Raw genomic sequence first — 57671 nt, 5'->3', positions numbered from 1 at the left:
GTCGGAGTTCTTGCCTCAGGGCCTGAGTGAGGCCGAGCTCGACGCTGCCATTCAGACGGCGATCGCGTCAACTGGCGCAGATGGCATGAAGGACATGGGGAAGGTCGTCGCTGAACTGAAGACGCAGTACCCGGGCCGGATCGACTTTTCCAAGGCCATCGGCAAGGTTCGGGCGGCACTGGCCTGACCCTTCGCCGAGCTGATCGTCAGGCGACGCTGTCGTTGCGCTTGCGGAGATAGCGTGTCGCTGTGCGCCGGGGCTGTGGCGCCTCGTTGTCTGATACCAGGCGGGGCGGGGCGCCTTGCACACGGTCGCGGCCGTTGTTCTTGGCCAGATAAAGCGCCTCGTCCGCTTCGCGGAGCAGCATCTCGAAGCCCTCGTCGCCCGTTTGGCTGGTGGCGACGCCAGCGCTGACCGTGGGGCTGCCGAATTCGGGCGACAGGGGCATACTTCGCGCAAAGCCGACGCGGATCCTGTCCGCCACTTCGAGCGCAGGGCGTGAGGAGTCGGCATTGAGAACCAGGCAGAACTCCTCGCCACCAAGACGTGCAGCGATGTCGCCAGGGTTCACGCCCCGGCGGAGATAGGTCGCGAAATCGCGCAGGACCTCGTCGCCGCGCGCATGGCCAAACCGATCGTTGATGTGTTTGAAGCGATCGAGATCGAACATGATGACCGATGTGCCCCGCTCGAAACCGTGGCCAGCGGCCATGTCGAACAGGGCGCGACGATTATGCAGCCCGGTCAGGGCGTCGGTCATGGCGTCGCGCTGGTGCTGACGTGACGTGCGCATCTGGTTCACCGTCAGGGCGAGCGCACCTACGCTGGCCAGCGACACGATGGTCGCCAGAGAGTTCAGGTCCTCTGCCCAGTTATCGGGATGATGGTTGATAACCCAGGTACCGTCTGAAAGCAGAACCACAGCGCAGAGGACAAAGGTGACCGCGGTCAGGCCGTAGAGGATCGCCATGGTGACCATGGGAATCATGGCTTCAGCGCGCGCCTCCCAATGTTCGCGTCCGGCCAGGATCAGCAACAAGGCCGTGAACAGATTGAGGAAGACGACGCCGAGACCTGTGAGGCCGAGCGAAAAACTGATGCCGACGCTTGCCGTGCCCAGAAGCCAGATGGAGACCAGCCGGATGGGCGAGGTGCGCCCCTTTCTGAACTGCATCGCACCGCTGTAAATCAGCGCAAACCCGCCCATGAGAGCGGAGTAGGCGACGAATTGAACAGCGGGAACCCAAGGGTCACCGAGAACTGTGAAGGCGAAAATGCTGGGCAGGATCAGACCCAGCCCGAAGAACCAGCTCAACAGATAGCGGTCCTGCCGCGAGCCAAGCCAGCTCAGCAGCAAGGTCGTCATGATTGCCATTGCTGAAATTGCTGCTGCAACCAGCAGCGATGTAGAATCGAGCAGTGTCATTGGCCATCCTGATTGGATGTCGTTTACGCCGATATGGCGCCGCTGGCGCGGCAGCCGTCTTCAAGTGGTGAACAAGTACTTGCGCTTATGCCGAGACTGGCGTGCGCGTTACTTCCAGCCACCAGGAAAGACCGGCGCTGCCGGCGGCCAGCAGGCTTGAGACAATGCCGATCATCGGTAGGTTGGCGTAGCCGAGCCCGGAGCTGAGCAGCAGCGCGCCAAGTCCGGCACCAGAGGCGATACCAACATTGAAGGCAGAGGAAATGAGCGAGGAGGCGAGGTTGGGGGCTTCGCGCGCGCCCATGACGATGCGCGCCTGCAGTGGCGTCGAAAAGGCAAAGCCGCCGATGCTGAGGAAAAGGAGGTTGATGAGCATCCAGACCCTGTCGTGCATGGCGAAGAGCATGGTGAAATAGAACAGCGCCTGGACGAGCAACACGGCCACCAGCGTCGGCATGGGGCGCCAGTCGGTGCCTCTACCACCCAGCCAGATGCCGAAGACCGAACCGACGCCCCCGACCAGCAGATAGAGCGGTACGATATCCTCGGTCAGGCCTGTGACATTGAGCATGACCGGCACCTGATAGGTGGCGAAGGCGATGGTGCCCAGCATGACGAGGAAGATGGTGATGTAGCTCATCCACACCTGCTGGTGGCGCAGGGCCTGCAACTGGGCGCGGAAGGTGGGACGCGGGCCGGTGCTGGCCTTGGCGACCGGCAGGCGGAAGACCATGACGATCGCCGCGAGAAAGCCCAGGGCGCCGACGGCGAGGAAGGCGGCGCGCCAGCCGAAGGCGACACCGATGGCCGAGCCACCGGGGAGGCCGAGCAGATTGGCGGCGGTGATGCCGCCGACAAAGAGCGAGAAGGCGGCACCGCGTTTTTTGGGTTCGACCAGCGCGGCGACCATGACGGTGCCGGCACCAAAGAAGGCGCCGTGGCCACAGGCCGAGACGAGGCGGGCGACGAGCAGCAGGCCATAGTCCGGCGCCATGGCGCAGAGCAGCTGCGCGACGGCAAAGAGCAGCATGACGCTGATCAGCACCGCCCGTTGCGAATAGCGGGCCGTCGCGACATTGAGCACCGGACCGCCGATGGCGACACCGATGGCATAGGCGGTGACCAGCATGCCGGCGGTCGGGATGGAGACATTCAGATCGGTGGCGAGGGGCGGCAGGATGCCCGAAATGATGAACTCGGCGCTCCCGATGGCGAACGCGGCGAGCGCCAGAGCGTAGATGGCGATTGGCATGGTGGGCCCCGTCTCAAGTCAGGGGCGAAGAACCATGCCTTGGCGGCGGTTGCAAGCCGCCGATGGGTCGCCGTCGGCCGCCCGATCAGTCGGGGTTGGTGCGCAGCGCGATGGGGGTGCCGGTTTCGACGAACTGCAGCTGGGTATTGAAGGCGGCACCGAGAACGAAGATTTGGGCCGAATTGTACATCCACAGCAGCAGCACTACGGCGGCGGTGACTGAGCCGAAGCTGGCTTCGAAGTTGGAGAAGTTCTCGACATAGATCGAAAACACCGCACCGGCGACGAGCCAGACCAGCGAGGCGAGGATGGCGCCCGGCCAGATATAGGCGAACTTGCGGGGGTGCCGATCGGGGCCCCAGCGGTAGAGCACCGCGAGGACGAGGGTGGTCAGCGCCAGCAGGACCGGCCAGCGCAGCAGCATGACCAGCACTTCCTCGCCCGTGGGGAAGGGGATGAGGGCGGGGAGGCCGGCGACGGTGAGGAGCGCGAGGATGACGAAGATCGACCCGGCCACCGACAGGCCGACCGAATAGGCGACCTTTTTCAGGAAACCGCGCTGCGGCGTCTGATGGCGGACGCTGGCCATGGCGTAGAGCAGGGCATCGATGCCGCGCGAGGCACTCCACAGGGCGAGCGGCACGGAGATCAGCAGGCCGATGCCGAGGGTGAAGCGGGGCTGGGCGATGAGGCGCTCGAGCTGGCTGTCGACAAAGCCGAGTACGGTGGCGGGCAGGAAGGCCGAAGCGGTGTCGAGGGTGGCCTGGATGGTCGAAAGGTCGGCGAACAAGCCATAGATCAGGATGGCGGTGGCGATGGCAGGGAAGAACGACAGGAAGCCGAAGAACGCCGTGCCGGCGCAGCGCAGCGAGGTGTCCTGATTGCCGAAGGTCTCGACAATGCCCATCAGCACGCGCTTCCATTTCTCGAAACCGCGGGGGGGCGTCTCTGGTTTGCCGGTTGCGGTGTCGGGTGCCGTCGCGTCCATGGGTGCCGGTCCTTTTTGCATAAGGTCTCGAAGCTAACGGGCCGGCGGGCAATGGGTTGCCGCATATGTGGCGAAAGCGGCGAATGCGCTATGCTGGAGGAAGGACTCACCCGGCAGCGGAGACGGAAATGGCAGTATCGGCAGGTATGAAGCAGCGCCTGGCGCTGATCACGGGATTGCGGGGGCTGCTGATGCTGCTCTTTGGCGTGTTCGCGGTGATCTGGCCCACCGAGGCGCTGATGGTGCTGGTGGTGGCCGGTGCGCTGGTGCTGCTGGCAGCGGGCGTTCTGGGCCTGTGGGGCCTGACCTTCGGCGGAGAGAAATCGCCGAACTACTGGTTCGACGTGGTGCGCAACGCGCTGGCGATCATCGTCGGCGTGCTGATTTTGATCTCGCCGCTGTTCAGCACGGTGCTGACCGTCACCTTCCTCAGCGTGCTTATCGGCATCGAGGCGCTGGTGTTCGGCGCGATGGAGATCTTTCTGGTGGTGCGCGAGCGCGAAAGCTATGCGCGGATCTGGCCGATGGTGGTGCAGGGGGTGTTTTATATCCTCTTTGGCCTGGTGCTGGTGATCTTCCCGATGTTTTCGGCGATGATCGGCGCGATCTGGATCGGCATCATCGCGGTGATCTTCGGCGTCGGGCTGATGACCGTCGCCTGGCGAATGTATCGCGCGGCCTGAGGCGGCGCAGCCCAAAACGCCCGCCGGCCAGTGGCCGCGCGGTTTTGAAACAGGCGCTGCCCCGGGGACGAATCCGTGGGGCGGTGAAGCGGGCCGGCGAGGCCCTTGCCCCACGCGGTTGGTCCGCAAAAAAACGAGGCGCAGGCCTCGCCGGCCGATCGGGGTTTTGGGCCTATGGTCCCGGAGCCCGGGTGCATCCCGTGCCGCATCGCGAGGACGCGGGGGCAGCCTGACAGCCGGGCATCGCACCCTCGCTATCCGCCTCGCCCGGCCGCCCTTGGGGAGCGACCTTGCGTCCCTGGAAGGCCCCCCAAGGACGCCTTCCGCGCGTTTCGAGCGGCTTGACCGGCGAACCGGCCCATGCCGCGGAACTTTCAGCCTGCGGGGCAGCGACCCGCCCCACACCCGACCGCCCGCGCCCCAACCACTCGTCATGATCTCGCTTCGGCGCGCGGAACGAGGGCAGTGTGACACGGGGGGAAGCGACGGGGATAAGTTTGGGGGAGGGCGGGTTGCCACGGTCGTCGGTCATCATGCAGGGCATGAAGTGGGTGCTCTATTGACGACTTTGTGCCAGAGGCGGCCATGGCTCATGTGGAATTGCTCTCCTCCGCGATCTGCGAACAGTTGGGCCAGTACGTCGAATGCTGTGAGCCCTAACTATTGCCCAACCGGAATCCGCCGTCGCAGAACCACGCATTCTTGTGAAGCGCGCCATAGAGCGCACTTTTCCAAGAGTTAGCCGACTCCTCGGACCAAGACTCCCACTGATGTTTCAGCTCGCGCTTGACTGCGACAGCGCCGCCCCCTCCAGCGTCGTACACCCGGATCAGATTCCTCCTGATTCCACTCATCTCCCTGGCTGCCTGCTGGGTATACAGGCGCGCTAGTCCCAGCGTTTCGAATTGTTTCCTTAGCCGCGCGTTCAAGTCGTCGGACCACTGTGACTGAGCCTTCACGCGGAAAACCACCGCACAGACCGTCTGCTCCACGACCATTGCCTGCAACCAGATTTGCGAGGAAATGTCTTCGAAGTAGGGATGAAGCACCGCGTCGGAAGAGTTGCTTGGGGCTGCGGTCAACTTCGCTTTGTTACAATCCTTGCAACTCCCCACGAGATTGAGCGGGGTCACCGCAAGACTCGGGAACAGGGTCTTGGGCAGTACATGATCCAACGTGGACACGTCCCTATGATCGCAGTACGGGCATCGTCCGTCCCTGGGCAGGAGTTGGATCGCCGCATAGATCGATCGTCCCGGTCCGGCTTTGCTCGCCAACCTGCCGTCGTAGAGCGCGACCATCTCCGCAGTTGTGACCTGGTTAGCAACACCCACTCCCTGCGGCACGAGATGGAGCTCAGCAGCGGAGGCTCGAACGTCAAAGGCCTGAGAGTCATCAAGGATGGTCTGCTTGGCGGCCTTAAGCCTCGCCTTAAGATCCTTATTCCTTATCCTGGAGATGCAGGTGTCGAAGGTAGCGCCAACATCCATAGGGGGCTTGTCCACCGACCACATCAGTCGTCGCTCCCAATCTCTGGCTGATCCCTGTCTGCGATCAAGCTGCTGATGAGCGCGCGGCCCTCTGTGCCGATCTTCTCTTTAAATTTGTCGAGTACGTCGTCGAAATCGTCGTTGGGACCCACGGCGTCCTGCAGCATCCGCTGAAATCCCGATCGGGTGACCTCCAGACCGAAGACCTCGTGGGTTAGCACGCCGACGTGCTCCGCAAAGGTTTCCTGCACCGGTCGCTCGGCAACAGCGGCACCGCTATGGCGTCGAAGCTTCCACACGCATTCTTTGGGCACCTCCTGAAGGACGACGGGCGAGTGTGTCGCCACGATTGCTACACCATTTCTGTTGACGAGCAGATCGGAGATGGCCCTGATCAGGGCGGAGAGAAGAGGCGGGTGAAGGTGGGCCTCGGGCTCATCCATCAGGACTAGTGTTCGTTCCTCTACCTTCTCGACAAGTTTGGTGATCGTTAGGAGCACAATCTTGTGCCCGGAGCTGAGCCGTCGAAATCTCCTACCGGCTTCTCGCCCGAAATCGTCCTCGTCCAAATCAAGTAGGTTAGATATCTGGGCATCCTCGAAGATGGGGTCGCTCTGCAGAGTGCGTAGCGCGGTGCGCCATCGCGCCCGGCGTTTGCCGACCGAGCAGACTTTGGCGCTATCAATGAACTCCTTCGCCAGTTCGCTAGGCTGCTGAGTGATGGTAACCCAATCTCCCTCAGCGTCCTTGATCCGTTTCCGGAGGCCGACGTTCGTATATTGAACCCCCTTCAGTCGATTTCGACTGCCCTCGAGCATGGCGAAGTCGTCGAACGCGCTGAAGGTCACGGAGAGAACGCTGGCGAATGGGCTCTCGAATTCCCCGCCAATGAGATCGTCGGGGTCCGAGAACTCGCCGTCATCCTCGACATCGCCATTGGGACGGACAAGGGCGCGTGACATCGCGTTCAGGTAGAACGATTTGCCGACCCCATTCCTACCTACGATCACCTGCACGTTGGTTGGTGGTTTGGAAAGTGGACGCACCTCGAAGTCCAGTTCGATGGGGGCGAAGGTTGGATCTAGCTGCGCCGGCGACCGATAGTGAAAACGATACTCGGTCAGTCTAGCGCCACCCGATATGACGCGCTTGAACTGTTGGGCGACGGTTCGCCGCGTCACAGATCGCATTAGTGATCGGCCCATAACTCGTTCGGCGGACGCTCGCGCGAATAGGTCTTCGTCGCGGACGACGTCGTTCAACGCCGCGAGCAATTGGTCCGCGACTTCTTCGCCGAGTGCCAAAATGTCTTCGTAGTAGGAGTCGTCCTGGCCCAGCGAGAAGAACTCGGGACCGAGTTGATCGAACGCTAAGGGCAATGAGGGCCGAACCTGCTCGTCGCCCCAGTCGAATTGCCCGATTTTCACGCCTCCCAGCGGATGCCCGGTACCTTCTGCGTCGAAATAGGTCAGGGAATAAAGGGTGCTAAACTCCCACCAATCATTCCAATTGTCGGTCCAAAGGTAGCCGATATCCTTGCCCTCGCTTGGCACGGACGAATTGTTCTCAATCACTTTGAAGTGCACTCGATGATGCCCTTTCGTCACCCATATTATGACTATGTTGTAGATCAGGTTTCGCTCTAGGTTCTAGCTACCGACAGGAATATCAAACCTAGAAGAGCCTGTGATCTATGCTCCGCAAATCTAGGGAGGTCAGCTATACCCGTCATCATTGAATCACGACCCCACAGACCCAACCCGGTGGTCGCTTGGCTGCATACTAACGTGCGTTTAGACAAGCCGCGACCGCTCATCGAATGGCCGGAATTGGACTAGTGCTGCGATTGGTTGGATGTCCGCTTTGGGCCCAAAGGGGCATCAGTCGAGCGCCTCGGGGGAACCGGCGTGCTTGGCTGCTGCGAGAGACCTCAGGATGGACCCCGGGTCAGGCCCGGGGTGACACCGTGGGCTTGGCTGGTTCTGCAGGCAAATAGTGTTGAAATGGTGCGTGGCGTTAGGTGGTGATGAAGCAGCGTTTTTGCTTGGGCGAAGCTGTTTTGACGGTCCGTGAGACGGCGCTGCATTAACCGCAACACTGCAAGTCTACTTGTTCCGATGCAATCGCGCGTGGTTGGGTGGTGTGGCAGGGGCTCCGTTTGTGTCGCGTTGTTGCGGCGGGGAGAGGGGCGCCTCAATCCGCATTGGAGAGAGCTGTCATGCGTTCGGGCCGTTTTTTGAAGTTATGTTGCGGCATGCTTGCCGTCGTCGTGGGGAGTGCCGGGGGGATTTCGCCGGGTTATGCGGACCATTTCCGCGCCGATTGCGCGCATCCCTCGATCACCCAGTTCATGCGTTCGGAGATCAACAACGGCACCAACAAATACGGCAAGCCGGTGAAGGGCTATAAGCTGAAGCTGGTCGGGACGATGAAGGAGCTCGAGCGGGACGGGGCAAATCTGGTGTGCCGGGCGACGCTGCGCATCACGCTCAAAAGCGGCCGCTCGGCGACGCGCAATGCCAGGGTGAACATGGTGGTGCGCAACGGCAATATCGAATCGCTGAACTTCAGGATCCTGCCGGGGATCTGAGGGGGGCGTTTGCGAGGGGTGCGGTGGGGGCGCCTCGCCCTTCGGCGGGCTCAGGGTGAGGCGCGGCGCGTTCGGGGCTGGGGCTCGGTGTGAAAGCGCTTCGACCGGGAGGAAGGCAAGATCTCAGGATGGGCCCCGGCTCAAGGCCGGGGTGACATCGGGGTTGAGGTGACGCTGGTGCGTGCGCCTCGCCCTTCGACAGGCTCAGGTTGAGGCGCGGAGCGTTCGGCGCGTGGGGCGTTGAGAGCCCTGTGCAAAACGTCATCGCGGATGACAAAGGGCGCGGGGATGCTTACCTAGCCGCATGCGCTTTTCCGACGGCTTCCTCGATGAGATCCGGCAGCGCCTGCCGATCACGCAGGTGGTGGGCGAGCATGTCATGTGGGACAAGCGCAAGAGCCAGCCGGGGCGCGGCGACATGTGGGCGTGCTGCCCGTTTCATGGCGAGAAGACGCCGAGCTTTCACGCCGACGACCGCAAGGGCATCTACCATTGCTTTGGCTGCGGGGTGACGGGGGATCACTTCCGGTTTCTGACCGAAAAGGTGGGGCTGAGCTTTCCCGAGGCAGTGGAAAAGCTGGCCGGCATGGCCGGGGTGCCGATGCCGGCGCGCGACGCGCAGGAGGAAAAGCGCCAGGAGGTGCGGCGCTCGCTCTATGATGTGATGGAGGTCGCCACCCAGTATTTCGAGGCGGCGCTGAGCCATAATATCGGGGCGCGGGCGCGCGGCTACCTGCAGGAGCGCGGGTTCGGCGCCTCGGTGCAGACGCGGTTCCGGATCGGCTATGCGCCCGATGCCAGCAACGGGCTGAAGGAGCACCTCGCCGCCAATGGCGTGTCGGCCGAAGAGATGGTCGCGGCCGGGCTGGTGGTGCAGCGCGAGGAGCAGCCGCTGCCCTATGACCGGTTCCGCAACCGGGTGATGTTTCCGATTGCCGATTTCCGCGGGCGGATCGTGGCGTTCGGCGGGCGGGCGCTGTCGGCCGATGTGCCGGCGAAATATCTGAACTCGCCGGAAACCGAGCTCTTTCACAAGCGCATGACGCTCTACAACGGGCACAAGGCGCGCGAGGCGACGCGGAGCGGCAAGCCGGTGGTGGTGGTCGAGGGCTATCTCGACGTGATCGCTTCGGTGATGGCAGGGTTCGAGGGGGCGGTGGCGCCGCTCGGCACGGCGCTGACCGAAGAGCATCTGCAATTGCTGTGGCGGATGAGCGACAACCCGATCCTGTGCTTCGATGGTGACAGCGCCGGGCAGCGGGCGGCGGCGCGGGCGGTGGACCTGGTGCTGCCGCATTTGCAGCCGGGGCGCACGATCCTGGTGGCGACGCTGCCCGAGGGGCAGGACCCGGACGATCTGATCCGCGCGTCGGGGCGGGGCGCCTTTGCCGAGGTGCTGGAGCGGGCACGCTCGCTGTCGGAGGTGGTGTGGAGCCTCGAGTCGGGCGGCATGGTGCCGGAAACGCCGGAGGCGCGGGCAGCGCTGGAATCGCGGCTGCGGGCCAAGGCGGCCTCGATCGGCGATACCTCGGTGCGGCGGCATTATCAGCAGGCGTTCGACGAAAAGCTGCAGGCGTTCTTTGCGCCGGTGCGCGGTGGCGGGCGCTGGGATGGCGGCAATCGCAACAGCCGGGGCACGCGGCCGGGGGCGGGCCGGGCCAGCCCGCGGCTGGTGGTTTCCGATACGCTGCGCAATTCGCGGCTGATGCGGCCGGGGCAGACGATCGACGCGACGCCGCGCGAGGCGGCGATCATCATGGCGCTGGTCAATCATCCGGCGCTGGCCGAGAGCCGGCTCGAATCACTTGCGGCGCTCGATCTGTCGTCGCCGGCGGCGCGGAACCTGTTGGGGGCGCTGCTGCATCTGGTGACGCTCGATCACGATATTTCGTCCGAAGGGCTGACGGCGGCGCTCGGAGTGCGTGGATTCGGGCCCGCGATCGCCAAGATGTCGGATGTTCTGGCCCGGCAGGGGGTGTGGCAGAGCGCCATGGAGGTGGATGAATCCGACGCCGAGACCGGGCTGAAACACGCGCTGGCCTTGCATTACAAATCGGTTGAGCTAAATAAGGCTCTGAAAGCAGCCGAATTGGCGCTGGGCGACGACCCGAGCGAAGAAACCTTCGAGAGGCTGCGAGACATCCAGAACCAGATCACCACCGTCGATGGCACAGAGGCATTGATCGAAGGGTTTGGTTCGTTATCGGGGCGCGCGACACGGAGCTTTTGAGTGAGCTGCGGGTACGCGCGATTTCGTACATAGGCGAATCACTCTCGCCGCCCCTGTAGCGAGCCGATGAAGTTTCGAAGAAACTTTGCGCGACCTGACATCCTTTACCTTGTCTCAAGCCGTGACCACGTAACGACAGCGGCGTCCATCCACTACGGGCCCCCGGAGCACCAGAGCCACATGGCCACCAAGGCAGCGACACAGACCAAGTCCAAGGAAAACGAGAAGCCGGAGGCGACCACCGAGGCGCCAGACAGCCCGCTGCTCGACCTTTCCGATGCCGCCGTAAAGCGGCTGATCAAGACGGCCAAGAAGCGCGGCTATGTCACCTATGAAGAGGTGAATGCCGTTCTGCCGTCCGACGAAGTTTCGCCCGACCAGATCGAGGACATCATGGCGATGTTCTCGGACATGGGGATCAACGTCGTCGACGAAGACGAAGTGGAAGAGGCCGAAGCCGAACAGCCCGAAGAGGAAACCTCCAACGAGGTTGCCGAGCGTACGGGCACGGCTGTTGCGTCGAAATCCAACGCGCGCGAAGGCAGCGACCGCACCGACGATCCGGTGCGCATGTATCTGCGCGAGATGGGTTCGGTCGAGCTGCTCAGCCGCGAGGGCGAAATCGCCATCGCCAAGCGCATCGAGGCTGGCCGCGAGACGATGATCGCGGGCCTGTGCGAGAGCCCGCTGACCTTTCAGGCCATCATCATCTGGCGCGACCAGCTGAACGAGGCCGAGATTCTGCTGCGCGACATCATCGATCTCGAAGCGACCTATGCCGGCCCCGACGCCAAGCAGGCTGCGCCGGTGCAGCACAATGGTGCCGAACGCCCGGGTGGTGCTGCGGCCGAGGCGGCGCCGGCGGCCAAAAAGCCCTCTGATGGCTATGGCAACAGCAGTGACGGCGATGGCAATGGCGAGACGCAAAGCGACGACTCGTCGGATGACGATGACGACGATTTCGAGAATTCGCTGTCGCTCAGCGCCATGGAAGCCGAACTGAAGCCGCAGGTCGTCACGACCTTCGATCGCATCGCCGATCTCTATGGCAAGATGCGCAAGCTCCAGGACCGGCAGACCGAAAGCCGCATCGCCGGCAATGACGGCGCCAGCCCGGCCGACCAGAAAAAACTCGATGCGCTGCGCGCCGAGGTGATCACCGACGTGAAGTCGCTGAGCCTTAACAGCTCGCGTATCGAGAGCCTTGTCGAGCAGCTCTATGACATCAACAAGCGGCTGGTGCGTCTCGAAGGGCGGCTGCTGCGGCTCGCCGAGAGCTATGGCGTCAAGCGTGAGGAATTCCTCAAGGCCTATTACGGCTCCGAGCTCGACCCGAGCTGGGTCGAAAAGGTCGCCGAGCTGGGCGGCAAGGGCTGGTCGGAATTCGCCAAGCGCGACGCCGATACGGCCAATGAAATCCGCGGCGACATCCAGACGCTGGCCAGCGAGACCGGGCTCGATATCGGCGAGTATCGCCGGATTGTTCACAAGGTGCAAAAGGGCGAGCGCGAAGCGGCGATCGCCAAGAAGGAAATGGTCGAGGCCAACCTGCGCCTCGTGATCTCGATCGCCAAGAAATACACCAACCGCGGGCTGCAGTTCCTCGATCTGATCCAGGAAGGCAACATCGGTCTGATGAAGGCGGTGGACAAGTTCGAGTACCGCCGCGGCTACAAATTCTCGACCTATGCCACCTGGTGGATCCGGCAGGCCATAACACGTTCTATCGCCGATCAGGCCCGCACCATCCGCATTCCCGTGCACATGATCGAAACGATCAACAAGATCGTGCGCACCTCGCGCCAGATGCTGCACGAGATCGGCCGCGAGCCGACACCTGAAGAGCTGAGCGAAAAGCTGCAGATGCCGCTCGACAAGGTGCGCAAGGTGCTCAAGATCGCCAAGGAGCCGATCAGCCTCGAGACGCCGATCGGCGACGAGGAAGATTCCAACCTCGGCGATTTCATCCCGGATTCGAATGCCATTCAGCCGATCGATTCTGCGATCCAGTCGAACTTGCGTGAAACGACGACACGCGTGTTGGCCTCGCTGACGCCGCGCGAGGAGCGCGTTTTGCGCATGCGCTTCGGCATCGGCATGAACACCGACCACACGCTGGAAGAAGTCGGCCAGCAGTTCTCGGTGACGCGCGAACGTATCCGCCAGATCGAAGCCAAGGCGCTGCGCAAGCTCAAGCATCCGAGCCGCAGCCGGAAGCTCAGGAGCTTCCTGGATAACTGAGGAACAAGGGCGGCTTCGGGCCGCCCTTTTCATATGCGCTGGACAGGGCCGGAGCGGACGCCTACCACCAGAGCAGACAAAAACAGCTCAGGGAGACCATGATGTCGTTTTGGAAGAACCTGTTCGGCGGGGGCAATGCGGGCGCGGAGACGAAGTCGTCGGAGCCTGCCGTGCTGGGAGAGGAGAGCTACAAGGGCTTTCTGATCAAGGCCTTGGCGATGTCGGCCGGCAGCGAGTATCAGCTGGCCGGGCAGATCGACAAGGAGATCGACGGCGAAGTGCAGAGCTACAATTTCGTGCGTGCGGACCGGTTTTCGTCCAAGGATGACGTCGCCAGCTTCGCCCTCGCCAAGGGCCGCCAGATCATCGACGAGCAGGGCGAAGGCATTTATCGCTAGGTTCTCGGGTGCCGTCCGAACCGCCCCGCGCTCAGGGGGATGGCGAGGCGGAACGCTCCGGAGCGCTCGCACTTTTTCGGGGGCTTTGGCCGCCATGCCTGCCGTCTGCGGGCCCGCCGGCGTCACCGCCAATGCCGTGGCCCAGCTGCTCAAGCACCGACGGCCCGTCAAACGGCACGATCAGTCTCTGGGTCGAGAACAATGCGCGCTTGCGAATGGCGCGATGAACCTGGAAAAGGAGATTGCTGGTGGCTGATACAGTGCACATCGCTTTTGCTGTAGACAGCGGCTATTTCAAACAGGCTTCGGTGACCATGGCATCGATAGCAGCGAACGCCGCTCACCCAGAGCGGCTACGTTTCCATGTCATCCACGCAGAAGAGCCGGCCTGGGTCGAGGCCCGGATGAGATATTTCAAGGCATGGAATGTCAGCTTTGTGAAAGCCGAAAATCCGTTTCTGATGGCCGATCTTGGCGGTAGCCATGTCAGCGCGGTCGCGATGATGAAAACGCAGCTGCCGGAACTGCTTTTGGACCTGGATAGCGTGATATACGTAGACGCTGATGTCGTCTTTACACATGATATTGAAAAGCTATGGAACTGCGAAATAAGCGATTGTGGCATTGCTGGTGTCATCGACTTCGGTATTTACAAAAATATTTCAAGACAAATTTATAAAGAGGAGTTCAAATATAGAGATTATTTAATATCGCAAGGTTTGGATCCGGGGAAAATGATCTATGTTAATTCTGGGATTCTGTACATGAACCTTGCGAAGCTGAGGGCGTCGGGATTCTCAGCTAAGGCAAGGGGCATGAATTCGAGCTACGTGGGTAAGCGATACTTTGTGGATCAGGATATCATAAACATCCTCGTAAACGGGTCAGTCGTAGTGCTTGATCCTCGGTGGAATGTGCTGGCCAACACCGTCTCGCGGTCTGGCCGAAGGAGGCATCATTATATTCCTGCCCACGCTCGCCACGATCTAGATCTGCAACTTAGTCAGCAATGGGCAATCCACTATGCGGGGCCGTCCAAGCCGTGGAAGGATGGCAGCGTCTGGGGTGCCGAACTCTGGTGGAAGTATGCGAAACTCGGCGGTCTGGACTGGCCGACGGTCGGGATGAGGCCGCTGACAATCAATCAGATGCTGATGGAGTATATGCTGGATTTCCGCAGCGTATTGTCGAAGTTTGCCTACAATTGGAAGACGCGCTCATAACCTCGCCAGTTTTCGCGCAGCTAGCAGCTGTCTTGAGCTTTTGGGGCGGACATCGCCTGAAGTGGACGAGAAGGTACTAGCTTAATGGTCATGAAACGGTCTACTCTACGCAGGTGCAGTCGTATCGCTGTTTCACTTCGCTCTCCGGATTTCGCTGTAGCGGCTTATGAAGGTCTGTCCCGCGCGCTGGGACTTGAGCACGAGTTCATCCAGTACCGGGTCTTGGGTCTGTTGGGCAGCACAGAAGGGCGGGCTTTGGCGGCGGACGTTGCTGATCGGCGGGAGCAGCAGCATAAAGTACAGGGCAGGCCAGAAACGCGTCGATGGCGGGCGGCCGCATACCGGCGGTTCGTACAAATGAAATACGACGGCATCCGTGCTGTGCTCGGGCGAATTCGACCGGAAGTCGTCTATGTGTGGAATGCCGAACGCGAAAAAGGTCGAGTCGTCGCGCAAGCGGCGCGGGACCTTGGGATCCCCGTATTGGTATTCGAGCATTCACCTATTCCTGGCACCCTCACGATAGACCCAGCGGGAGTAAACGCACGTGCCTCGGTGCCTCGCGACCCTGCCTTTTTCCTTGACTGGGCCTCGGGGCGTTCGACAGACATTTGGCGAGGCAGGGCTTCGGGCCTCGTCGCGCGCAAACCGCGCTCGCCCGTCTCCGCCAGCCCGTCGCAACTTCCCCAGAACTTCGTGTTCTTGCCACTACAGGTGGCCAACGACACGCAAATCGTCCTCAACGGTCGGTGGGTCCCGTCAGTAAAGGAGATGCTGCGGCTGGCGATCCGACAGATAGACCGGCTTCCGAATGGATGGTCTCTGGTGGTGAAGGAGCATCCATCGTGCAGGATCGGCAATGCCGATGTGCTTGCGCTGAACCGAGATCACCCTCGCCTCGTGGTGAGTGAGTCAGAGGACACATTTGATCTCGTGCGGCGCTCTCGTGGTGTGATGACGCTTAATTCTTCAGTTGGGCTGCAGGCGTTTTTTTTCAACAAGCCGTTGCTTGTGTTGGGCGATGCTTTCTACCGTCAGCCGGGACTGGTGGAGGTCGCGGAGAGCGAGGCAGATGTGGGAATGAAGTTTGAGGGCGCAGCCGATTGGGCGTTCAATTCATCCTTGCGCGACGCCTTCATGACATGGCTCTGCGAAGAGTACTATGTGCCGATCGACGATAGCAATCCTTACAACATCAGCGAGCGCGCTGTTGAAATGGTAAGTCGATTCCTGCCGCCACGTTAGTGCGTGAGGTAATATTTGAGGTCGTGGTTCGGTGCGACCAACTACAAGAGTTGGTCCCCGATCTTGCGTCTTCCCGCCGACGTATTGCCGCTGATCGCCATTAGCAAACCACAGACACTTCCGAAGTGTCATACTGCAATAATATGCAACGCACGGATTACGAATCCGTTTGACGCGACTAATGCGGTCTACAGATGTTCCTTCAAGAGCTCCAACCTAACCGCGGTTTGGAGCGAAATGTCGTCTTTGACGACGCCATTTTGTGTTATTCGCGTCCATCATTGGCAAGATATCTGGTGCGACCGCGAGGCGCACTTGACGGGCTGTTAGGAGCTCTCCTGTCTTGCCGAACGTTAAGAAGATGCGACCGATATGTTTGAGGCTATCGCGTAGTTTAGACAGTCGGCCAAGGAAAGTACGTCGGCGACCTCGCTTCCGGCGCCCGTTCCGTCCTTCGCTCAGGTCGCTCTTGCCGACGCTATGAGATGCGTCGCCCATCTTACCGATTTGGAAAGCAAGCGCCGGACTGACTTGGTATATGCGATCTGAGTAAATGTAGCCTCCATTTCGACTGAATATTAGACTGTCCTGGCATACGTCATCGATCTCAGGCGCGGCCAGCAAACGTTTAGCAAAATCGGCGGTAAGGAGGTACGCTGCGCCTCCTAGGCTTGAAGACATGAGACGGTGCTTGTACACCCCATCTGCTGTGGTCGAGACCCGACGACCGAGAAGTGCACTAGTCCTATGCGTTTCAAACTGTATTGCATCTACATTGGGTTTCAGGAGATTTGGGTCCGACAAAACTTTGGGCAGTTGATCCGATATATAGGCGTCGTCTTCCATGAACAAAGCGCAAGAGTGACCCCGGTCCAGCATTGTTTGCCAGGCCTTTCGATGACTCAAGCTGCAAGCTACTTCGTTCGGCGAGAGTCGCCTTTCAGGGGGAAGTTTGGCTTGGCGAGATCGTGTCACCTCCGGAATACCCTCGGGTGTCAGAGCATCAATCCTTTCAGCGCTCATTCCGACACGGTCGAACTGCGCTTGCATGTGAGCAAGGCGATCTGGCCGCGACGACAGATTAATGAAAAAGGCGGGCGGAATAGGCGTCACCGTTTTTTGCTCCAAAGGATTGTGTTCAGTGGATGTAAGTCTCGGCACTTTCTACGAGCACAAGGTTCGATCAAGCAAACGCGCCGCTGACAGAAATAGTCAACCAGCTGTTTGTCATCCTGGCGTGTGCTCTCGGTGGTGCGCCCAACATTTCAGTCTGGAGGTGGATCAGTTCATTTCCGATCGGTGTCGCATCTAGGCGACTGTTGTTCCGCTAGTATTATACTCATGGCAGCAGATCACATTTGATCCGTTGCCGTCGTGGCGCAATCCCCCGGTGGTTGATGATTGTCATGTAAATTGAACGAACCGAGTAAGAAAGGTCACTGGTGGCTTTCCGCCATCGTGCTCGGAAAGACTTTGGTCGCGGTGGCGCCGACCTTCTTGCTGGTGTCAAGTCGCTCACCCGAACTCTATTTGCATCGGAACTGAGGAAATGCAATTGGGCGCAAGGCGCGGGGTCCAATTGCATTAGTGCGCCGTTTGGAACCACTCCGCCGCGTCGCATAAATAGATAACCATCTATGGACAGGGCGGAGAGGCGAGAATCCGACAAGCTCTTCTGCGCCATTGCCGCAGTAATTATGTAGGCGCCGGCGCAGATGTCGGATGACAACATCGCTCTTGCAGTGAAACGTTCCGCTAGGGTTGCCCTGATGCTTCCTAGTCTCACACGCTTATTGGAGCACTCTAGGCGGAGTATATCCGCGCCAAACAAATCGATTTCCTGTGATTCCACAATTCGCGGGAAGGCGGCGCCTAAAACCACGTCATCCTCCAGTATCACGGCTGACCTTAGTCCTCGCTGCAGCATTAGCTCCCACGCCCGCTGGTGACTTAGCCTGCAGGCCACCTCGGAAGGAGTAATCGCCCAAGGGTGGTGGGGGTCCGCGAAGGGTCGAAGGTCCGATTGCGTTACCTCGGCTAATGTTGCCGCTTCAATACGCTCGGCCGTTATACCCAGCCTTACAAACTGATCTTCCATGAAGTGGCGCCTGTCGGTCCTACGCGCGAGATTGATGTAGAAGATTGGTAGCTGTGCCATCGCGCCTAGATGCCGCATTCGTCTCCGATCATTGTACACTAGGCACTTTGCGCGGGGAACCGATTGTATGCGGGATACTCTTACTCAAGCGCCTTGTTGACCGCGGGTTTCACGACGGTGCCGAGCAGTTCTATGGCGTGCATGACCTTGGCGTGGGGGAGGGTGCCGACGCTGAGTTGTAGGCCGAAGCGGTCGTGCTTGAACCACGCGTGCTGCATGAGGATCTTGTCGACGACCTCTTGAGGCGAGCCCATGAAGTAGGCGCCATCCGGGCCGGCTCCGGCCTCGAACTGGGCGCGGGTCGTCGGCGGCCATCCGCGCTCGCGGCCGATGCGCGACATGGCTTCGTGATGGGCCGGGAAGGCGGTGTCGCGGGCGTCCTGTGAATCGTCGGCGACGAAACCGTGTGAGGAGATGCCGACCCAGAGCTTTTCGAGATCGTGTCCTACCTTGGCGGCGGTGGCCCAGTAGAGGTCGACCAGCGGTTTGAACTGCTGCGGGTTGCCGCCGATGATGGCGAGCATCAGCGGCAGGCCATAATAGGCGGCGCGGGCGACGGAATTGGGCGTGCCGCCGACGGCAATGGAGATGGGCAGCGGGTTCTGGACCGGCTTGGGGAAGATCTCGATGCCGGGAATGGGCTTTGTGTGCTCCGAGCCCTCCCAGGTGACCTTGCCGCCCTCGCGGATGCGCAGCAGTTCAGCGAGCTTTTCCTCGAACAGGTCGTCGTAATCCTCGAGGTCGTAGCCGAAAAGCGGGAAGCTCTCGATGAAGGAGCCGCGTCCGGCCATGATCTCAGCACGCCCGCCCGAGAGCAGGTCGAGGGTGGCGAACTGCTGCCAGACGCGGATGGGGTCTTCGGAACTCAGCACCGTGACGGCGGTTGACAGGCGAATGTTGCTGGTGCGGGCGGCGGCAGCGGCAAGGATGGTGACCGGCGCGCTGGCAACAAAGTCGGGGCGGTGATGTTCGCCGAGACCGAAGAAGTCGAGGCCAACCTCATCGGCGAGGCGGACTTCCTCCAGCAGATCGCGCAAGCGCTCTTCGGGGCTTTGCAGATGGCCGTTGTTCAGCGGGTCGGGCGTGTTTTCGGCGAAGGAATAGAGGCCAATCTGCATGATCTGCTCCTTGGGTGTCGCCGATAGATGACGCTTTGGGGCGCGCGGCCACAAGAACGCACAGAGCTGATACCGGGAGCAGGCGCGGGCGTTGGCAGCCGGCGCGGATCAGAGGGCACACAGGACCAAGGGCCCCGACATTGCTGTCGAGGCCCTTGGACGCTGACCGTTGACCGGCCAGGCATTGTCAGATTTCAGCGACGCATAGCGTCCTTACTGTGCAGCCGGAGCCGTCTCGGCCGGGGCAACGGGGGCGGTCTCAGCCGGGGCCGTCGCGGCCGGGGCGGTGTCCGCCGGAGCCGTCGTGGCGGGAGCGGTTTCCGCCGGGGTGGTCTCGACCGGTGCCATCGGCGTGTTCTCGGTGCCGGTCGTGCCCTCGCTCATCGGGGCGGGCTCGACGACGGCAGGCGCTTCAATCGACGGCGTCGTGGTCACGTTGACGTCGGTGCTGGAGGGGTTGTTGGCCGAAAAGACCAGATAGGCGATTGCCAGCAGGGCAAGAGCGACGATGATACCGACGAACCAACCGGTCGCGCTCGACTCGCGCGTGTAAACAGGACGGGTGGTCGTGTCAGCAGTGTAGGCGGGATCGCGTTCGGGGACAGCCATGGTGAGCTCCTTCGTTGGAACGGTGTTGCTTCAAGAACGTGTGTTCACCAAGAAGGGTTCCGCGAAGCTGCGGGCTTTGTGATTGATTCCAAAAATAGTCGTAACGCTATGATTCGTAAGAGAATTTAGCGTCATGGCGAAACTGAACTCTGGCTTTCGGCGGGCCATGTTGTGGCGGTTTCGTGGCGGTGATCGCCATTGTGTCAGGTGGGAGCATCCGGTGCCTCGCTGGCGGCACCGACAGCGCCGTTTGAGCGCTCAGGCAGGTGTCGCGAAGCTTGACGTGGGGCCGGAATAGGAAAGGGCCGGGGAGATGTTCCCCGGCCCTTCCAGTTCTAATGATCGTTGTGCGATCAGCGGTTCGCGACGGTGATCAGCGGGGTGATGCGCTTGATCGACACGCGACGGTTCAGACGCTCGGACTGTTCCGTATTCACCTTCGGGAAGCGCTCGCCATAACCCTGGGTCACCAGGTTCTCCGGCGGGACGCCGTAGAAGTCGGTGAGGATACGGGCGACCGTGTTGGCACGTGCATCCGACAGGATCAGGTTGGACTCGGCGGAGCCGACGAGATCGGTGTGGCCTTCGATGAGGAAGGTCTCAGCCGGATTGTCGTCGAGCAGCGCCAGCATGCCGTTGGCGACCTTGCTGAGGGCACCGACCTGGTTGCGGGAGATCGTCGCCGCCCCCGTGTCGAAGGTCAGACCACCGACTTCGATACGACGCACGGTATCGCGGATACGCGCCGAGCGCTTGACGTCCTCGATGCTGTAGATCTCACGGACCTGCTCGACCGGCGGCTGACGGAAGAAGGTTTCGACCTCGTCTTCATCGGCGGACTGCACATCCAGCACATAGTCGCGCACCGGAATGGTCAGACGCAGCCGCGGCAGATCATTGCCCGGGTCACGCCAGTTGCCGAACTCGCGATCGTCCTGATCGTCCCGGCTATAGGACGCCAGCACATATTCGCGGCCGTCAGGCATGATGCGCGAGCGCTTCAGCACCTCACCATAGCGATTGCGGATCGTGACGATCTGCACACCATTGGGACGGACGACGGTTTCCTTGATCCGGCCACGACGGAGTTCCTCGTAGTAGACTTCGTCCTCATCGTCGTCGGTGATGCGGTCGAAATCCTGCGCAGGGTTGGAGATGACCAGGTTGACGCCGATGTTGAACAGGAAGCCGGTGTTGCGGAAGTCCGGACGACCGTCCGTGCGGTCAGCGGTTTCCTCGGTGTCGCCACGGCGGCCGTCACGATCCCGATTGCGGCCGTCGCGGTCGCGGCGTTCCTGACGGAAGGTGCGAACGTCGGAGGGCGTTTCGAAAGCGGGCAGAGCAGAAGCTTCGATGGCCTCACCCTGTTCTTCGGACGGCGGCGCAGTGTCGGCTTCGGCCAGATTGGCCTGGGCTTCCTGGTCGGACGTCGGAGCCGGAGCTGCCGGTTCCTCTGCGATCTGCTCGGGGGCCGGTTCCTCGGTGCCGGCAGCGGTGTTGCTCTCGGCTTCCTTGGAGCTGTCGAGCACCGGAGCGGCTTCTTCGGGCGCAACAGTCTCGGGCAGCACTTCGCTGGTCTCAGGCGTCACGGGCTCATCGGAACCCGCCATCTCGGAGACCGGGGTCTCCTCTTCGGTCGTCGCCTGGGCCGGGGCTTCGGGCAGCGGCGGCAGAGTCATGCCGTACTGCTCGAGGCACTGGTTGACGTCGGAGACGCCCAGCTGCTCGCAGATGTCGGAGAGCCGACGGTTGGCAGCGTCGATGGTCGACTGGCCGTCCGGGTCGCCTTCGCCGATCTGGTTTGCACCAACAGCGTAGAGCTCGACCGCATTGGCGAGTTCATCTTCGAGGCTGGCCTGCAGATTCTGCTCGGCAGTCACTTCGGCATCGCCTGCCATTTCAGCGTCCGCTGATGCGTCAGCCGGCGGGACGTCAGCTGCGGGTGCTTCCATAACGTCTTCAGCAGCAGGCGACGTATCGTCTGCGGGAGGCTGGGGCAGCGGCGGCAGTTCGCCACCAATGCATGAGGCGATATCGGCATAGCCGTTGTCGGTGCACAGCTGCGAAATGCGGGCTTCGGCCGCGTCTGCGCGGGGCTTGGCACCTTCATAGTCGCCGGCGACGGCCTGATCGAGCGCCGCCTGGTATTCATCAAGGGCGGCCTGGAGATCGGCCACGAACTGCGCCTGAACGTCCTCCTCAGAGGTCGCGGGTGCGGCTTCCTCGGCGGCAGGGGCAGGCTCCTCAGCTGCGGGAGCAGGTTCTTCAGCTGCCGGGGCAGGGTCCTCGGCGGGAGCGGGCTCTTCTGCAGCAGGCGCGGTTTCTTCAGCCGGGGCCGGCTCTTCCATCGTCGGCGCAGCTTCTTCGACGGGGACGACTTCGTCGACAGGCGCCGCTTCCTCGACCGGAGCAGCTTCCTCGACCGGTACAACCTCTTCGACGGGGGCTGCTTCTTCAACCGGGGCTGGGTCCTCGGCTACAGGCGCAGGCTCTTCGGCCACCGGCGCGGGTTCTTCGGCGACCGGAGCGGGTTCTTCAACTGCCGGCGCGGGTTCTTCAACTGCCGGGGCAGGCTCTTCAGCCGCCGGGGCAGGCTCTTCAGCAGCGGGCGCGCCGCCGCTGGACATCGCGGCGATGCACTCGTCCAGGCTGGCGTAGCCGTTGACGATGCAGCTTTCTGCCAGCGACTGGCGGGCAGCGTCGATCGCGGCGTCGTCACCGGAGGATTGAGCTTCGAGGTAGGCCTGGTACTCGGCTTCCTGGGCGCTGGCAGCGCTCGGCAGGAAGGCAAGAGCGACCAGACTGGTACCGGTTAGGAGCCAGTTTCTTAGGCGCATTATCAATGTCCTTCTTCTTTTGGAGGCTATTGGATGAGAAGTGACGCAGTCGGCCTGAACGGCACATGAACGTCGGTAAATCTTTCCTGGAGCGGACGAATTCCCTCAGCCGGAAACGCAAAGGGTTGAACTCCGTTCCGCATTTAATCGCTCGGCAGAACAGACGACCGGTTGAGGCTGGCGGAATGCATCGACGGCGCGCAGCTTGCGGTTGCTGCGGCTGGCCAGCCCGGTGGGCCAATGCTAATCGATGGCCATGCGACAGGATCAGCACAGTATCGAGCTTCAGACACGCGGTGCCGGGCTCTACGAGTTCACCGACCATGTGGCGGCATTCGTTGCCGACAGCGGTATCGAGACCGGACTCGTCACGGTGTTCTGCCGGCACACATCGTGCTCGCTGCTGGTGCAGGAAAATGCCGACCCGGACGTGCAAAGGGATCTCAAAGGTTATTTTGCCCGCATTGCGCCCGAGGGCATGGACTGGATCGTCCACACCACCGAGGGGCCGGACGACATGCCGGCCCATATCCGTACGGCACTGACACAGAGTTCGATCGGCGTGCCGGTGGGGCACGGTGAGTTGCTGCTGGGCACCTGGCAGGGGATTTATCTGTTCGAGCACCGGGCCCGCCCACATCGCCGCCAGATCGTAATGCATATCATCGGGGAATAGAGCAGGGCGGGGACGCCGCCCTGCACCAAGATGTGATCAGTCTTCGATGTCCCAGGTGACCTGGACGTTGACCGCAAAGTTCAGTTCGCCGCCGGCGACGGGGACCTTGGCGGATTCGTCATAGGCCATGGTGGTGGCGCGCATCTGCATGGGCTGGGGCGCGGAATAGCCCTGGTTTTCGGTGATCGAGACGACGTCACCCAGACTTTCGCCCGCCACATCGGCATAGATGCCGGCCTTGCGGCGGGCATCGGCGAAGGCCATTTGGCGGGCCTCATCATACAGCGGGGTGGTCTCGTCGACGGCAAAGCTGATGCCGTTGATCTGATTGGCACCGACGCTCACCTGCTGATCAAGCACCGCACCGAGACTGTCGAGATCGCGAATGCGGACGGTAACGGTGTTGGAGACCTGATAGCCGTTGATCTTGGGGGGCTGATTGTAGCCATCGGCGTCGCGGGCATCCGAATAGACGTAGTTCGGGTTGACCGAAAAGTTCGACGTCTGGATGTCGCGCTCGGCGATGCCGGCTTCCTTCAGCGTGGCGATGAGCTGTTCCATGGCGGCGGAGTTGGCATCGAGCGCCTCACGCGCCGTGGCGCCCTGGGTGGTCACGCCCGAGTTGATGTAGGCGGTATCGGGGGCGGCGGAAATCTCGCCGGTGCCGGTGACTGAAATGACGCCCTCGTCAGCGAATGCCGGCAGGCTGAGGCCAGCCATGAGGGCGAAGGGGATAAGAGCGGTGATCGGACGCATGGCGTCTCTCCTCGATGAATATACTCGGCGGCTTGTGGCGGCCGAATGGGGTGGTAGTGCGGCCGCGATGAACGGGAGTTGAACGCCGCAGCCTGTGATCTGTTCGACGGTGCTGGAGAGGAAATCCTTGGGGGGCATGGGCTGAAAGTCTGAGGCACGTGCCTCATGCCTCGCTGGACAGTGCGCGACCGGGCGGGTTAGGTATCGCCAACAAAAAAGAGGGGGAAGTTGCGGGATGAACCATCCTATCGTGCCGAATGAGGGCGTGCTGATCGGGCGCGCGCGTGTGCCCGGATTTGCACATCCGCGGGTCGTGACCGTGCGCGGTGACGAGGTTTTCGACATCACCGGAAAGCAGGCCCCGACGTCGCGGGACGTGGCGGAGCTAAGCGATCCGGTGGATCACGTGACCTCGGCCAAGGGGACGTCGATCGGCAGTGTCGAGGCGCTGTTGAAGAATTCCTGGGCCGCCGGAATGGATGCCGGGGCACCCTCGCTGCTGTCGCCCATCGACATGCAGGCGGTGAAGGCCGCCGGCGTGACCTTCGTCGTTTCGCTACTGGAACGGGTGATCGAAGAGCAGGCGCGTGGCGACAAGGCCAAGGCCGACACGCTGCGGCGCGACATTCTCGATTTGATCGGCACCGATCTGAGCGAGCTGGTGCCCGGTTCGGACACCGCGATGCAGGTCAAGGAGACGTTGATTTCGCGCGGTGTGTGGAGCCAGTATCTCGAAGTCGGCATCGGGCCCGACGCTGAAATCTTCACCAAGTGCCAGCCGATGGCGTCGGTCGGCTATGGCGCCGATGTCGGTATTCTGCCGATTTCGGAGTGGAACAATCCCGAGCCGGAAGTGGCGATGGTGGTGACCTCCAAGGGCAGTATCATCGGCGCGACGCTGGGCAATGATGTGAACCTGCGCGATGTCGAGGGGCGCTCGGCGCTGCTGCTCGGCAAGGCCAAGGACAATAATGCCTCGGCCTCGCTGGGGCCATTCATCCGGCTGTTCGACGGCGATTTCACCATCGAGACGGTGAAGCAGTCGGACATTTCTCTGAATGTGACCGGCAAGGACGACGGCTTCATCCTCGAGGGCGTCTCCAACATGGAGCAGATCAGCCGCACACCGGAATCGCTTTGCAATTCGGCCATCGGGGCGCACCACCAGTATCCGGACGGGTTCGTGCTTTATCTGGGCACGATGTTCGCGCCGGTGAAGGACCGCGGCGGCGAGGGCAAGGGCTTTACCCACAAGCCGGGTGACGTCGTCTCCATCTCGACGCCTTCGCTGGGTAAGCTGTCGAACACCGTGCGCATGGCCACCGAATGTGCGCCGTGGACCTATGGTGCGAGCCACCTGTACCGCGATCTCGCGCAGGCGGGACTTCTCTAGGACCGCGCTGCTGCCGGCACGCCGCGAAACACTCAAAACTCCGTGCCGTCAGGCACGCAAAGAAGGATCGACTCAATGGATCTGCATCAGAACCTGATCAATGGCGAATGGGTTGGCGGGGACGCCGCCGAAAACATCAACCCGTCCAATACCGGCGACGTGGTGGGCACCTATGCCCGCGCTTCGACCGACGACGCGCAGGCGGCGATTGCTGCGGCCAAGGATGCCTTCCCGGCCTGGTCGCGCTCCGGCCTGCTGCAGCGCTGGGAAATCCTCTCAAAGACCGCGCACGAGATCTTTGCCCGCAAGAACGAGCTCGGCGAGCTGCTGAGCCGCGAGGAGGGCAAGACTCTGGCCGAGGGCATTGGCGAGGCGACCCGCGCCGGCCAGATCTTCGAGTTCTTCGCCGGCGAGGCGCTGCGGCTGACCGGCGAGACGGTGCCGTCGATCCGTCCGGGCGTCGGTGTCGAAATGACCCGCGAGCCGGTGGGCGTCGTTGGCATCATCACGCCGTGGAATTTCCCGATCGCCATCCCGGCGTGGAAGATCGCCCCGGCGCTGTGCTACGGCAACACCGTGGTGTTCAAGCCCGCCGACCTGGTGCCGGGCTGCTCGTGGGCCATCGTCGAGATGCTGCACCGTCATGGTCTGCCCAAGGGCGTGCTCAACCTCGTGATGGGTCGCGGCTCGGTTGTGGGCCAGACGATGCTCGACAGCCGCGATATCGCGGCGATGACCTTCACCGGTTCGGTCAACACCGGCCGCAAGGTGGCCGAGGCCAGCGTCAAGGTGATGCGCAAGTTCCAGCTCGAGATGGGCGGCAAGAACCCGACGCTGGTGCTGGACGACGCCGACCTCAAGGTGGCCGTCGAGAGCGTGGCGCAGTCGGCATTCTTTTCGACCGGGCAGCGCTGCACGGCGTCGTCGCGCGTCATCGTCACCGAGGGCATTCATGACGCCTTTGTCGAGGCACTGGCCGAGCGCACCAAGAACCTCAGGGTCGGCGATGCGCTTGCCAAGGACACCGAGATCGGGCCGGTGGTCGATTCCAGCCAGCTCAAGCAGGACATGGACTATATCGATATCGGCCAGTCGGAGGGCGCGACGTTGAAGGTCGGCGGCCAGCGGCTGAACCGTGAAACCGAGGGCTTCTATCTGCAGCCGGCGCTGTTCACCGGCGTTCACAACGACATGCGGATCGCGCGCGAGGAAATCTTCGGGCCGGTCGCGGCGGTGATCAAGGTCAAGGATTACGAGGAAGGCCTGGCGGTCGCCAATGACACCGAGTTCGGGCTGAGCTCGGGCATCGTCACGACTTCTCTGAAGTATGCGACGCACTTCAAGCGCAATGCCGAGGCGGGCATGGTGATGGTCAACGTGCCGACGGCCGGCGTCGATTTCCACGTGCCCTTCGGCGGGCGCAAGGGGTCGAGCTATGGGCCGAAAGAGCAGGGCAAATATGCCGCCGAGTTCTTCACCCAGGTGAAGACGGCCTATACCGCCGCCGGCTGATCGGGTCGTAGTGGATGCATTTGGCGGCGCCGGAGGGAGACCTTCGGCGCCGTTTTCGTATCTGGCGACCAAGGTTCACCGCCCGTGGGTGCAATGGTTCTAGTGGTTGTTGCGTATACAGGTATACAGTAGCATTTATTGGGTGGATGTATTCGTTGGCGGGTCATCTCAACTTGAATACGCAGTAATTCTTGTATGGGAGTTATGTTAACTTTCTCGCGGCATCAAAAGAGCTTTCCGAGTGTGCGCGAGGCCAATAATGAGCATTCCCCACCTGTCTATCCGTAGCAGTCTGATCGGGTTGATCATCGTTCTGTCGGCAGGGCTCATCCTGCTTGCCTTTGTCGAGGCAGAGCGGGCCTTCGAAACCTTCGATATTGTCGACCATGTCGAGTATTCGAGCGAGACAGCGGACCATCTGCTGAACAGCGGCGGGGCCTGGGCGCTGGAGCGCGGGCTGACCAATACGGCGCTGGCCGCTGCAACGCCCGTGAATGCCGAGTTGCGGGCGCGGATAGACGAGCGCCGCGGTTTTGGCGACGCGGAATACGCGGTGGCGCTGGAGCGGGTTGAGACCGGTGAGCATTTTGCCGGAAAAGAGGAGATCATGGCGGAGATGACGGCGGCGCGTAACGCAGCCGTGGCGCTGCGCGCCAAGGTCGACGCGGCGCTGCAATTGCCGCTGGACCAGCGGGACCCGCAGCTGGCGGCGTCGTGGGTGCCGACGATGACGCAGATGATCGTGACGTCGCAGCGGCTGCGCGAGGCGTCGCGCTACATGTCGGGTGCCACCGGCGCGGTGGTCGGCGCGCTGGAAACGGTGCGCGGCGAAATCTGGGCGATGAGCGAATTTTCGGGCCGCGAGCGGGCGGTGATCGGCGCGACCCTGGCGAACGGCGGGCCGATCGACATGGCAAAGCTGGCGACGCTCAGCCGCTTCCGCGGCCGGGTGGAGCAGGCGTGGTTCAACGTCGAGGCCTATCTGGAGCATGACTATGCGCCGCCGGAGATGGTGGGCGCGGCCGAGCAGGTGCGCAACGTGTTCTTCGGTGAGTTCGAGGAACTGCGCCAGGCGATCTATGCGGCGGGCACATCCGGTGGGGCCTATCCCGTCACTGCGGGCGAATGGATCAACCGGTCTACCGCAGCGATCGACACGATCATTAACCTGTCACGTCAGTCGACGGAGGCGGACCACCGGCTGCTCGAAACGGCGCATAACGGCGCGGTGGTGAGCCTTGCCGTGACCGTGGGCCTGCTGCTGCTTGGCGTGGGCCTTGCGGCGCTCGCCATCTGGGTCACGGCCTGGCGCGTGACCGGTCCGCTGCGGCAGATCACGGCGCGGATGAGCGAACTGGCTGCCAACGATCTCGGGATTCAGGTGCCCCATCTTGAGCGCCGTGACGAGATCGGCGCCATGGCGAACGCGCTGCAGGTGTTCAAGCAAAAGTGCAACGAGGTGGCGATTCTCGGCGAGGAGGAAGCGGCGCGCAATGTCGAGGCCCGACGGCGCGCGCAGGTCATGGAAGATTTCCAGACCGCTTTCGGTGCCGTGATGGCCGCGACCGAGGCCGGCGACTACAGCCGCCGCATCGAGAAGACCTTCGGGGAGGACGAAGATATCAACCGGATCGCGCGTTCTGCCGACGAGATGCTGGATACGATCAACGCGGCGCTCAATGAGGCGGGGCATGTGCTCTCGGCACTGGCCCGCAAGGACCTGACCGAGCGGATGACCGGCACTTACAGCGGCGTGCTGGCGTCACTGCAAGAGGACACCAATCTGGTTGCCGAGCGCATGGGCGAGCTGATTGCACGGCTGCAGTCCACGTCGCGGGCGCTGCGCACTGCCACCGGCGAGATCCTGTCGGGCGCGAACGATCTGTCCGAGCGGACGACCCGTCAGGCGGCAACCATCGAGGAGACCAGCGCCGCGATGGAACAGCTGGCCGGAACGGTGGGCGAGACCGCCAGCAAGGCCGGCGTCGGTGCCGAGCATACACGGTCGGCGGCAGCGCTGGCCGAAGACGGACGCGAAGTGATGGAGTCGGCCACCGAGGCGATGACCCGGATCACCGCGTCGTCGGCGCAGATTTCCAACATCATCGGGATGATCGACGACATCGCCTTCCAGACCAACCTGCTGGCGCTAAACGCTTCGGTCGAAGCGGCACGGGCCGGCGAGGCGGGCAAGGGGTTTGCCGTGGTCGCGGTCGAAGTGCGCCGGCTGGCGCAGAGCGCGGCCGAGGCGTCGTCGGACGTCAAGGCGCTGATCGAGAAAAGCGGCGGCGAGGTCGAGGACGGCTCGCGGCTCGTGGCGAGCGCGGCGGAGAAGCTCGAGCGCATCATCGAGGCGGTGCGCAGCAACACGACGCTCATCGCCGATATCGCGCAGGCCAGCGTCGGTCAGTCGGCAACGATCGCGGAAATCTCGGTGGCGGTGCGGCAGATGGACGAGATGACCCAGCACAACGCGGCGCTGGTCGAGGAAACCAATGCGGCGATCGAGCAGACCGACGCGCAGACTGTGGAGCTCGACGAGATCGTCGCGGTCTATCGCGTGGGCCAGCCCGCAAGCCACGGCCGGGCCAAAGCGGCATAAGCTCCGTGGGCTATTGGGGCAGGGACGGTGGTGGGCCCGGCAGGACTCGAACCTGCAACCAGACCGTTATGAGCGGTCGGCTCTAACCATTGAGCTACAGGCCCCGAGCGCCTGAATAGCAGGCCTTGAGACAAGGTCAACAGGCTCAGTCGGCCGCGACGATGCGATAGAGATCGCCTTCGATGGTGGTCAGGTAGAGTTCGCCGGCCGCGTCCTCGCCGAAGGAAGTGATGGCGCCGGTGTTGAGCGTATCGGTCCAGTCGGTGATTTCGCCGACGGTGCCATCGGCATAGGCGAAGGAGCGCACGAAGCCGCCACAGAAATCGGCGTAGAAATACTGGCCGTCGAGTTCGGGGATGGCCGTGCCGCGATAGACATAGCCGCCGGTGATGGAACAGCCGCCGTCGGCGTGACTATAGGCATGGACCGGTGCGGTGAGACCGGTAGTGTCGCAGGTCTGGGCGCCATAGCAGGCAGTGCCCTCGGTGATGTTCCAGCCGAGATTGGCGCCGGCATCTTCGGTGCTGATGACCGAGATTTCTTCCTGGGCGCCCTGGCCGACGTCGGCGATGTATATGTCGTTGCCGTCAAAATCGATGCGCCAGGGATTGCGAAGCCCGGTGGCAAAGATCTCCGGGCGGCCGGCAGCTCCGCCGGCAAAGGGATTGGCGGACGGGATCGCGTAGGGCGCTGCCGCGTCGACATCGATGCGCAGCAGCTTGCCGAGGAGCGTGTCGGGATTTTGCGCCCGGTTCTGCGGGTCGCCGCCGGCGCCGCCATCGCCGGTGCCGATATAGAGCAGGCCATCGGGGCCGAAGCCGAGCCAGCCGCCATTGTGATTGCCGTAGGGCTGATCGATGGCCAGCAGTTCGGTGGCCGAGGCAGGATCGGCGACGTCGGGATCGTCCGACACGGTATAGGCGACAATGCGGGTGTCGCCGGCGCGGTCGGTGTAATTGACAAAAAAGCGCCCGTTCTCGGCATAGTCGGGATGGAAGGCGAGGCCGAGCAGCCCGCGTTCGCCGGAGGCCGTCGTCTTGTCGCCGAGATCGAGGAACGGCGTTTCGGTGAGCGCGCCATCCTTGACGATGCGAATGGTGCCGGTCTGCTCGACGACGAAGAGCCGCGGATCATCGGGCGGCGCCACGGCATAAAGCGGCAGATCGAGGCCAGTGGCCAGCTGTTCGGCCGCAAGCTTCACCTCAAGGGCGGTCGCCGGACCGCAAAGCCCGGCGAAGGTGAAGGCAGCGAGGGCGGTGGCGGTCAGGCGGCGCATGCGAGTCTCCCGGTTCAGTTGGGGCCGGAGGTCTCCTGATCTTCGAGATCTGCCAGTGCCGCTTCGGCCCGCAGCGCGCGATCGCGCCACTCCTCAAGGGTATGCCCGTCGAGGCGCTCCGGTTCCGTCACAGGTGCGGGAGCGGTGCCCGGGGCGGGGCCCTTCTCGGTCGCCTGTGTCGAGGTGATGCGGGCATGCAGGGCGCGCAGATATTCCTCGTCATCGGGGTCCAGCGTGCCGGCACGATAATCGTCCAGCATGGTGTTGAGCTGGGCCGTGGTGTCCTCGTTCATCGTACCGGTGGCGAGCAGTTCATTGATCAGCGCGTCGGGCTGCACACGTCATCTCCTTGTTCGGTTCGCTTAAACTAGACAATGCCGGCTGCCGATGAAAGGCGCTGCGGCATGCGGTCACTGGCATGTCACTGGGGTGTGGGGGCGGTGCGGAAGTTGCGGCTGAGCCAGGGCGAGCCGGCGATGCCGAAGCGCCAAGGCAGGTCGGCGGCCTTGGTGATGCCAATGCGCGGGCCGATGACGACAGGTGGCGTAGTCTCGGCCAGGGTGATGGCGAAGGGCGCTGCGGCGAGCGGCAGACCATCGTGGCTGCGGTCGATGCCAAGGGCGGCGGCGAGCTTGCCGGGCCCGGAACAGAGGGCGCGCGGTGCCTCGAGATTGCGGCGCAGGCGCATGGCATCAAGGCCGGTGGTGGGCTCGAGAGCGCGGATCAGCACGGCGGAAGCCTCGGCGCAGGTGAAATTGAGACACCAGTGGATGCCGTAGGAGCGATAGACATAGCTCAGCGCGGGGCCGGCAAACATGGTGGCATTGCGCGGGGTGGGGCCGCGATGGCTGTGCGAGGCCGGCTCGGACGGGTGATAGGCTTCGGTTTCGGTGATGCGGCCACCGACGCCATCGACCAGCAGCTCGGCGCCGAGCAGCAGCCGGGCGACCTCGGTCACCTCGCGCGTGAAAAAGTCAGGGTCGATCATGGGAACTCGTGAACCGCAGGGAAGCCGATTCAGCCGTCAGCCGGCGGCAAGATCAAGCGGTTTTCTGCACGCGGGCGAGGGCGGCCCGGGCGGTGATTTCAGCGATGCCGTTGGTGTAGCTGGTCGTGGCATTGGTGATCGTCGCGGCCAGGGCGTTCTGGCCGGCGATAAAGCTCTGATTGGACAGGCGGCGCTTGGCATTCTGACCCGTTACGTAGTCAAATGCGTTTTTGCGCTGCACCCAGTTCATGGAACGCTTGGCGATCTGCATGAGCGGATGCTGCGCTCGGGATGTTAATGAAGTGCTACCGCACCGCCGCTGCGGTGTTTCGATACGATGCAGGATAATAAATAATGTCGAGCAGCCTGAAATTTGGAACGAGCGGGCTGCGCGGGCTTGCCGTCGAGCTGGAGGGGCCGGCGGCACGGCGCTATGTGACGGCCTTCGTCGCGCATCTTCGCGCGACCGGGCAGACCGGATCGGGCAAGCTGTTCATCGGGCGCGATCTGCGTCCATCGAGCCCGCAGATTGCGCGCGATTGTGCCGCCGCGGTGACGGCGGCGGGGCTGGAGGCGATCGATTGCGGCGTGCTGCCGACACCGGCGCTGGCGCTGGCGGCGATGGCCGAGGATGGCGCGGCGATCATGGTGACGGGCAGCCATATTCCGGGCGACCGGAACGGGCTGAAATTCTACACGCCGAAGGGCGAGATCACCAAATTGGACGAGCAGGGGATTGCCGCGGCGCTGGGTGCGGACGCGCCAGACGGCGCGGGTGTGGCGCGCGATGGCGTGGCGTCGGCATTGGAGCTTTACGAAGCGCGCTATCGCGGCCTGCTGGCGGCGGATGCGCTTTCGGGCTGGCGCATCGGGGTGTTCGAGCATTCCTCGGTGGCGCGGGAGCTGCTGGTAGCGGTGCTGGCACAGACGGGCGCTGACGTGGTCCGTCTGGGGCGCAGCGACAGCTTCGTGGCGGTCGACACCGAGGTGCCGACCGACGCCGTCTATGCGCCGGTGGCCGGCTGGATCCGGGATGAACACCTCGACGCGGTGGTGTCGACCGATGGCGATGCCGACCGGCCGCTGGTGATCGACGCCGACGGCAGTTTCGTGCGCGGCGATGTGCTGGGGCTGATCACGGCGCGCTGGCTGGGCGCCGATGTGGTGGTGACGCCGGTGACGTCGAATTCGGCGATCGAGGATGTCGGGCTGTTCCGCGACGTGCTGCGGACCCGGGTCGGCTCGCCCTATGTCATCGCCGGCATGGAGACGGCGGCGGCGGAAGGCCCGGTCGTCGGGTTCGAAGCGAATGGCGGGGTGCTGCTGGGCAGTGCGGCGCGGATTGGCGCGAAGGGCCTGTCGGCACTGCCGACGCGCGATGCGCTGCTGCCGATCCTCGCGGTGCTGGCCTCGGCGCAGGCCGAGGGGCGGTCGATCGCCGAGCTGGTCGGGACGCTGCCGGTTCGCGCGGCGCTCAGCGATCGGCTGGCCGAGGTGCCGCAGCAAAAGTCCGCGGCCTTTCTGGCGCGGTTGCGGGACGAGGCCGGGTTCGCCGAGGGTTTTTTCGCGCCGGTCGGCGAGATCGCGCAGCGATCGGATATCGATGGGTTACGCTTTGCGCTGGTTTCGGGTGACACGGTGCATTACCGGCCCTCGGGCAATGCCCCGGAAATGCGCTGCTATGTCGAAGGCGTCACGCCGGAGCGGGCGGCTGAACTGATGGCCTGGGGGCTGGAATCCGCGGCGGCCCAGGTGCGCTGAACTAGCCGCGGGCCATGACGAAAGCGGCGGCGCCGGCCATGATCGAGGCCGCCGTGCGGTTCAGCAGCTTCAGCGATTTCGGCGTGCGGAAGAGGTCGCGAGCGCTCGCTGCGAGAGCCGCATAGGCCGAGCCGATGGCCAGCAGCAGCGTGGCGGTGATGACGGTCAGTTCGGCAAGGCCGATCAGCGTGATCGGCCGGTCGAGCGGCAGGACCGTCGGCAGCAAGGCCAGATAGAAGGCGATGGTCTTGGGATTGCCGAGCGTCAGCGCGAAGCCGCCGACGAAGGCGCGCCAGGCGCCGCCGCCCTTTTTGGGCGCCAGCTTTTCGCCGCCGGGCTTTGCCGTCCAGAACTGCCAGGCGATGTAGAGCAGGTAGATTGCGCTGGCCCATTTGACGACGACGAAGATCGGGCTGAACCAGGTGGCGACGGCGGCGAGGCCGAACAGCGCGAAGAGCAGATAGACCATGTCGCCGGCCAGGATGCCGACGACCATCGGGAAAGCCTCACGGAAGCCGCCGCCCAGCGCGCGCGCGACGATGGCCGCCACACCGGGGCCGGGAATCGCGACGGCGATCGCATAGGCGACGGCGAAGGTGACGAGCGTGATCAGATCCATGGGGCAGCTCCGGATTTCGCCCGTACATATCCGGGGCAGGTGACCTCGGCAATCCCGGTGCCAAGGCATAAAAAAGGCCCCGCCGAAGCGGGGCCCTTCTGCTGGACGCTGCGGAGGGTCAGCGCGGCAGCAGCACGTCGTCGACAACGTGGATGACGCCGTTGGACTGATTGACGTCGGCGGTCGTCACCAGAGCGGCACCACCAGCCTCGTCGAAGATGTAGACATGGCTGCCCTTGAGCACGGCGGTGAGCGCATCGCCGCTGAGGGTTTCCATGTTGTAGCGGCCGCCCATGGCCTTGGCCTTGGCAACGAGGTCAGCAGCAGTAAGCTTGCCGGAGACCACGTGTGCGGTGAGCACCTTGGTCAGCTGATCCTTGTTCTCGGGCTCGAGCAGGGTGGCAACCGTGCCGTCGGGAAGCTTGTCGAAGGCGGCATTGGTCGGTGCGAAGACGGTGAAGGGGCCGGGGCCCGACAGCGCGTCGACGAGATCGGCAGCCTTGACCGCGGCGACGAGCGTCGTGTGCTCGGCCGAATTGACGGCATTCTCGATGATGTTCTTGGTCGGGTACATGGCAGCGCCGCCAACCATCGGGAAGTCGCCCTCGGGCGCCATCATCGAGTCGTCCGCGGCCATGTCGTCGGAGGCCATATTGTCGGAGGCCATGGCGTCGTCGGAAGACATGGAGTCATCGGAAGACATCGAATCATCGGCCATCGGCTCATCCATGGCCATGGAGTCGGAGGCCATAGCGTCGCCGGACATGTTATCGGAAGCCATGCTGTCGGAGCTCATGTCATCCGAGGCCATGTCATCCGAGCTCATGGCATCGCCGGCCATCGCATCATCAGCCATCGCATCGTCCGACTTCGGCAGAAGCACGGCGTCGATGACGTGGATTACGCCGTTCGATTGAACGACGTCGGCGATCGTCACATTGGCGACGCCACCGTTCTCGTCGGTGATGGTGACGGTGCCGTTCTCGGTCTTCAGCCACAGCTTGCAGCCACCCACGGTGGTGACTTCATGCATGCCGCCGTCGTCGGCAACCATGGAGACGATGTCGCTCGACATGGCCTTGGCGGGAATGACGTGGCAGGTGAGAATCTCGGCCAGCTGATCCTTGTTCTCGGGCTTCAGCAGAGTTTCGACGGTGCCATCGGGCAGGGCGTCGAAGGCCTCATTGGTCGGGGCCAGCACCGTGAAGGGGCCGGGGCCCTTGAGCGTGTCGACAAGGCCGGCCGCCTTGACCGCAGCAACCAGCGTTGTGTGGTCCGCCGAGTTCACCGCGTTGTCGATGATGTCACGCTCGGGGAGCATTTCAGCGCCGCCGACCATGGGATTGTCGGCGAAAGCGACCGAAGAACTCAGCAGTGCGATGGTGGCCGGCATGACGAGGCCGGTAATCAGTGTGGTTTTCATTATTTGCCCTCCTCTGGGATTGAAACGCCGTGGCGTTGTCGTCGAGGGGAGCTACGGAACGGAAGGGTGATGAGGTTTCGGGGTTCCGATCACTAGTTCGTGACCGGAACCTATGTCAGCGCGGCGTCAGGGCAGCTTTGCGAGCCTGGCGGTGAGCAGATCGTAAAAGCCTTCGGCATCGCCGGAGCGCAGGAAGAAGCAGTTGTGGGCGCGTCCGGTGACGCCCCAGTAGTCGGCGACGGTCATGCCCATCGTGAGCTCGCTGCCGGTCTCGATGGTGACGTTGATGCGCCGGCCCTCGAACAGGTTGGGCTGCAGCAGATAGGCGATGACGCAGGGATCGTGCAGCGGGGCGCCCTCGGTGCCGTATTTCTTGAGGTCGAAACGCTCGGAAAAGCTGAGCATCTCGAACACGGCCTGGCCGGCGCGATTGCCCAGTGAGCGGATGCGCTGCAGACGGGCTGGGGTGGCCTGCATCATGTGGCTGAGATCGAGTGGCGCGACGACGATCGGCACGCCCGAGCGGAAGACGATATCGGCGGCGTCGGGATCGACATAGATGTTGAACTCGGCGACCGGGGTGATGTTGCCGCCCTCGAAATAGCCGCCGCCCATCAGCACGATTTCGCCGATGCGCTTGGCGATTTCCGGCGCCTTGGCCAGGGCCATGCCCAGATTGGTCAGCGGACCAAGGGCGCAGATGGTCAGTTCGCCCGGCGCGTGGGTCTTGATCATGTCGATGAGGTAGTCGACGCCGTGCTGGGTCTGCGGCCGGATGCTCGGCTCGGGTAGATCCGGGCCATCGAGGCCGGTGTCGCCATGCACATGTTCGGCAGTGACCAGGCGGCGGCGCAGGGGCCGTTCGCAGCCGGCATAAACCGGCACGTCGGGGCGGCCGGCGAGCTCGAGCACCCGCAACGCGTTCTTGACGTTAAGGGCCAGCGGCACATTGCCGGCGACCGCGACGATGCCCTGAACATCGATTTCGTCCGGCGAGGCCAACGCCAACAGGATTGCGACGGCGTCGTCCTGACCGGGGTCGGTGTCGATAATGATCTTGCGTTTCATAGGTTTGCTGCCCGGTCCTGAATGTTTGAGTCCGAAACAAAATAGAGTGGCAACCGTGCAGCGTCCACCATGGGAACAAGGCGTGCACATAGACGTTGTGATGCCAACGGAAACGAGAGAGAAGTCATGGCCATCAGTTTCGGACGACAGCGGCCATCGCTTCGGCTGGCAAAAGAAATCCAGCAGACCAATTTCGAGCGCGTACTTGGAAACTCTGCGCAGATCGCAGTCATTCTGATTGGCGTCATCACGGCCTTCGTGGCCATCCAGACAGCACAGTTCATTCTGGCCCCGGTCTTCCTGGCCGTTGTGATCGGGTTGATGTTCGGCCCGGTCGCAGACGCGATGGAGCAGCGCGGCGTGCCGGAAATGCTGTCGGCAGCGGTCGTCGTGTTGCTGCTGCTGGCGGTCATCGTGGTTGGTGGCGTGATGTTTTTTGGTCCGCTCGCCGAATGGAGCGCCCGGCTGCCGCAGATCTGGGTGCAGCTTCAGGAAGAGCTCGCGAACCTGCGTCAGCCGCTCGAGGCCATCGGGGCCCTGCAAGATCAGGTCTCTGGCATTCTGGGTGGCAATGACGCGATGTCGGTATCGGTCGAGGATTCGAGCACGGTCACCGGTATCGCGCTGATGGCACCCAGCATCCTGGCGCAGGTGCTGATGTTCCTCGTGAGCCTCTATTTCTTCATCGCGACGCGCGAGAACATTCGCATCTCGGTGCTGTCGCTGTGCGTCAGCCGCCGCTTGCGCTGGCGCGCCGCACACGCCTTCCGTGACGTCGAGCAGAAGGTGTCGAAATATCTGCTGACCATCACGATGGTGAACATCGGGGTGGGCACAGTGGTTGGCCTGCTCATGTGGGGTGCCGGCATGCCGACGCCGCTGCTGTGGGGCGCGCTGGCCGCCGTGCTGAACTATATCCCGTTCGTCGGGCAGGCGTTCATGGCCGTGATCCTGTTCCTCACCGGGTTGGGGACGACCGGGACGATCGGCGGGGCCTTTCTTCCAGTGGCGCTCTACTGGAGCGTCAATTTCGTCGAAGGCAATTTCGTGACGCCCAATCTGCTCGGGCACACGATGACCATCAACCCGTTCATGATCTTCCTGTCGCTGACGATCTGGCTTTGGGCCTGGGGTCCTGTGGGCGGTCTGGTGGCGATCCCGTCGCTGCTGATGCTCTATTCCTTCGCCACCCACATCCTGCCGACGCGTGACGTGGCGACGCCGCGGCAGCGGCGCCGGCTGGCGCGCGGCGCCTCGGCCGACACCAGGCACGCGGAACCCGTGCACATGCCGCCATCGCCCGAGAGCGAAGCTCGCTTTGATTCCCCGGCTGCCAAGCCCGCAGAGTAGCGTCTGACGCAGGTCAGCTTCCCGTACCTGCACCTGTGGGCAGCCTTGACGCTGCCCGCGGGGCCACTCAAACCTGTCAGCTTCAATTTCCGCGACAGGGGGCACGATGGCGGGCGAACTTGCGAGCCATGCTGCGGAGACTGCGGCGCATGGCGGGGTAGATCTGGTCCAGGTCGTTGCGCTGCTGGCGGCAGGGGTCATCGCGGTGCCTATCTTCCGGCGGCTGGGCCTCGGCTCGGTGCTCGGCTATCTGGCAGCGGGGTTGGCGGTCGGTCCGTTCGGACTGCAGCTGGTCAACGATCCCGAGGCGATCCTGCACGCGGCCGAACTCGGCGTCGTATTGTTCCTGTTCATCATCGGTCTTGAGATGGAGCCGGGGAAGCTGTGGGCCCTGCGCCGGCAGATCTTCGGGCTCGGTGTGTTGCAGGTGGCGATCAGCGGCGCATTGCTGACCGGTGTCGGCGTCCTCGTCGGGTTTTCGCCGCCGGTGGCCTTCGTCGCCGGTATGGGCTTCGTGCTCACCTCGACGGCGATCGTCATGCAATTGCTGGCCGAGCGCGGCGAAATGGCGAGTGCCAGTGGACAGAAGGTCGTTTCGATCCTGCTGCTCGAGGATCTGGCGATCGTGCCGCTGTTGGGTGTGGTGGCGCTGATGGCGCCGTCGGACGGCACGGGAGAGGCGGCCAACCCATGGATAGCCGTCGGGCTCGCCGTGGCAAGCATAGCGGCGCTGGGCTTCGTCGGCCGGCTGGTGCTGAATCCGATGTTCCGCATTCTCGCCAATGCCCGGGCCCGAGAGGTGATGACAGCTGCGGCGCTGCTGGTGGTGCTGGGCGCCGCGCTGCTGTTCCAGGTCGGTGGGCTCTCGATGGCGATGGGGGCGTTCCTTGCCGGGGTGCTGCTGTCGACGTCCAGTTTCCGTCATCAGCTGGAAGCCGATGTAGAGCCGTTCCGCGGACTGCTGCTGGGGCTTTTCTTTCTGGCCGTAGGCATGTCGCTCGACCTGTCGGTGGTCGCGGAGCAGTGGCAGCTGATCGCCATTTCGGTGGTGAGCTACATGGTGGTGAAAGCCATCGCGATCTACGGGCTGGCGCGGGTGCTGAAGGCGGATCATGCCGAGGCGCTGTCGCGCGCCATGCTGATGGCGCAGGGCGGCGAATTCGCTTTCGTGCTGTTCAGCACGGCGGTGTCGAGCGGTCTCATCAGCTCGGAACAGAACGCGATCTTTACCGCCACGGTGATCATCTCGATGGTGTTGACGCCGTTCTCGATGATGCTGCTGAAGCTGCTGCCGGAGCCTCAGGTCTCGATGGAGGGGATGGAGGAGCCGAATGGGCTGAAGGGCAATGTGCTGCTGATCGGCTTCGGCCGGTTCGGTCAGATCGCCAGCCAGCCTCTGATCGCCAAGGGCTACTCGGTCGCGATCATCGACAATGATGCCGAAATGATCCGCGTGGCCTCGCGCTTCGGCATGAAGGTCTATTATGGCGACGGGACACGGCTCGATATTCTGCACGCCGCGGGCGCAGAGACGGCCGAGATCGTTCTGGTGTGCGTCGACAAGAAGGCCGACTCGCTGCGCATCGTCGAACTGCTGAAATCGGAATTCCCGCTGTCGCAGGTGCTGGCGCGGGCCTTCGACCGCGGTCATGCGATCGAACTGGTCAAGCTCGGGGTCGAGTACCAGATTCGCGAGCTGTTCGAATCGGCACTGAGCTTCAGCAGCGAGACATTGCGGCGTCTGGGGACCGACAGCGGCGAAATCGCGGATCTGGTGGAAGGGGTCCGCGAACGTGACCGGCAACGGTTCGCCGCACAGGTGGTCGGCGGTATGCAGGCGGGGCGCGATCTGCTGCTTTCGAACGCCGACGATCAAGCCCGTGAAAGCGGCAGTGTAAAGGGACCGGCGGAGCCAGTTCTTCCTGTGTCAGCCGAGCCTGACGGGAAGATCTGAGGCGCGCTGGGCGGGTCTTCCCCCCGTTCTCATTAAGTGCAAAGGTGCCCTTACGAGGGGAAGTCGAAACATGCAGCAGGAATTGCGTTCATGGCCCATAAGCCAATTGTCCTTGATGCCCCAATCCCCGAGCCGCGCGCCCTAGATGCTGAGGCGCTGCAGGCTGAAATCCTTGAAAAACTAACTTATTCTGTCGGCAAGGACCCGATTGTCGCCCGGCCGCACGACTGGCTGAAGGCGACAATTCTGGCCGTGCGCGACCGCATCATCGACCAGTGGATGGAGTCCAGCCGGCAAACCTGGCGGACTTCGAACAAGCGCGTCTATTACCTGAGCCTCGAATTCCTGATCGGCCGGCTGATGCGCGATGCAATGAGCAATCTGGGCCTGATGGAATCGGTGCGCGATGCGCTGACCAGTTTCGACGTCGATCTCGGCGATCTGATCAATCTCGAGCCCGATGCGGCACTCGGCAATGGCGGCCTCGGTCGGCTGGCGGCGTGTTTCCTCGAATCCATGTCGTCGATCGACATCCCGGCCTATGGCTACGGTATCCGATACGCGCACGGCCTGTTCCGCCAGGAAATGAGCGAAGGCTGGCAGGTCGAACTGCCGGAAGACTGGCTGGCGCATGGCAATCCGTGGGAGTTCGAGCGGCGCGAGAGCACCTACGAGGTCGGCTTCGGTGGCCATGTTGAGCCGGTGCAGGAGCCCGATGGCTCGACGCGGCTCGAATGGCGTCCGTCCGAGCATGTGCTGGCGGTGGCGTTCGACACGCCGATCGTCGGCTGGCGCGGCAAGCGGGTGAACACGCTGCGGCTGTGGAGTGCGCAGCCGGTCGACCCGATCCTGCTCGACAAGTTCAATTCGGGCGACCACATCGGCGCCCTGGCAGAAAGCTCGAAGGCAGAAGCGATTACGCGGGTTCTCTACCCTGCCGATTCAACCGCGGCAGGCCAGGAGCTGCGGCTGCGCCAGGAGTTCTTCTTCTCCTCCGCCTCGCTGCAGGACATCGTGCGCCGGCACATGCAGCAATACGGCGATCTGGGCTCGCTCAGCGACAAGGTCGCGATCCAGCTCAATGACACGCATCCGGCGATCTCGATTGCCGAGCTGATGCGCATCCTGATCGACATCCACGGGATGAAGTGGGCCGATGCCTGGAAGCTGACCAAGGGTACTTTCGGCTACACCAACCACACGCTGCTGCCCGAGGCGCTGGAAACCTGGCCGGTGGCGCTGCTCGAGCGCATGCTGCCGCGCCAGATGCAGATCATCTACGCCATCAATGCCGAGGTGCTGCAAGAGGCGCGCGAGGGTGCCGGGTTCACCGACGAGCAGATCGCCAACGTGTCGCTGATCGACGAGCATGGCTCGCGCCGGGTGCGGATGGGGCAGCTGGCCTTTGTCGGCAGCCATTCGATCAATGGCGTTTCGGCGCTGCATACCGAGCTGATGAAGCAGACGGTGTTCGCCGATCTCAACAGCCTTTATCCCGAGCGGATCAACAACAAGACCAACGGCGTGACGCAGCGGCGCTGGCTGATGCAGTGCAACCCGGGTCTGACCAAGCTGATCAGTGATCGGATCGGGCCGGAATTCCTCGACGATTTCAGCGCGCTGGCCAAGCTCGACAAGCATGCCGACGACCCGGAATTCCAGAAGCAGTTCGCTGCGGCCAAGCGGGTCAACAAGGAGCGTCTGGCGCAGGTGATCCGCGACCGTGTGGGCGTGGTGGTGTCGCCGGATGCGATGTTCGACGTCCACATCAAGCGGATCCACGAATACAAGCGCCAGCTGCTCAACATCATCGAGACGGTGGCGCAATATTCCGCGATGCGCTCGCATCCGGAGCGCAAATGGGCGCCGCGGGTGAAGATTTTCGCTGGCAAGGCGGCGCCGAGCTACTGGAACGCCAAGCTGATCATCAAGATGATCACCGACGTCGCCAAGGTCATCAACAACGACCCGGCGGTGCGTGGGCTGCTCAAGGTGGTGTTCCTGCCGAACTACAATGTGAGCCTGGCTGAAACCATCATTCCGGCGGCAGACCTGAGCGAGCAGATCTCGACGGCCGGTATGGAGGCCTCGGGTACTGGCAACATGAAGTTCATGGCCAATGGTGCGCTGACCATCGGCACGCTGGACGGTGCCAATGTCGAGATGCTGGAGCAGGTCGGCAGCGACAACATGGTGATCTTCGGCCTCACCGCCGAGGAAGTGGCCGACAAGCGGGCCCGCAGCGAAGTGCCGCTGAATGCCATCGAAAGCTCGCCAATGCTGAAAGAGGCGCTGGAAGCGATCGCGACGGGCGTCTTCTCGCCGGACGATCCGGATCGCTACCGCGACCTGATCGGCGGGCTCTACGACCATGACTGGTTCATGGTGGCGCGCGATTTCGATGCGTTCGCCGCCGCGCAGCGCAAGGTCGACGCGCTGTGGAATGACCCGCAGAAATGGTATGCGATGGCCATCCGGAACACGGCGCATGTGAGCTGGTTCTCCTCAGACCGGACAATCCGGCAGTATGCGGAAGAGATCTGGGGGGTCCCGGTCACCGGGGCGTAGTCAGGCGTGAGCAAGATGGCGTGGCAGGCGGATGACAGCGACATCCGCTCGGTTGTCGCGGGGCGGTCCGCCGACCCGTTTCGCGTTCTCGGACTGCATGAGACCGACGACGGGTGGGTGGCGCGCTGCTTCATCCCCCACGCCGAAAGCGTCACCGCGCTCAGTCTTGACGGCAAGGTGCTGGGTGAGCTGACCCGGCGCGACGACGCCGGGTTCTTCGAGGGCAAGGTGCGTGTCAGCGGACGCACGCCCGTGAGCTATCAGGCGCGCAATGCCGGTGGCGAGTGGACGGTGCTCGACCCCTACAGCTTCGGGCCCGTGCTGGGGCCGATGGACGACTATTACATCGGTGAAGGCTCGCATCTGCGGCTGTTCGACAAGCTCGGCGCGCATTTCATGAGTTTCGAGGGGGTCGAGGGCACGCATTTCGCGGTGTGGGCGCCGAACGCGCAGCGGGTCAGCGTCGTCGGTCCGTTCAACGACTGGGACGGGCGCCGGCATCAGATGCGGGTGCGGATCAACAATGGCATCTGGGAAGTGTTCATTCCCGGCGTGCGACCAGGCACGATCTACAAATACGAGATCGTCGACCAGAACGGCACGCTGCGGCCGCTGAAGGCGGATCCATTCGCCCAGCAATCCGAGATGCGACCGATGACGGCCTCGGTGGTGGCGGACCCGACGCCTTTCGCCTGGACCGACGACGCCTATATGGCCCGGCGCGCCGAGCAGGACTGGCGGCGCAAGCCGGTATCCATCTACGAGGTGCATCTCGGCTCGTGGCGCAAGCGCGCCGATGGCAGCTTCATGAGCTATGAGCAGCTGGCCGAGCAGTTGATCCCCTATGCGACCGACCTCGGCTATACCCATATCGAGCTGCTGCCGATCTCGGAGCATCCGTTCGACCCCAGCTGGGGCTATCAGCCGACAGGGCTCTATGCACCGACGGCGCGGTTCGGCGATCCGCATGATTTCGCACGCTTCGTCGATGCGGCGCATGCGGCCGGGCTAGGGGTGATCCTCGACTGGGTGCCGGCGCATTTCCCGACCGACGAACACGGGCTGGCGCGGTTCGACGGCACGGCGCTTTACGAGCATCTCGATCCGCGCAAGGGCTATCACCCCGACTGGAACACGGCGATCTACAATTTCGGGCGGCGCGAGGTGGTGAGTTTCCTCGTCAACAATGCGCTGTTCTGGCTCGATAAATTCCACATCGACGGGCTGCGCGTCGATGCCGTGGCGTCGATGCTCTATCTCGATTATTCGCGCCAGCCGGGGGAGTGGGTGCCGAACCAGTTCGGCGGCAACCACAATCTCGAGGCGGTCGACTTTCTCAAGCGCGTCAATACCGAAGCCTATCGGCTTCATCCGGGCGTCATGATGATCGCCGAAGAGTCGACCTCATGGAACGGGGTGAGCGCGCCGGCCGATGCCGGGGGGCTGGGCTTCGGGTTCAAGTGGAACATGGGGTTCATGAACGACACGCTGCGCTACATGTCGCGTGCCCCGATCTACCGGCGCTACCACCACAACGACATGACCTTTGCGGCGCTCTATGCGTTTTCGGAAAACTTCATCCTGCCGCTCAGCCACGACGAGGTGGTGCATGGCAAGGGCTCGCTGCTCGACAAGATGAGCGGCGACGACTGGCAGCAGTTTGCCGGGCTTCGGGCCTATTACGGCTTCATGTGGGGCTGGCCGGGCAAGAAGCTGTTGTTCATGGGGCAGGAATTCGGCCAGCGCGAGGAATGGAACGACGCCAAGGGGCTCGACTGGTACCTGCTCGAAGCGCCGGCGCATGAGGGCATCCGCCGGCTGGTGGCCGACCTCAACGCGGTCTATCGCGAACTGCCGGCGCTGCACGCGCGGGACAATGAGCCCGAGGGTTTCGAATGGCTGGTTGGCAATGACCAGGCGAACTCGGTGTTCGCCTTTACCCGCAAGGCGCCCGGAGAAGCGCCGGTGGTGGTGATTTGTAACATGACGCCGGAACCGCGGGTGGACTATCGTGTTCCCATGCCGCTCGCCGGCAACTGGGTAGAACGGCTCAATACGGATGCCGGCTGGTACGGTGGCACGAACAAAGGCAACCAGGGACGGGTGATTGCGCGTTCCAGTGAGGTGGAGGGTCTCGGGGCATATGCAGATGTCTATCTGCCGCCCATGTCGACGCTGTATCTGCAGTACGAACCGGCCTGAGGGGCAGGGTTCAGGGAGGAATTGAATGGCTGACTATCGCAACCCATCGCCGCTCGCGCGTGAGGCCATGGCCTACGTTCTGGCCGGCGGCCGCGGCACGCGGCTGCACGAGCTCACGGACCGCCGCGCCAAGCCGGCCGTCTATTTCGGCGGCAAGAGCCGCATCATCGATTTCGCGCTGTCCAACGCGCTGAACTCGGGCATCCGGCGTATTTCGGTTGCGACGCAGTATCAGGCCCATTCGCTGATCCGCCATCTGCAGCGCGGCTGGAACTTCCTCAGGACCGAGCGCAACGAGAGTTTCGACGTGCTCCCCGCCAGCCAGCGCGTTTCGGAAACGCAATGGTATGAGGGCACCGCCGACGCCGTATTCCAGAACATGGACATCATCGAGGACTACGGCCCGCGCTATATCGTGCTGCTCGCCGGCGACCACATCTACAAGATGGACTACGAGGTGATGCTGCGCCAGCACGTGGATACGGGCGCTGATGTCACCGTCGGCTGCCTCGAGGTGCCGCGCATGGAGGCGACCGGCTTCGGGGTGATGCATGTCGACGGGCGCGACAAGATCGTTGATTTCATCGAAAAGCCCAAGGACCCGCCGGGCATTCCGGACAAGCCGGAGATCGCGCTGGCCTCGATGGGTATTTATGTGTTCGAGACCAAGTTCCTTATGGACCAGCTGCGGCGCGACGCGGCAACGCCCGGATCGAACCGTGATTTCGGCAAGGACATCATTCCGCATATCGTCAAGAACGGCAGCGCCTGGGCGCACCGCTTCCCGCGCTCCTGCGTGCGCTCGCCGAATGAGCAGGTGGCCTATTGGCGCGATGTCGGCACGATCGACGCCTATTGGAAGGCCAATATCGACCTCACCGACGTGACGCCGCAGCTTGACCTTTATGACAAGGACTGGCCCATCTGGACCTATGCGGAACTGACGCCGCCGGCCAAGTTCGTGCATGATTTCGACGGGAGGCGCGGCACGGCGGTGAATTCGCTGGTCTCTGGCGACTGCATCGTTTCGGGTGGTGCGCTGGACCGGACGCTGCTGTCGACAGGGTCGCGGGTGCATTCCTATTCGGAGCTGCATGAGGCGGTGGTGCTGCCCGATTGCACGATCGGGCGCGGCGCACGGCTGCGCAAGGTGATCGTTGATCGCGGGATCAATATTCCCGAAGGTCTGGTGGTCGGCGAGGATCCGGAGTTCGACGCCAAGTGGTTCCGCCGCAGCGAGACCGGGGTGACGCTGATCACCCAGCCGATGATCGACAAATATCTGGAGAGCCGCTGAGCGGCCAAGTGGACGAAGCCATATGATTGAAGTCCTGTCGGTCGCCTCGGAGGCCTATCCGCTGATCAAGACCGGTGGACTGGCGGATGTGGTGGGCGCGCTGCCTTCGGCACTGGCCCCGCATGGCGTGTCCATGCGGGTGCTGCTGCCGGGTTATCCCAAGGTGATGGCAGCGCTCGAGAGCGGCCGCGATGTGCACGGGTTCGAGAGCTTCTTCGGCGGGTCGGCGCGTCTGCTGGCCGGCAGGGCCGGGGGGCTCGATGTCATCGCGCTAGACGCGCCGCATCTGTTCGACCGGCCGGGCAACCCTTATGTGGGGCCGAATGGCAATGACTGGCCGGACAATGCGATGCGCTTTGCGGCGCTGAGCTTTGCGGCCTACCAGCTCGCCAATGGCGTGGTGGAGGGCTATGTGCCGGAGCTGCTGCACTGCCACGACTGGCAGGCGGGTCTTGCACCGGCCTATGTGCGCTACAACGCACCAGTCGCCGCCAAGACCGTGCTGACGGTGCACAATATCGCGTTTCAGGGCGTGTTTGGCTGGGACCAGTTTCCGGCGCTCAGGCTCGACTATCGGGCAGCGGACGAGAACGCGATCGAGTTCTTCGGCAATATGAGCTTTCTGAAAGCCGGGCTGCATTCGGCGGATGCCATCACCACGGTGAGCCCGACCTATGCGCACGAGATCCGGACCGCGGCCTATGGCATGGGGTTCGAAGGGCTGCTGCAATCGCGCGCCGACTCGGTGTTCGGCATTCTGAACGGCATCGACACCACGGCCTGGAACCCGGCCGAGGACGCGGCGCTGCCGCAGCGCTATACGGTCTCGACGCTGGCCGGGCGCGGCGCGAGCCGGCAGGCACTGAGCACGCGCTTCGGACTGTCGCCCGCAGACGGGCCGATCTTTTCGGTGGTCAGCCGCCTGACCTGGCAGAAGGGGCTCGATATGCTGCTGCCGCTGTGCGACCGGCTGGTCGAGCAGGGCGCGAGCCTGGTGGTGCTGGGCTCGGGCGAGGCGGCGCTGGAGAGCGGCTTTGCGGCGGCTGCCGCCCGGCATCCGGGTCGCATCGGCGTGGAGATCGGCTATGACGAGGAACTCAGCCACCTGATTCAGGCGGGGTCCGATGCCATTCTCATTCCTTCGCGGTTCGAACCGTGCGGCCTGACGCAGCTCTACGGGCTACGCTATGGTTGCATTCCGGTCGTGAGTCGTGTTGGCGGCCTGGCTGATACGGTGATCGATGCCAATGAGGCGGCGATCGAGGCGGGGGTGAGCACCGGCGTCGTGTTTTCTCCGGCCACCGAGGAAGCGTTCGAAGAGGCCATCCGGCGGACAATCGAGCTTTTTCACCGGCCCAAGGTCTGGCACAAGATGCAGCGCCGTGGGATGAAGTCGGATGTCTCGTGGGAAGCGAGCGCCGAGAAATACGCCAACCTTTACGCATCTGTCCTGGGGCTGAACGAGAATGTCGATCCTGACCGTTGATACCAAGCCGTTTACCGACCAGAAGCCGGGAACGTCTGGGCTCAGGAAGCGAACCGCCGCCTTCATGGTGGAGAACTATGTCGAGAACTTCGTGCAGTCGATCTTCGACAGCCTCGATGGGTTCAAGGGCAAAACGCTCGTCATCGGCGGGGACGGGCGCTATTTCAACGATGTCGCGATCCAGAAGATCATCCGCATCGCCGCGGCCAACGGCTTCGGCACGGTGCTGGTGGGGCAGAACGGGCTGCTGTCGACGCCCGGCGCCAGCCATGTGATCCGCCACCACAATGCGTTCGGCGGGATCATCCTGTCGGCCAGCCACAATCCTGGCGGCCCGGATGGCGATTTCGGCATCAAGTATAATGTGTCGAATGGCGGCCCGGCGCCGGAAAAGATCACGGATGCGGTATTCGCGCGGACCAAGGAGATCGACCGCTATCTGACGATCGATGCGCCGGATGTCGATCTTGCGAGCATCGGTACGCACCATTCCGGCCCGATGGTGGTCGAGGTGATCGATCCGGTGACCGACTATGCCGCGCTGATGGCCGAGCTGTTCGACTTCGAGCGAATCCGCGCGATGTTTGCCAATGGCTTCACCATGCGCTTTGACGCGATGCATGCAGTGACCGGCCCATATGCCAAGCGCATCCTCGAAGAGCAGCTGGGCGCGCCGGAAGGCACGGTGATCAACGGCACGCCGCTCCCGGATTTCGGCGGCGGTCATCCCGACCCGAACCTCGTTCATGCCAAGGATCTGTACGATCTGATGATGAGCGCCGACGCGCCCGATTTCGGTGCGGCCTCTGATGGTGACGGCGATCGCAACCTGATCATCGGCAAGGGCCGGTTCGTGACGCCGTCGGACTCCCTGGCGATCCTTGCCGCCAATGCCTCGTACGCCCCAGGCTACTCGGAGGGGATCGCCGGCATCGCGCGTTCGATGCCGACCAGCGCTGCTGCCGATCGCGTGGCGGAAAAGCTGGGCGTCGGCATGTACGAGACGCCGACCGGCTGGAAGTTCTTCGGCAACCTGCTCGACGCGGGCAAGGTGACGATCTGCGGCGAGGAGAGTGCTGGCACCGGCTCGAACCACGTGCGCGAAAAAGACGGGCTGTGGGCCGTGCTGCTTTGGCTCAATGTGCTGGCGGCCCGCGAGCAGAGCGTCGACGCCATCGTGCGCGACCACTGGGCGACCTACGGACGGAACTACTACACCCGGCACGACTATGAAGAGGTCGATCTTGAGGTGGCCAACGAGCTGATGGACGCGCTGCGCGAGTCGCTCGCTGGACTGCAGGGGCAGATGCAGCACGGCCATGAGATCGTTCTGGCCGATGACTTCACCTATAACGACCCGGTCGATGGCTCGACCAGCGCCAAGCAGGGTGTGCGGATCGGCTTTGCCGATGGCAGCCGGATCGTTTTCCGCCTGAGTGGAACGGGCACCGTGGGCGCGACGTTGCGCGTCTATCTCGAGCGTTACGAGCCGCCGCACGGGCAGCATGACCTCGATACCCAGGCGGCGCTCGCCGACCTGATCACCATCGCAGACGCGCTCGCCGAAATCCGTTCCCGTACCGGTCGCGATACGCCAAGCGTTATCACCTGAGGCCTTCCAGCCAGTGACACCAGAACTGATCAAAGGCGCCGGCAGCCCCGAGCAGCTTGGCGCCACCATCACCCCCGACGGGGTGAATTTCGCCGTCTATTCGGAAGCTGCGACGACCATATGGGTGTCGCTGTATGATGAGGCGGACAGCGAGATCGGGCGGTTCGCGCTCGACGGGCGCGCGGACAATATCTGGTATGGTCTGATCGGCGGGATCGGCGCCGGTGCGAAATACGGGTTGCGGGCCGACGGCCGCTACGATCCGGACCAGGGCTATTTCTTCGATCCGCACAAGCTGCTGGTCGATCCCTATGCGCGGCGGCTCGACCGGGTGTTCGTGCGCTCGCCGCGGCTGCGCCTGCCGCGCGAGGACGCGGTGGATACCGCGCCGCTGATTCCCAAGGCGATCGTCACCGCGCCGAGCGAGAAGCTGGCATCGCCGCGCCGCAAGGCGCCGCAGAGCTTTTACGAGCTCAATGTGCGCGGCTTCACCATGCGCCATCCTTCGGTGCAGGGGCCGCTCCGCGGTACGATTGCCGGGCTGACCACCAAGCGGGTTGTCGACCATTTCCGATATCTCGGCATCGACACGGTGCAGTTGATGCCCACGGCGGCGTGGATCGACGAGGGTCATCTGCCGGCGCTGGGGCTGACCAATGCCTGGGGCTACAACCCCGTCGCCTATTTCGCCGTCGACCCAAGGCTGGCGCCGCGCGGGCCGCAGGAATTGCGGCACATGACCGATGTCTATCGCAAGGCGGGGATCTCGGTGATCCTCGACGTGGTCTACAACCACACCGGCGAGGGCGATGCGCAGGGGCCGATGCTGTCGATGATGGGGCTCGACGCACATACCTATTATCGCTTCGTCGAAGTCGACGGCAAACAGCAGCTGGTCAACGATACGGGCACGGGCAATACGCTGCGCTGCGACCACCCGGCGGTGCAGCGGTTGGTGATCGAGAGCCTGCGCTATTACGTCCAGGAGCTGGGCGTCTCCGGCTTCCGCTTCGATCTGGCGCCGATACTCGGGCGCGAGCCGGGGTTCAACCCTGACGCCGAGATGCTCAAGGCCATCAAGGCCGATCCGGTGCTGTCGAAATCGATCCTCGTCGCGGAACCCTGGGATCCGGGCCCGGGTGGCTATCAGCTCGGCCGGTTCGGCAAGGAATTCCACGAGCACAACGACACCTATCGCGATCAGGTGCGCTCCTTCTGGCGGGGCGATCGGGGCAAGGTGGGGGCGCTGGCCGGCAAGGTTGCCGGATCGGCTGAAATCTTCGATTTCCCCGGACGCAAGCCCAGCGCCGGCGTCAACATGCTGGCCGTGCACGACGGGTTCACGCTGCGAGATCTGGTGAGCTACAGCGACAAGCACAACGAGGCCAATGGCGAGGACAATCGCGACGGGCACGACAATAATTATTCGTGGAACAGCGGGGTCGAAGGCCCGACCGACGACCCGGCGATCAACCAGCAGCGCTCGCGCGATGTGCGCGCCATGCTGGCGACGCTGTTCCTGTCGCGCGGGCTGGTGCTGATCCAGCAGGGCGACGAAATGGGCCGCACGCAGCAGGGCAACAACAATGCCTATGCGCAGGACAATGAGATCACCTGGGTCGACTGGGAAAGCGCCGATGGCGCGCTGGTCGATTTCGTGGCGGCGGTCAACGCCTTTCGGCGGGCGCATCCGGTGATCACACATGACCATTTCCTCACCGGGCAGGTGAAGAACGGCATCCGCGACGTCACCTGGCTGCATCCCGATGGGCGCGAGATGACCGACGGCGACTGGAACGAGGACGGCGGCTCGGTGCTCGGCATGTGGCTGCAATCGGCCAGCGAAGAGCTGATCGTCTGGTTCAACCGGCGGATGGAGCCGGTGCTGGCGCATCTGCCGGACGGGGAGTGGACGGTCGGGCTGGTTTCGGACGATCAGGCGCATGTTGCCGTGGCGGACCAGGCGGCGACCCTGCCGCCGCGCAGCGTGACCGTGCTGGTGAAGGCAGACGAGGCTGCGGCCACGGTTGAAGATGGCGCAGCAACCGATGCGCTCGCCGACGAGGCGCTGTCCGAGACCTGACGGGCACGTCGCGGTACCGACGTTTCGACGCTGGCCTTAGGGGCGATACGATCAGGTGGTGGCGGCTATTCCGCGGCCTGGGCCGGGCTCAGGCCGCCCATGCGCTCGATGAAGCCGATGATCTCGTCGAGGCTTTCGCGGCGCAGCAGGTCGGTGAAGACATAGGGCCGGCCTTCGCGCACTTTCTGGGTGTCGGATTCCATCACCTCGAGGCTGGCGTTCACATGGGGCGCCAGATCGGTGTGGGTGATGACCAAAAGGTCCGAGCGGGCAATGGCCGGGCCGCCTTTGCGCGGGATCTTTTCGCCTTGGGCCACCGAGATAACATAGATGGTGATGTCGGCGAGGTCGGGCGAGAAAGTGGCCGCGAGATTGTCGCCACCGGATTCGATCAGCACGATATCGAGATCGGGAAACTTGCGGTTCAGATCGTCGATGGCCGCGAGATTGAGCGAGGCATCTTCGCGGATCGCCGTGTGCGGACAGCCGCCAGTCTCCACCCCGACGATGCGGTCGGCGGAGATCGCCTGCATGCGGTTGAGGATCAGCGCGTCTTCCTGGGTGTAGATGTCATTGGTGACCACCGCCATCGAGTAGCGATCGCGCATCGCCTTCAAGAGCATTTCGCACAGCGTCGTCTTGCCGGAGCCGACGGGGCCGCCGATGCCGACGCGGATGGGTCCATTGGGCGATTTCATATGAGCCTCATGACGACGAGAATGACGAAGCCGGCGGCGACGATCAGCGCGAGCGGGCTGTAGTTGCGCCGGTCGAGCGTCGCGAAGGGTTCGACGGGAAACCGGGCCCGCCAGCCGGCAGTGTAGCCCAGCACCCCACGCGCGGCAAAGAGCAGGCCGACCAGCAGACCGAGCAGGGTGAGGCCGAAACCGCCCGAGTCATGGTCGGCCAGCGACAGGGCGAGCACGCCGGCAGCGGTGAGGACGATCGAAACCGCCAGCGACCAGAGCTTGGGCAGCCGCGTGACGCCGGTGCGGCCCACCGTTGCGCGGGCGAGCAGTTCGGGATCCTTGATCGGCCAGCGGATGCCCATGGCCCAGAGCAGGCAGCCCAGCGCCACCGTGAGCAGCAGCACGAAGGTGATGGCGGCGACGAACATGTTCATGAGCGAAAGATCCTGGGCTCGAGCGTCTCGTGACGCATCTGGGCGATGTCGGCGGCGTAGCCGATGCTCCCAAGGTCTTCAAGGCTGGCCGCTGCGGCGAAATCAGCCAGTGTGGCTATCTGCGGCTCGAGGGCGCTCATGACGGTCAGCCCGTCGGTCTGTCCGAGCGGCACGAGGCGGACGGCAACCGACACCTGGGCGTGGACCAGCGCGGTGAGAAAGGCGCGCAGCGTGTCGGTGACGCCGATGTCGTGGTCGCCGGCAGCGGCGCCGACGACCAGCGGGTAGGGGCAGGGGTCGGGCAGGCGCTGCAGCACATCGGACGGCCAGGCGGCGAGCGCCTTGACGAAGGCCGCGCCGGTGATGGTCAGCTCGTCGTGGCGCTCCTTGCTGGCCGTGAGGGCGAGGCAGAGATCGGCGATCTCGGCGAGCTTTGCGGTATCGTCGTGCGCGGCGTAGGCGGCGGCAAGGATGATGGCATCGGTGCGGATGCCGCCATGGTGCAGCGCGGCGCCGACCCAGTCCTCGAGGATTTTTGCATCGGCGACGGTGCCGCTGGCGATGGCGGTTTCGAGCCCGGCCGACCAGGCGAAACTGCCCACCGGAAAGGCGGGCGACAGCCAGGTGAGAAGGCGTTGCAGCGCCAGCGGATTGGTCATCAAGCGGTTACCGGTTCAGCAGGGCGTGGCCATGATCGTGCGCATAGGCGCCATCCATCGGCGAGAAGGGCTCGACCACGTCGGTGACCTTTGCCCCAAGGCCGCGCAACATGTCGCGCAGAACGTGATCGCGCAGGATGAGGATGCGGTCGGCGGTGCCATCGGGGCCGGTGCAGATTTCGGTCTTGGTGTGGCGGTTGCCGAGGTGCCAGGCCAGCTGCATCAGGTGGGTGATGTCGCGGCCGCGGATATCGAAGAGCTTTTCCTCGGCCGCCCGGATTTCGACGAGCCGGCCATCCTCGAGCTTCAGGCAGTCGCCGGCGGCCAGTGTCACGGGCTGCACAAAATCGACCAGCACGTCGTCGCCTTCGGCAAGCCGGATGACGCGGCGGCGAACGCGGCGTTCGTCATGCAGCAGGGTGGCGTGGGCGAAGGGCACGGGCAGGGCGCCGGGTTCGTGTCGGGTGACGGACACGGCGCGAAACGTCTGCGGCATCAATGAGGCTCTTGCATCAGAGGGCGGGCACTGACGGGGAGCTTACCCCCCGCTGCGGCCCTGTCAAAGCTTAAGCCGGTTCGCCGCAACCCTCAGGGCGTGTCGACCCGTTCGGTGCAATTGACGCTGGGCGGGGTGGCCTGCAGGTCGGTGAGCGTTGCCTCGGTGCCCTTGGTCCAGAATTCGAACTGGCCGGCGACATATTTGGCGCCCGAGCCGGACATGACGTTGGCAAACACCATCTTGCGGGGCCCGATGGGCAGGATGGCGAGGAAGTTGGGCGCGGCGTTGATGAAATCGACCTTTATGGTGCCGATCAGCTCGCAGTCATATTCGACGATGTTGCGCTCGAAGGCGCCCTCGAGCGACAGAACCACCTGCGCCGAAACATCGACATTCTGCATCATTGCGGCGACGGCAAGCTCTTCCATTGGTCCCACTCCCTTGGTGTGGACCGAAGGCTAGCCGATTCGCCGGGTTGGCGATGCGGGATCACGCGCCGGCGACGAGGGCCATGGCCCCGAAGGCGAGGCCGATGGCCACGGCGTCTTCGATGAGGGCGGCAGGAAGGTCACGCTTCAGCGCCTTGGCGAGCCGCAGTCGGGCGGCATGACCGCCATAGGTGCCGGCAACGCCCGCGATGGCGCCGAGGATCAGCCCCAGCCAGGGATTGCCCGCCGGCAGCGAGACGATGAGGCCAGCGAGGGCGCCGGCAATCGTGCGGCCGATCAGGGCCGGTAGCATGAGCCGGCTCGGCGTTTCGGGCCGCGTATCGCCATAGAGTTCGCCTAGCGCCAGGAGGACCACAATGACGGTGGTAACCGGATGGCCGACGAAGGCTGCCCAGGTGCCGCTGAGATCGATCCAGCCGAAAAAGGCGGCGACCGAAATGGCGGCGAGGGGCATGAAAGTGCGCAGGCCAGCCGCGAGGCCGAGCATCAGAATGGCAATGATCATTTAAGTAGCTCCGGGTCTATCGGAGCGAAACGGGCTGTGCGGTGGCGAGGTTCCGTTGGGCCCGGCGGCGGTGCCTCCGGCCGGGCTCAACGGCTGTTCCGAAGTTGCCGTCAGAACAGGAAATAGCGCTGGGCCATGGGGACGACTTCGGCGGGCTCGCAGGTGAGCAGTTCGCCGTTGGCGCGCACCTCGTAGGTTTCGGGGTCGACCTCGATCTCGGGGGTGGCGGCGTTGTGGATCATCGACGCCTTGGAGATGCCGCCACGGGTGTTGGTAACAGGCAGCATGCCCTTATCGACGCCAAGGGATTTCTGCAGGTCATTGTCATAGGCGGCCTGGCTGACGAAGGTGACCGAGGACGAGGTCCTGAGCTTGCCGAAGCTGGCGAACATCGGACGGTAGTGCATGGGCTGCGGCGTCGGGATCGAGGCGTTCGGGTCGCCCATAGGGGCTGCCGCGATGGAGCCGCCAAGCAGGATCATGTCGGGTTTGACGCCGAAGAAGGCCGGATCCCACAGTACCAGATCGGCGCGCTTGCCCACCTCGATCGAGCCGATGTGCTGGCTCATACCGTGAGCGATGGCCGGGTTGATCGTGTATTTGGCGATGTAGCGGCGCACGCGGAAATTGTCGTTATGGCCAGTTTCCTCGGGCAGGCTGCCGCGCTGGCGCTTCATCTTGTCGGCGGTCTGCCAGGTGCGGATGATCACTTCGCCGACGCGGCCCATGGCCTGGCTGTCGGAGGCGATCATCGAGAAGGCGCCCATATCGTGGAGGATGTCCTCGGCGGCGATGGTTTCCTTGCGGATGCGGCTTTCGGCGAAGGCGACGTCCTCGGCAATGGCGGGGCTCAGGTGATGGCAGACCATGAGCATGTCGAGATGCTCGGCCAGCGTGTTGACCGTGTAGGGCCGGGTCGGGTTGGTGGAGGAGGGCAGAACGTTCTGCAGCCCCGCGACCTTGATGATATCGGGGGCGTGGCCGCCGCCGGCGCCTTCGGTGTGGAAGGCGTGGATGGTGCGGCCCTTGAAGGCGTTGACCGTATCTTCGACGAAGCCGGATTCGTTCAGCGTGTCGGTGTGGATCATCACCTGGATGTCGTAGTCGTCGGCGACGGCGAGGCAATTGTCGATCGAGGCGGGCGTGGTGCCCCAGTCTTCGTGCAGCTTCAGCGAACAGGCGCCGGCCAGCACCATTTCCTCGAGCGGGGCTGGAAGCGAAGCATTGCCCTTGCCGGCGAGCGCCAGGTTCATCGGGAAGGCATCGAAGCTCTCGATCATCCGGTGGATGTGCCAAGTGCCGGTGCAGGTTGTGGCCAGCGTGCCATGGGCCGGGCCGGTGCCGCCGCCCAGCATGGTCGTTACCCCACTCATCAGCGCTTCCTCGATCTGCTGGGGCGCGATGAAATGGATATGGCTGTCGAAGCCTCCCGCAGTGAGGATCTTGCCTTCGCCGGCGATGGCCTCGGTGCCCGGGCCGATGATGATGTCGACATTGGGCTGGGTGTCGGGATTGCCGGCCTTGCCGATGGCGGCGATCTTGCCGTCGCGCAGGCCCACATCGGCCTTGTAGATGCCGGTATGGTCGACGATCAGCGCGTTGGTGATCACCGTGTCAACGGCGCCATTGGCGCGCGTCACCTGGGACTGGCCCATGCCGTCGCGGATCACCTTGCCGCCGCCGAACTTCACCTCCTCACCATAGGTGGTGAGATCCTTTTCGACCTCGATGATCAGCTCGGTGTCGGCGAGGCGGACCTTGTCGCCGGTCGTCGGGCCATACATCTGGGCATAGGTGGAGCGCGGAATTCTGGTGGGCATGAGGCTGGCGTCCTGCAAAGCGTTGGCGCTATTTCAACCGCCTAACAAACGGGCTGTCCAGCGCCCTGCCGTGTTTTTCGGCGGATCATCCGAAAGAGCGCGAAAAACCGCGCCATCCGGCGTGCAACACCTGCTTTTGCGAGCGGGCTGGCGGGGCTGGAGCCGCTCAGACCGGGCGGCGGTGCGTCGGCACGGTGCGATAGACCGTGATGGCGCGCTCGATCAGGTCATCGAGGGTCTTCACCCATTCCTTGATGTCCTTGTCGTGCTGCTTGGAGGCAACGAGCGAGGCGCCGAGCGCCTGGGCGACATAGGCGGTCTTGGTTTTGCCTTCGCGATGCGCGGCATTGCCACCATTCTGCAGCCCGGTGAGCGCTTCGGAATACTGGCCTTCCGTGAGCTTGGACTTGAACTGCTTCCAGGACTTGCGCTCGACGGAATCGATCATGGTCGACGCGAGGCTGCCCATCATCAGCATGGTCTCACTGTCCTTGCGTCCGCTCTCGCCGATATCGGCCATGATGGCGGCGAACCGGACTTTGAACTCTTCTTCCTTGGTGGCCATGGTGCCTCGTTTGGTCGGTTGCTGTCTTGCTAGCGCATTCGATGGAGATTGGCCAATGCCGGGGCGCGGCAAGTCACAGTTCAGGGCGCCGCGGCCCGCCTCAGCCCTTGGGGCCGGGACCGTCGTCGTCGCCCAGCAGCTGGCGCAATTGCTCGGTGCGGCTCCGCGTCAGTTGGGCGAGGCAGTTGGAGATGACCAGCTGGTGGAGTGAGCCGCCGTCGTAGGGCGCGGCCATCACGTCGCACTGGGCGTCGCGATAGTTCAGCCAGGCACGCTGGGCTTTGAGGAGGGTCCTCTTGGCGCCCGGATAGTCGGCCATGGCGGGGTAGGTCAGGTCCCACTGCGCGTTCAAATCGGCGTCGGCGGCATCATAGGCGCGGGCGGCGCAGATGTTCATTTCGGACGGTTTGTAGGCACCTTCGCAATTGACGCCGCGGTCCTGCTGAGCGAGGGCCGGCATTGCGGACAATCCGAAGGCGGTGGGCGTGAGCATGGCGGCGCAGAGGGCGAAGCGGGGCAAAGCGTGGGTCATGGTGATCCTTTCGTGCGGGGCCGCGCATACGCAGGCGCGTCACGCTATGACGGTCAACGCTGGCACAGCGCGATCCGTTCACCGCAATGGGGCGCGCCGGACGGTGCGCCTCGGGTCAGAGCTTGCCCATCACCTGCTGGCGAAAGCCGTAGACTTCGCGCTTGCCGGAAAGCGGCACCAGCTTCACCTCGCGGGCCTGGCCCGGCTCGAAGCGCACCGCGGTGCCGGCGGCGATGTCGAGGCGCATGCCGCGGGCCTGGTCACGGTCGAATTCCAGACCGGCATTGGTTTCGAAGAAATGATAGTGCGAGCCGACCTGGATCGGCCGGTCGCCGGTGTTGGCGACTTCCAGCGTCACCTGCGTGGCACCGGCATTGATCTCGATCTCGCCGTCGAGGGTGATG

Annotated in this window: 49 protein-coding genes, 1 tRNA gene and 1 pseudogene (1 of these 51 running past the window's edge); 21 read left to right on the top strand and 30 right to left on the bottom strand. The window is 63.5% G+C overall.

Translation table 11 applies throughout. The features are described from left to right. Nucleotides 1–187, top strand: the end of a protein-coding gene (locus ACN0TK_RS13270; RefSeq protein ID WP_417309985.1) for a GatB/YqeY domain-containing protein. 263 nt of this gene lie to the left of the window's left edge; 187 of the gene's 450 nt are visible here — the last part of the coding sequence; its start codon lies off the left edge, out of view; the stop codon is at nt 185–187. 19 nt (nt 188–206) lie between these two features. On the opposite strand, the gene ACN0TK_RS13265 is transcribed toward ACN0TK_RS13270, so the two are convergent. From ACN0TK_RS13265 to ACN0TK_RS13255, 3 genes are all read right to left on the bottom strand, one after another. Beyond that, nucleotides 207–1427 (bottom strand): diguanylate cyclase, encoded by a 1221-nt coding sequence (locus tag ACN0TK_RS13265; protein ID WP_417309984.1) that lies wholly within the window; start codon nt 1425–1427, stop codon nt 207–209. An 85-nt stretch (nt 1428–1512) separates the two neighbouring features. Then, the gene (locus ACN0TK_RS13260) at nt 1513–2679 is read right to left on the bottom strand and encodes an MFS transporter (protein ID WP_417309983.1); all 1167 of its coding nucleotides are present in this window, start codon (nt 2677–2679) and stop codon (nt 1513–1515) included. Nucleotides 2680–2764: 85 nt separating this feature from the next. After that, nucleotides 2765–3667: a YihY/virulence factor BrkB family protein gene (locus ACN0TK_RS13255; protein ID WP_417309982.1), complete on the bottom strand. Its 903-nt coding sequence runs from the start codon at nt 3665–3667 to the stop codon at nt 2765–2767. 128 nt (nt 3668–3795) lie between these two features. Between ACN0TK_RS13255 and ACN0TK_RS13250 the strand changes: the two genes are divergently transcribed. Next, entirely contained in the window at nt 3796–4350 is a 555-nt protein-coding gene (locus tag ACN0TK_RS13250; protein WP_417309981.1) for an HdeD family acid-resistance protein, read from the top strand. A gap of 656 nt (nt 4351–5006) precedes the next feature. Here the strand turns inward: ACN0TK_RS13250 and ACN0TK_RS13245 are convergent. Beyond that, a complete protein-coding gene (locus ACN0TK_RS13245; RefSeq protein ID WP_417309980.1) occupies nt 5007–5864 on the bottom strand; it encodes an HNH endonuclease in 858 nt (285 codons plus the stop codon). Then, nucleotides 5864–7426, bottom strand: a complete 1563-nt coding sequence (locus ACN0TK_RS13240; protein ID WP_417309979.1) for an ATP-dependent nuclease — start codon at nt 7424–7426, stop codon at nt 5864–5866. Before ACN0TK_RS13240 ends, ACN0TK_RS13245 begins: the two co-directional genes overlap by 1 nt. 632 nt (nt 7427–8058) lie before the next feature. Between ACN0TK_RS13240 and ACN0TK_RS13235 the strand changes: the two genes are divergently transcribed. The 6 genes from ACN0TK_RS13235 to ACN0TK_RS13210 all read left to right on the top strand — a co-directional run bounded on the left by ACN0TK_RS13235 (nt 8059) and on the right by ACN0TK_RS13210 (nt 15767). After that, nucleotides 8059–8430 (top strand): hypothetical protein, encoded by a 372-nt coding sequence (locus tag ACN0TK_RS13235; RefSeq protein WP_417309978.1) that lies wholly within the window; start codon nt 8059–8061, stop codon nt 8428–8430. Between the two features lie 304 nt (nt 8431–8734). Continuing rightward, the gene (gene dnaG, locus ACN0TK_RS13230) at nt 8735–10660 is read left to right on the top strand and encodes a DNA primase (protein WP_417309977.1); all 1926 of its coding nucleotides are present in this window, start codon (nt 8735–8737) and stop codon (nt 10658–10660) included. A gap of 180 nt (nt 10661–10840) precedes the next feature. Further along, on the top strand, nt 10841–12901 hold the full coding sequence (gene rpoD, locus ACN0TK_RS13225; protein WP_417309976.1) for an RNA polymerase sigma factor RpoD: 2061 nt from the start codon (nt 10841–10843) through the stop codon (nt 12899–12901). A gap of 101 nt (nt 12902–13002) precedes the next feature. Then, nucleotides 13003–13299 carry an HlyU family transcriptional regulator gene (locus ACN0TK_RS13220; protein WP_417309975.1) on the top strand — a complete coding sequence of 99 codons (297 nt, stop codon included), beginning with the start codon at nt 13003–13005 and terminating at the stop codon, nt 13297–13299. A gap of 248 nt (nt 13300–13547) precedes the next feature. Then, entirely contained in the window at nt 13548–14522 is a 975-nt protein-coding gene (locus ACN0TK_RS13215) for a glycosyltransferase family 8 protein (protein WP_417309974.1), read from the top strand. A 357-nt stretch (nt 14523–14879) separates the two neighbouring features. Then, the gene (locus tag ACN0TK_RS13210) at nt 14880–15767 is read left to right on the top strand and encodes a hypothetical protein (RefSeq protein WP_417309973.1); all 888 of its coding nucleotides are present in this window, start codon (nt 14880–14882) and stop codon (nt 15765–15767) included. A gap of 216 nt (nt 15768–15983) precedes the next feature. Here the strand turns inward: ACN0TK_RS13210 and ACN0TK_RS13205 are convergent, their stop codons facing one another. The 5 genes from ACN0TK_RS13205 to ACN0TK_RS13185 form a co-directional block, all read right to left on the bottom strand. Next, nucleotides 15984–16880: a glycosyltransferase family 25 protein gene (locus ACN0TK_RS13205; RefSeq protein ID WP_417310072.1), complete on the bottom strand. Its 897-nt coding sequence runs from the start codon at nt 16878–16880 to the stop codon at nt 15984–15986. 226 nt (nt 16881–17106) lie between these two features. Further along, nucleotides 17107–17925, bottom strand: coding sequence for a glycosyltransferase family 25 protein (locus ACN0TK_RS13200; protein ID WP_417310071.1), 819 nt, complete (start codon nt 17923–17925; stop codon nt 17107–17109). 80 nt (nt 17926–18005) lie between these two features. Continuing rightward, nucleotides 18006–19043, bottom strand: a complete 1038-nt coding sequence (locus tag ACN0TK_RS13195; protein WP_417309972.1) for an LLM class flavin-dependent oxidoreductase — start codon at nt 19041–19043, stop codon at nt 18006–18008. Between the two features lie 213 nt (nt 19044–19256). Next, entirely contained in the window at nt 19257–19652 is a 396-nt protein-coding gene (locus ACN0TK_RS13190; protein WP_417309971.1) for a hypothetical protein, read from the bottom strand. A 353-nt stretch (nt 19653–20005) separates the two neighbouring features. Then, a complete protein-coding gene (locus tag ACN0TK_RS13185; protein ID WP_417309970.1) occupies nt 20006–22489 on the bottom strand; it encodes an OmpA family protein in 2484 nt (827 codons plus the stop codon). A 256-nt stretch (nt 22490–22745) separates the two neighbouring features. Between ACN0TK_RS13185 and ACN0TK_RS13180 the strand changes: the two genes are divergently transcribed. Then, a complete protein-coding gene (locus ACN0TK_RS13180) occupies nt 22746–23165 on the top strand; it encodes a secondary thiamine-phosphate synthase enzyme YjbQ (protein WP_417310070.1) in 420 nt (139 codons plus the stop codon). Nucleotides 23166–23201: 36 nt separating this feature from the next. Here the strand turns inward: ACN0TK_RS13180 and ACN0TK_RS13175 are convergent, their stop codons facing one another. Beyond that, on the bottom strand, nt 23202–23921 hold the full coding sequence (locus tag ACN0TK_RS13175; RefSeq protein WP_417309969.1) for an SIMPL domain-containing protein: 720 nt from the start codon (nt 23919–23921) through the stop codon (nt 23202–23204). Between the two features lie 235 nt (nt 23922–24156). Between ACN0TK_RS13175 and ACN0TK_RS13170 the strand changes: the two genes are divergently transcribed. The 3 genes from ACN0TK_RS13170 to ACN0TK_RS13160 all read left to right on the top strand — a co-directional run bounded on the left by ACN0TK_RS13170 (nt 24157) and on the right by ACN0TK_RS13160 (nt 29428). Further along, entirely contained in the window at nt 24157–25314 is a 1158-nt protein-coding gene (locus ACN0TK_RS13170) for a fumarylacetoacetate hydrolase family protein (protein ID WP_417309968.1), read from the top strand. A gap of 75 nt (nt 25315–25389) precedes the next feature. Continuing rightward, nucleotides 25390–26826: an aldehyde dehydrogenase family protein gene (locus tag ACN0TK_RS13165; RefSeq protein WP_417309967.1), complete on the top strand. Its 1437-nt coding sequence runs from the start codon at nt 25390–25392 to the stop codon at nt 26824–26826. A gap of 259 nt (nt 26827–27085) precedes the next feature. Further along, nucleotides 27086–29428 carry a methyl-accepting chemotaxis protein gene (locus ACN0TK_RS13160; RefSeq protein ID WP_417309966.1) on the top strand — a complete coding sequence of 781 codons (2343 nt, stop codon included), beginning with the start codon at nt 27086–27088 and terminating at the stop codon, nt 29426–29428. A 28-nt stretch (nt 29429–29456) separates the two neighbouring features. Here ACN0TK_RS13160 and ACN0TK_RS13155 read toward each other — a convergent pair. From ACN0TK_RS13155 to ACN0TK_RS13135, 5 genes are all read right to left on the bottom strand, one after another. Then, nucleotides 29457–29532, bottom strand: a tRNA-Ile gene (locus ACN0TK_RS13155). A gap of 41 nt (nt 29533–29573) precedes the next feature. Continuing rightward, nucleotides 29574–30704, bottom strand: coding sequence for a PQQ-dependent sugar dehydrogenase (locus ACN0TK_RS13150; RefSeq protein ID WP_417309965.1), 1131 nt, complete (start codon nt 30702–30704; stop codon nt 29574–29576). 14 nt (nt 30705–30718) lie between these two features. Continuing rightward, a complete protein-coding gene (locus tag ACN0TK_RS13145; protein WP_417309964.1) occupies nt 30719–31042 on the bottom strand; it encodes a hypothetical protein in 324 nt (107 codons plus the stop codon). An 83-nt stretch (nt 31043–31125) separates the two neighbouring features. Beyond that, entirely contained in the window at nt 31126–31692 is a 567-nt protein-coding gene (locus ACN0TK_RS13140) for a DNA-3-methyladenine glycosylase (protein ID WP_417309963.1), read from the bottom strand. A gap of 52 nt (nt 31693–31744) precedes the next feature. Further along, nucleotides 31745–31963: a hypothetical protein gene (locus ACN0TK_RS13135; protein WP_417309962.1), complete on the bottom strand. Its 219-nt coding sequence runs from the start codon at nt 31961–31963 to the stop codon at nt 31745–31747. Nucleotides 31964–32043: 80 nt separating this feature from the next. Here ACN0TK_RS13135 and ACN0TK_RS13130 point away from each other — a divergent pair, with 80 nt between their 5' ends. Continuing rightward, complete coding sequence (locus ACN0TK_RS13130; protein ID WP_417310069.1) at nt 32044–33453, top strand: phosphomannomutase; 1410 nt, start codon at nt 32044–32046, stop codon at nt 33451–33453. A 1-nt stretch (nt 33454) separates the two neighbouring features. Here ACN0TK_RS13130 and ACN0TK_RS13125 read toward each other — a convergent pair whose 3' ends face one another. The 4 genes and pseudogenes from ACN0TK_RS13125 to ACN0TK_RS13110 form a co-directional block, all read right to left on the bottom strand. Further along, on the bottom strand, nt 33455–34072 hold the full coding sequence (locus ACN0TK_RS13125) for a LysE family translocator (protein WP_417309961.1): 618 nt from the start codon (nt 34070–34072) through the stop codon (nt 33455–33457). A 118-nt stretch (nt 34073–34190) separates the two neighbouring features. Beyond that, nucleotides 34191–34724, bottom strand: a complete 534-nt coding sequence (locus ACN0TK_RS13120) for a fasciclin domain-containing protein (RefSeq protein WP_417310068.1) — start codon at nt 34722–34724, stop codon at nt 34191–34193. A 216-nt stretch (nt 34725–34940) separates the two neighbouring features. Next, a pseudogene (locus ACN0TK_RS13115) lies at nt 34941–35465 on the bottom strand (fasciclin domain-containing protein); the annotation flags it as partial. Nucleotides 35466–35621: 156 nt separating this feature from the next. Then, nucleotides 35622–36563, bottom strand: a complete 942-nt coding sequence (locus tag ACN0TK_RS13110) for a nucleoside hydrolase (protein WP_417309960.1) — start codon at nt 36561–36563, stop codon at nt 35622–35624. A gap of 126 nt (nt 36564–36689) precedes the next feature. Between ACN0TK_RS13110 and ACN0TK_RS13105 the strand changes: the two genes are divergently transcribed. The 8 genes from ACN0TK_RS13105 (at nt 36690) to glgX (ending at nt 51115) form a co-directional block, all read left to right on the top strand. Next, nucleotides 36690–37913 (top strand): AI-2E family transporter, encoded by a 1224-nt coding sequence (locus ACN0TK_RS13105; protein WP_417309959.1) that lies wholly within the window; start codon nt 36690–36692, stop codon nt 37911–37913. 106 nt (nt 37914–38019) lie between these two features. After that, on the top strand, nt 38020–39867 hold the full coding sequence (locus tag ACN0TK_RS13100) for a monovalent cation:proton antiporter-2 (CPA2) family protein (protein ID WP_417309958.1): 1848 nt from the start codon (nt 38020–38022) through the stop codon (nt 39865–39867). Nucleotides 39868–39957: 90 nt separating this feature from the next. After that, complete coding sequence (locus ACN0TK_RS13095; RefSeq protein ID WP_417309957.1) at nt 39958–42435, top strand: glycogen/starch/alpha-glucan phosphorylase; 2478 nt, start codon at nt 39958–39960, stop codon at nt 42433–42435. 15 nt (nt 42436–42450) lie between these two features. Beyond that, nucleotides 42451–44637: a 1,4-alpha-glucan branching protein GlgB gene (gene glgB, locus ACN0TK_RS13090; protein ID WP_417310067.1), complete on the top strand. Its 2187-nt coding sequence runs from the start codon at nt 42451–42453 to the stop codon at nt 44635–44637. A 25-nt stretch (nt 44638–44662) separates the two neighbouring features. Further along, complete coding sequence (gene glgC / locus ACN0TK_RS13085) at nt 44663–45934, top strand: glucose-1-phosphate adenylyltransferase (RefSeq protein ID WP_417309956.1); 1272 nt, start codon at nt 44663–44665, stop codon at nt 45932–45934. Nucleotides 45935–45959: 25 nt separating this feature from the next. Next, nucleotides 45960–47420 carry a glycogen synthase GlgA gene (gene glgA / locus ACN0TK_RS13080; RefSeq protein ID WP_417310066.1) on the top strand — a complete coding sequence of 487 codons (1461 nt, stop codon included), beginning with the start codon at nt 45960–45962 and terminating at the stop codon, nt 47418–47420. After that, nucleotides 47401–49032: an alpha-D-glucose phosphate-specific phosphoglucomutase gene (locus tag ACN0TK_RS13075; RefSeq protein WP_417309955.1), complete on the top strand. Its 1632-nt coding sequence runs from the start codon at nt 47401–47403 to the stop codon at nt 49030–49032. Before glgA ends, ACN0TK_RS13075 begins: the two co-directional genes overlap by 20 nt. A gap of 13 nt (nt 49033–49045) precedes the next feature. After that, entirely contained in the window at nt 49046–51115 is a 2070-nt protein-coding gene (glgX, locus tag ACN0TK_RS13070; protein WP_417309954.1) for a glycogen debranching protein GlgX, read from the top strand. A 65-nt stretch (nt 51116–51180) separates the two neighbouring features. Here the strand turns inward: glgX and ureG are convergent, their stop codons facing one another. From ureG to ACN0TK_RS13020, 10 genes are all read right to left on the bottom strand, one after another. Next, on the bottom strand, nt 51181–51813 hold the full coding sequence (gene ureG, locus ACN0TK_RS13065) for an urease accessory protein UreG (protein ID WP_417309953.1): 633 nt from the start codon (nt 51811–51813) through the stop codon (nt 51181–51183). Continuing rightward, nucleotides 51810–52238, bottom strand: coding sequence for a DUF3995 domain-containing protein (locus ACN0TK_RS13060; protein WP_417309952.1), 429 nt, complete (start codon nt 52236–52238; stop codon nt 51810–51812). The genes ureG and ACN0TK_RS13060 overlap by 4 nt, the downstream gene beginning before the upstream one ends. After that, nucleotides 52235–52897 carry an urease accessory protein UreF gene (locus ACN0TK_RS13055; protein WP_417309951.1) on the bottom strand — a complete coding sequence of 221 codons (663 nt, stop codon included), beginning with the start codon at nt 52895–52897 and terminating at the stop codon, nt 52235–52237. The genes ACN0TK_RS13060 and ACN0TK_RS13055 overlap by 4 nt, the downstream gene beginning before the upstream one ends. A gap of 7 nt (nt 52898–52904) precedes the next feature. Next, nucleotides 52905–53393 carry an urease accessory protein UreE gene (locus tag ACN0TK_RS13050; protein WP_417309950.1) on the bottom strand — a complete coding sequence of 163 codons (489 nt, stop codon included), beginning with the start codon at nt 53391–53393 and terminating at the stop codon, nt 52905–52907. A 92-nt stretch (nt 53394–53485) separates the two neighbouring features. Continuing rightward, a complete protein-coding gene (locus tag ACN0TK_RS13045; protein ID WP_417309949.1) occupies nt 53486–53824 on the bottom strand; it encodes an MliC family protein in 339 nt (112 codons plus the stop codon). Between the two features lie 61 nt (nt 53825–53885). After that, nucleotides 53886–54350, bottom strand: coding sequence for a DUF4126 family protein (locus ACN0TK_RS13040; RefSeq protein WP_417309948.1), 465 nt, complete (start codon nt 54348–54350; stop codon nt 53886–53888). A 110-nt stretch (nt 54351–54460) separates the two neighbouring features. Then, nucleotides 54461–56170 (bottom strand): urease subunit alpha, encoded by a 1710-nt coding sequence (ureC, locus tag ACN0TK_RS13035; protein ID WP_417309947.1) that lies wholly within the window; start codon nt 56168–56170, stop codon nt 54461–54463. A 166-nt stretch (nt 56171–56336) separates the two neighbouring features. Further along, a complete protein-coding gene (locus ACN0TK_RS13030; protein ID WP_417309946.1) occupies nt 56337–56735 on the bottom strand; it encodes a hypothetical protein in 399 nt (132 codons plus the stop codon). A 100-nt stretch (nt 56736–56835) separates the two neighbouring features. Beyond that, a complete protein-coding gene (locus tag ACN0TK_RS13025) occupies nt 56836–57267 on the bottom strand; it encodes a lysozyme inhibitor LprI family protein (RefSeq protein WP_417309945.1) in 432 nt (143 codons plus the stop codon). A gap of 115 nt (nt 57268–57382) precedes the next feature. Next, the gene (locus ACN0TK_RS13020) at nt 57383–57670 is read right to left on the bottom strand and encodes an urease subunit beta (protein WP_417309944.1); all 288 of its coding nucleotides are present in this window, start codon (nt 57668–57670) and stop codon (nt 57383–57385) included. Nucleotide 57671 lies beyond the last annotated feature (1 nt).

Origin of the sequence: Devosia sp. (assembly GCF_048261455.1) — a bacterium.
GTDB lineage: Bacteria > Pseudomonadota > Alphaproteobacteria > Rhizobiales > Devosiaceae > Devosia_A.
Note: the sequence above shows the minus strand (reverse complement) of the source record. Positions and strands in the feature narration are given on the sequence as shown.

Excerpts from the sequence above, each read along its gene's own strand:
- ACN0TK_RS13265 (WP_417309984.1), bottom strand. The coding sequence starts at position 1,427 with ATGACACTGCTCGATTCTACATCGCTGCTGGTTGCAGCAGCAATTTCA.
- ACN0TK_RS13260 (WP_417309983.1), bottom strand. The coding sequence starts at position 2,679 with ATGCCAATCGCCATCTACGCTCTGGCGCTCGCCGCGTTCGCCATCGGG.
- ACN0TK_RS13255 (WP_417309982.1), bottom strand. The coding sequence starts at position 3,667 with ATGGACGCGACGGCACCCGACACCGCAACCGGCAAACCAGAGACGCCC.
- ACN0TK_RS13250 (WP_417309981.1), top strand. The coding sequence starts at position 3,796 with ATGGCAGTATCGGCAGGTATGAAGCAGCGCCTGGCGCTGATCACGGGA.
- ACN0TK_RS13245 (WP_417309980.1), bottom strand. The coding sequence starts at position 5,864 with ATGTGGTCGGTGGACAAGCCCCCTATGGATGTTGGCGCTACCTTCGAC.
- ACN0TK_RS13235 (WP_417309978.1), top strand. The coding sequence starts at position 8,059 with ATGCGTTCGGGCCGTTTTTTGAAGTTATGTTGCGGCATGCTTGCCGTC.
- dnaG (WP_417309977.1), top strand. The coding sequence starts at position 8,735 with ATGCGCTTTTCCGACGGCTTCCTCGATGAGATCCGGCAGCGCCTGCCG.
- rpoD (WP_417309976.1), top strand. The coding sequence starts at position 10,841 with ATGGCCACCAAGGCAGCGACACAGACCAAGTCCAAGGAAAACGAGAAG.
- ACN0TK_RS13220 (WP_417309975.1), top strand. The coding sequence starts at position 13,003 with ATGTCGTTTTGGAAGAACCTGTTCGGCGGGGGCAATGCGGGCGCGGAG.
- ACN0TK_RS13210 (WP_417309973.1), top strand. The coding sequence starts at position 14,880 with ATGAAATACGACGGCATCCGTGCTGTGCTCGGGCGAATTCGACCGGAA.
- ACN0TK_RS13200 (WP_417310071.1), bottom strand. The coding sequence starts at position 17,925 with ATGGCACAGCTACCAATCTTCTACATCAATCTCGCGCGTAGGACCGAC.
- ACN0TK_RS13195 (WP_417309972.1), bottom strand. The coding sequence starts at position 19,043 with ATGCAGATTGGCCTCTATTCCTTCGCCGAAAACACGCCCGACCCGCTG.
- ACN0TK_RS13190 (WP_417309971.1), bottom strand. The coding sequence starts at position 19,652 with ATGGCTGTCCCCGAACGCGATCCCGCCTACACTGCTGACACGACCACC.
- ACN0TK_RS13185 (WP_417309970.1), bottom strand. The coding sequence starts at position 22,489 with ATGCGCCTAAGAAACTGGCTCCTAACCGGTACCAGTCTGGTCGCTCTT.
- ACN0TK_RS13180 (WP_417310070.1), top strand. The coding sequence starts at position 22,746 with ATGCGACAGGATCAGCACAGTATCGAGCTTCAGACACGCGGTGCCGGG.
- ACN0TK_RS13175 (WP_417309969.1), bottom strand. The coding sequence starts at position 23,921 with ATGCGTCCGATCACCGCTCTTATCCCCTTCGCCCTCATGGCTGGCCTC.
- ACN0TK_RS13170 (WP_417309968.1), top strand. The coding sequence starts at position 24,157 with ATGAACCATCCTATCGTGCCGAATGAGGGCGTGCTGATCGGGCGCGCG.
- ACN0TK_RS13165 (WP_417309967.1), top strand. The coding sequence starts at position 25,390 with ATGGATCTGCATCAGAACCTGATCAATGGCGAATGGGTTGGCGGGGAC.
- ACN0TK_RS13160 (WP_417309966.1), top strand. The coding sequence starts at position 27,086 with ATGAGCATTCCCCACCTGTCTATCCGTAGCAGTCTGATCGGGTTGATC.
- ACN0TK_RS13150 (WP_417309965.1), bottom strand. The coding sequence starts at position 30,704 with ATGCGCCGCCTGACCGCCACCGCCCTCGCTGCCTTCACCTTCGCCGGG.
- ACN0TK_RS13140 (WP_417309963.1), bottom strand. The coding sequence starts at position 31,692 with ATGATCGACCCTGACTTTTTCACGCGCGAGGTGACCGAGGTCGCCCGG.
- ACN0TK_RS13135 (WP_417309962.1), bottom strand. The coding sequence starts at position 31,963 with ATGCAGATCGCCAAGCGTTCCATGAACTGGGTGCAGCGCAAAAACGCA.
- ACN0TK_RS13125 (WP_417309961.1), bottom strand. The coding sequence starts at position 34,072 with ATGGATCTGATCACGCTCGTCACCTTCGCCGTCGCCTATGCGATCGCC.
- ACN0TK_RS13120 (WP_417310068.1), bottom strand. The coding sequence starts at position 34,724 with ATGGCCTCCGACGACATGGCCGCGGACGACTCGATGATGGCGCCCGAG.
- ACN0TK_RS13110 (WP_417309960.1), bottom strand. The coding sequence starts at position 36,563 with ATGAAACGCAAGATCATTATCGACACCGACCCCGGTCAGGACGACGCC.
- ACN0TK_RS13105 (WP_417309959.1), top strand. The coding sequence starts at position 36,690 with ATGGCCATCAGTTTCGGACGACAGCGGCCATCGCTTCGGCTGGCAAAA.
- ACN0TK_RS13100 (WP_417309958.1), top strand. The coding sequence starts at position 38,020 with ATGGCGGGCGAACTTGCGAGCCATGCTGCGGAGACTGCGGCGCATGGC.
- ACN0TK_RS13095 (WP_417309957.1), top strand. The coding sequence starts at position 39,958 with ATGGCCCATAAGCCAATTGTCCTTGATGCCCCAATCCCCGAGCCGCGC.
- glgB (WP_417310067.1), top strand. The coding sequence starts at position 42,451 with ATGGCGTGGCAGGCGGATGACAGCGACATCCGCTCGGTTGTCGCGGGG.
- glgC (WP_417309956.1), top strand. The coding sequence starts at position 44,663 with ATGGCTGACTATCGCAACCCATCGCCGCTCGCGCGTGAGGCCATGGCC.
- ACN0TK_RS13075 (WP_417309955.1), top strand. The coding sequence starts at position 47,401 with ATGTCGATCCTGACCGTTGATACCAAGCCGTTTACCGACCAGAAGCCG.
- ureG (WP_417309953.1), bottom strand. The coding sequence starts at position 51,813 with ATGAAATCGCCCAATGGACCCATCCGCGTCGGCATCGGCGGCCCCGTC.
- ACN0TK_RS13060 (WP_417309952.1), bottom strand. The coding sequence starts at position 52,238 with ATGAACATGTTCGTCGCCGCCATCACCTTCGTGCTGCTGCTCACGGTG.
- ACN0TK_RS13055 (WP_417309951.1), bottom strand. The coding sequence starts at position 52,897 with ATGACCAATCCGCTGGCGCTGCAACGCCTTCTCACCTGGCTGTCGCCC.
- ACN0TK_RS13050 (WP_417309950.1), bottom strand. The coding sequence starts at position 53,393 with ATGCCGCAGACGTTTCGCGCCGTGTCCGTCACCCGACACGAACCCGGC.
- ACN0TK_RS13045 (WP_417309949.1), bottom strand. The coding sequence starts at position 53,824 with ATGGAAGAGCTTGCCGTCGCCGCAATGATGCAGAATGTCGATGTTTCG.
- ACN0TK_RS13040 (WP_417309948.1), bottom strand. The coding sequence starts at position 54,350 with ATGATCATTGCCATTCTGATGCTCGGCCTCGCGGCTGGCCTGCGCACT.
- ureC (WP_417309947.1), bottom strand. The coding sequence starts at position 56,170 with ATGCCCACCAGAATTCCGCGCTCCACCTATGCCCAGATGTATGGCCCG.
- ACN0TK_RS13030 (WP_417309946.1), bottom strand. The coding sequence starts at position 56,735 with ATGGCCACCAAGGAAGAAGAGTTCAAAGTCCGGTTCGCCGCCATCATG.
- ACN0TK_RS13025 (WP_417309945.1), bottom strand. The coding sequence starts at position 57,267 with ATGACCCACGCTTTGCCCCGCTTCGCCCTCTGCGCCGCCATGCTCACG.